The organism is Sphingomonas sp. 320_CC (assembly GCF_059691795.1).
Map to the genome: position 1 here is coordinate 1 of NZ_JCAWAE010000002.1, position 57,671 is coordinate 57,671.

Here is a 57,671-nt window from a genome sequence, read left to right on the forward strand (position 1 = left end):
TCCCGTAGAAGAAGCTTGGAGCATCTGGTTTTTTGCGACCGTAGCAGAAGCCGGTAAGGCACTCCGCTGCGGTGACATCCCTCTACGGCCACCTCACAAACCCGTCAAACACTATTTTACAGTTTGAGGTCAGTTTTTGGAAAAATGAGGGCAAAGCACCCAGCAGTGCCCTCTCACACCTCCCGCATGGGCGATGGCTCGCCACGAGCGCGTTCCGGACAAAAGCTGACCTCGCCAATGCAGACCAACTGGGCGTAGAGGCAGCCCCCTTCCCCGACGGGGCAAACCGATCGAGCGTCCAGCTGCAATCCGCATGGAAATTTCGTGAGGAGACGTGAGGAGAAATGCGGCGGACGCCGGCACGTCCACTCGGCAACGCGTCAGCGCGCGGACGCCGTAGCGACCAGCGCCTCGAATACGGACGCCGGCAGGGGAGTGTGGAACTTGCAACCCGCCGTGTAGTCATCGGCCCACATTACCTCGGCAACGACCTGCCCGATTTGCGGAAGGTTGAGCCAGATGCTGGTACCGCGCTTGAGCGCCGAATAGGTTTGAAGTCGTGCACCGTGGACCGAGATGTCGATCACTCTGCAAAGTGTGCGGCCGGTCTTGCCGATCCGGACATCGAGCGAAACGGGAGCGCGAAGTGCGCTGCGCCGGGACTTGCGCTCTGCGGGTTCGAAGTCGGCGGCGAACATGGGGTCCTCGTCCTTGCGAGCCCAAATTTAGCCGTCGATCCCTAACGCCGTCTTAATAAAAGGCCCCGGAATGAATTAGTATCAATCCATTCCGGGGCTTTAGCTTACTTACGGAGCGTGAGACCGCCACCGAAACGCTTGTTGAAGCGCGCGACCTGGCCGCCCGTATCGAGCATCGTGCCACGGCCGCCGGTCCATGCCGGATGCGCGAGCGGATCGATCTCGAGCGTCATCACGTCGCCTTCCTTACCCCAGGTGGTGCGAGTCTGATACTTGCTACCATCGGTCATCTGGACGGTGATCATGTGGTAATCGGGGTGCGTGTCGGCCTTCATGGGTATTCTCCGGTAGGTGGCTGGTTCCGACCAGCCTGGAAAAGGAAGGCGCGCCCGTACACGGACGCGCCCGAATTTACAACAATGCGGGGCTAGAGCCTCGCATCAGGCTTTCGGCGGGTCGGCAATCATCGCCGTGAAGTTCGCCTCAGCCACCAGCTGCCCGTCGACCAGCGCGCGGCCGGCGAACTTGCACACCGAACTGCGCTTCTGGACGAACGTCACTTCGAGCTTGAGCAGCACGCCCGGCTCGACCGGCTTGCGGAACTTGGCCCCGTCGATCGCCATGAAATAGACGAGCTTGCCCGAGCCCGCGAGACCCAGCGATTCGACGGCGAGAATCCCCGCCGCCTGCGCCATCGCCTCGACGATCAGCACGCCCGGCATGATCGGCCGCCCAGGGAAATGCCCCTGAAAGAACTGCTCGTTCATCGATACCGCCTTGATCGCGGTGATCGATGTGTCGAGGATCAGATCCTCGACACGATCGACCAGCAGCAACGGATAGCGATGCGGCAACGCGGCCATGACGCGCCCGATATCGAGCGGACCCAAGCTCGTCTTGGCCGTGTCGTTCACAGTCTCGCTCATCGGTATGACTTAACGACCCTGCGGCGTGCGCGTGGCGGCAGGTGCACGCCCGGCTGGAGCCGGCGCAGCGCCCTGCTGCTGCTGGCCACCCTGCTGGTTCGGCTGCCAGTTCGCCGGAACGGCGGTGCTGACCGACGGTACGAGACGATCGAGTTCGGTCGTGATCGCAGGCGTGATGTCGGCAGTCGGCTGCGCGAACAGAGCGGCCTCGGGACGCAGCAACAGGCTGACGTTCTTGGCACGAACTGCGGCCGTCACGGCGTCGCTGAGCTTCGCCTGGATCTGCTCGATCGCGTATTGCTGCGCGCGCTGAGCGGGCTGCGTCAGGCGAGCAAGCTCCTGGTTCGCCGCGGTCTCACGCGTCTGGATCGCCTGTGCCTGCGGACGAAGCGACGCGTCAGTCGCGCCCGGCGCACGCTGTGCGGTCTGGAACGCGGTGACCAGCGGCTGGAGCTCGCGAGCCACGGCCTGGCGGCGCGTCTCGGCCTGGTCGAGCTGTGCCTTGTAGGTCGTCTCGATCTGGGCGCGCGCGGCGTTCCAGGCCTTCGAGTTGGCGATCGCACCCTGCGCGTCGGCGACGGCGATGCCCGAAACCTGTGCATCGGCAGCGGTCGCGGTCATGGCGGCAGGCGCAACGAGCGCTGCGGCGAGGAGAAGCGTCTTGAACGTCGTCATCAGAACTGTGTCCCTACGTTGAAAGTAATAAGCTTGGGGTCGTCACCCTTCTGGGTGAGCAAGGCTTTGGCGAGATCGATCCGGAGCGGACCGAATGGCGAGTTCCAGTTGACACCGATACCTACCGAGAGACGCGGCTTGGCCGAGTTTCCAAGGAACGTTTCCTGATAGATGTTCGGGTTGAGATACCGTGCATTGGCGGTCGTACCAGAACACGTCGTCGCCCCAGCGGCTATCACGCCTACGGGGCAGATCGTCTGAACAGATGCTATGCCCGGCGTCGTCGCAGTCGCCGCAACCTCCGGCGTCAAGTAGAGCGGATTATTCCCGCCGTCCTTATACTGGTTTTGCAGCAACGTCGGTGAACCATCCGCGTTGAACAGCAACGCACCGGCCGCGCTTTTAGCCTGATCATAATTGAATGTCGGAAGCGGCTTCTTGATACCGAACAGGCTACCGACCTGTGCGTAGATCGACGGCCTGAGACCCAGTTCGCGTGCACCGGATCCCAACGGAATCTCGATTTCCGCACGCGCAAGGTAATAGGCACGACCGCCGAGCGCATCGTCCTGAATCTGATCGCGATCGGTCTGGACCGACTGCGAGCCATCGGCGGCGATCACGTAGCCGGCGCGCAACACACGGGGGCCTACGCCTCGAATGTCGAAGCCGCGGAACTGTGGCTCACCGAGATAGAAGCGATCGGTGATACGGATCGGGTCCCGACCGGGGCCTGGGCTGCTCTCGAGAGGATGGATGTACCCGCCTTCTGCGACGATCGATCCGATAAAACCGCTCCCGAGGTTCGCATATTTCGAGCCCTCGAGTCGCGTGCGCAGATATTTCACGTCCCCACCCAGCCCAGCAAAATCCTGGCTGAACGAAAAACGTGATCCAGCGGTAGGACGAAGGCGGCTGTTCAACGTATCTCGGCTGATCGAGTAGCCGACCGAGGACGTCCAACGATTACCGATCGCTTCGCACAGATATCGACCCGCCACTTCGAGGTTACACGAACCGTTTGCGTTCAGATATTGGCTATCGAGGCTAACCTCGTCGTACGACAGACCATAGCGTGCCGAAAGCGACCAAAATTCAGTCAATGGCACGCCGGCACGAAGCTGGAAGCCGGTCGAGACCTGCGAATAGTTGGTCTGACGATCGTTACCGACATAGTTGAACGAGTTGTAGTCGCGGCGGAAGATGTCGCCACCGACTGCGATGTTCTTGTCGAACAGATACGGCTCGGTGAAGCCCAGCTCGATCGACTTCGAATAGCTCGAATAGTTGACGCCAGCGCGCAATTCCTGGCCCTTGCCGCGGAAGTTGCGCTGCGTGATGTTCGCCTGGATAATGAACCGCTCGAGGCTTGAATAGCCCGCCGACAGCTGCAGCTCGCCGGTGGACTTCTCTTCGAGGTTGGTTTCGAGGATCACGCGGTCGGGCGCGGAGCCCGGCAGCTGCTTGATCTCCATCTTGTCGGCGAAATACCCCAGCGAGTTGATGCGATCCTGCGAACGCTTCACCTGGAAGCTGTTGAACGCGTCGCCCTCGGCCAGACGGATCTCGCGACGCACGACCTTGTCCTGCGTCTGGGTGTTGCCGTTGATGTCGATCCGCTCGACATAGGTACGCTTGGCTTCGGCGATGTTGAAATTAATCCCCATCGTCAGCGTTTCGGCGTCCTTCTGGAACTCCGGGTTCACCTCGGTGAACGCGTAACCGAACAGGCCCGCGGTCTGGCTAAGGTTGTCGACCGAGTCCTCGACCAGCTTGGCGTTGTACCAGTCGCCCTTCTTCAGTGGCAGCGTGGCCGCTAGCTTGGTGTTGTCGAAGTCGCGGATCTGGCTATCGACGGTGACGTCGCCGAACTTGTAGCGCTTGCCCTCCTCCACCACGTACGTGATGATGAAGTCCTTCTTGTCCGGCGTCAGCTCGGCAACCGCCGACGTCACGCGGAAATCGGCATAGCCCTGCGTCAGGTAGAACTGGCGAAGCTTCTGCTGATCGTAGGACAGGCGATCCTGATCATAGCTGGTCGCCGACGACAGCAGGCGGAACAGGCGCGACTGCTTGGTCGCCATCTGGCCGCGAATCTGGTCGTCGGAGAACACCTCATTGCCGAGGATGTTGATCTGGCGGACCTTCGACTTCGGCCCTTCGCTGATCTCGAACACCACGTCGACGCGGTTCTGGTCGAGGTTGACCATCTTCGGATCGATCACCGCGGCGAAGCGGCCCTGGCGACGATACAGCTCGATGATCCGCGCGATATCCTGACGGACCGCGGTGCGCGTGAAGATCTGGCGCGGCGCGAGCTTGATCTCCTTGGTGATCTTGTCGCTCTTGAGAGCCTTGTTGCCCTCGATGATCACGCGGTTGATGATCGGGTTCTCGCGCACGCGGAGGACGATATTGCCGTCCTCGACACCTGCGATCGAGTAATCCGCGAACAGATCGCTGGCCTGGAGATCCTTCAGCGCCTGATCGAGCGTCTCGGCGGTATAGGGGATGCCGACGCGCAGCTTGGTATAGCTGAGCACCGTCTCGCCCTCGATGCGCTGCGATCCCTCGACGCGCAAAGTCTTTATCGTCCGCACGGATACCGGCGCGCCGACGGGCGTTACTACCGGCGGAGCGACTCGCGTCGCACTGTTCCGCGTCGCCGTTCCGACAGGCGCAGTTGAAGGCGAGGCGGCGGGTGCCGTCTGCGCGAAGGCGGGAACGCCCGACAGGATCGTTCCTGCAAGCAGCAGGGCGCCCTTACGCGCGAAATCGTAACCGTTGATCGCTGTCACCAAACCCACCTTAAAAACGTGCACATACAAGGCGCGCCCGCCCTGCCCTATCGTCGTCAGCCGATCAAGCCGGCCAAGTTCTTCCAGAGCCCAAAATTGCCGAGATCGTTGAAGGTCACGAGCAACATCAGCGCGAGGATTGCCGCAAGACCGCCACGAAACGCCCATTCCTGAACCTGCGGCTCGACCGGGCGCCTGCGCACCGCTTCGATCGCATAGAAGAACAAATGGCCTCCATCGAGCATCGGCACTGGCAGCAGATTGATGAACCCCAGATTGATCGACACCAGCGCGATCAGGAAGACATAGGCATCGAGGCCCAGCGACATCTGCTCGCCCGAGACCTTGGCGATGCTGAGCGGTCCGCCGAGTTCCTTCACCGAGCGACGCCCGGTTATGACCTGACCGAGGGTCTCGACCATCATCGACACGATCTCGCCGGTGCGCTTCACCGCGATGACCGGCGCCTCGACCAAGCTGACGGGGACGATGATCGGCTTGCTGCCGGCGATGCCTAGGCGACCGATTCGATATTCATTGCCGAAGCGATCGCGCTGGAGTTCGGTACCGATGACGATGTCACGCGACAGCGTCCGGTCGCCGCGCACCGCGTCGATCCGGGTCCGCTCGCCGGCGCGGATGCGGGCATAGCGCGCCATGTCGTCGAATGTCTCGACCGAGCGGCTGCCGATGCCGATGATCCGGTCGCCAGCCTGAAGGCCGGCCGCTGCAGCTGCGCTGCCGGGAACGGTACCACCCACGATCGGCGGCATGCGGATGTCGCCATAGGCGAACGCGAAGCCGGCGAGGATCAGGATCGCGACGACGAAGTTCACAACCGGGCCGGCTGCGACAACGATCGCGCGCTGCCATACCGGCTTGGACTGGAACGTACGCTGGCGTTCTTCGGCGGGTAGCGACAGCCACTCGGCAGAGGGCTGGCTGGCCGGGTTCATATCACCGGCAAACTTGACGTAACCACCAAGAGGCAGCCAACCGAACTTCCACCGCGTGCCACGCTTGTCGGTAAAGCCTGCAATCTCGTGGCCGAAGCCGATCGCGAAGGCATCCGCCTTTATCCCGAAAAAGCGTCCGGCGAGGTAATGTCCCATCTCGTGCACGAACACGAGGGGGCCGATCACCGCGGCGAACGACAATATGGTCAGCAGGACACCGGGTGTTTCGATCAAACCGCGTAATCCTTCACACGCTCGCCGGCCAAGATCCGCGCCTCGGCATCGATCGCCAGCACGGCATCGACGCTGTCCGGCGCGGCCGGGTCATAACACGACAACGTATGTTCGACGATTGCGGCAATTTCGAGGAAGCCGATGCGCCGTTGCAGGAATGCCTCGACCGCTACCTCGTTGGCTGCGTTGAGAATTGCCGGCCGAGCGCCACCCGCGTCGAGCGCCTCGCGAGCGAGCCGCAACGCGGGGAAGCGCACCGGATCGGGTGCCTCGAAGTCGAGTCGGCCGATCGCGACCAGGTCGAGCTGCGCCATCGGCGTTGCCATCCGGTCCGGCCAGGCGAGCGTATGCGCGATCGGCGTCCGCATGTCAGGCGGCCCGAGCTGCGCGAGAACCGACCCGTCGACATGATCGACCAGGCTGTGGATCACCGATTGCGGATGGATGACGATCTCGATCCGGTCGTGCGCAATCGGGAACAGCCGCGCGGCCTCGATCAGCTCGAGGCCCTTGTTCATGCAGGTCGCCGAATCGACTGAGATCTTCGCGCCCATCGACCAGTTGGGATGCTTCACCGCCTGTTCGAGCGTCACGCCGCGCATCTGCTCGGTCGTCCAGTCGCGGAACGGCCCGCCACTGCACGTCAGGATGATCCGCCGCACACGCTCGGGCCGAGTCGCATCGAAACACTGGAAGATCGCGTTGTGCTCTGAATCAGCCGGCAACAGCGTTGCGCCGGTCCGCTCGGCAGCGGCAAGGATCACATCACCGGCGGAGACCAGCGGCTCCTTGTTGGCGATGACAACGGTGCCGCCTTGCTCGATCGCCGCCATCACCGGCTTCAGTCCCGCACAACCGACGATCGCTCCCATCGTCCAGTCCGCGCCCGAAGACGCCGCCTCGGCGATCGCCTCGGCACCCCCGCCCGTGCGGATTCCCGTGCCGGCCAGCGCCTCACGCAACTCCGGCAGGCATTTTTCGTCCGCGACGACCGCGAACTCGGCCTGGGTACGGATCGCAGCCGCAGCAAGCTTCGCCACATCGCAATTCGCCGTCAGTGCGACGACGCGAAACCGATCCGGCTCCCGCTCGATAAGGTCGAGCGTCGAGGTGCCGACCGAACCGGTAGCCCCCAAAATCGTGACGCTCTTCATGCGTAGAAGTGCGGCAGCAGGACGAGGAATGCCGCGACCGGCGCGACCGGGACCAGGCCGTCGAGGCGATCCATCACGCCGCCATGCCCTGGCAGGATGTTGCCGCTGTCCTTCACGCCTGCCACTCTCTTCAACCAGCTCTCGTAGAGATCGCCCATCTGCGCGAGCACGGCGAGCACGGGTGTCGCCAGCGTCATCCGCATCGGCAAGCCGTATTGCGTGTGCAGCACCGCCGCGACCGCGCTCGCAAGCACGACACCGCCGATCAGCCCCGACCATGTCTTGTTCGGACTAATCACCGGCGCAAGCTTGGGACCGCCCAGCGTGCGCCCGGTAAAGAACGCGCCGATATCGCACGCCCACACCAGCGACAGCGCCCACAGCGTGAAGAGGATTCCCTCCTCCTGCCGCCGGATGATCATCAGCGCGAAGACGGGGAGACCGCAATAGATGATGCCCAGCGCCAGCTTGGGTTTGCGCGTCGTGATGACGACGAAGAACGCCGCCCCCACGAGCAAGCCCAGCGTGAAGAAATCGTGGATCACGAGGATCAGCGACGCCGGCGCCATCAGTGCGAGCGGCACCGAGAGCGCGAACTGCGTCATCCGCTTGGTCTTCGCGTCGGCGCCCTGGAGCATCGACCATTCCGCCATCATGAACAGCGCGGCGACCACGCCTAGCACCCAGAACGCGATCCCGCCGAGCGTCAGCGCAAGGCTGGCCACCGCGATCATGCCGACGCTGGCGATCATCCGGAGCTGGAGATTGGACGGCGTACGTAACGCCTGATCGGGCGCCTTTTCAGGGTCGGTAAGACTCACAGACCACCGTAGCGGCGCTGGCGTTGGCCGAACGCCGCGACCGCATCGGCGAGCGCGGCGGCGTCGAAGTCAGGCCAGAGCGTGTCGACGAACAGCAGTTCCGCATACGCCGCCTGCCACAACAGGAAGTTCGACAGACGCTGCTCGCCCGACGTCCGGATCATCAGGTCCAGTGGTGGCAGGTCATGCGTGTCGAGCTCGGCTTCGATCGTCGCCTCATCGATGCTCGCCGGATCCAGCGTACCATCGCGCGCGCGCTCCGCCAGACGCCGTGCCGCGCCCACCAGTTCGGCATGCGCGCCATAATTCAGCGCGATCGCCAGAATCGGCCCGGTATTGCCCGCCGTCCGCGCGATCGCATCGTCGACCATCGCCACCAGATCGGGCGAAAAGCTGTGATAGTCGCCGATCACGCGCAGCCGAACGTTCTCGCGTGCGAGTTCGTCGAGGTCGCTGCGGATGAAATGCCGCAGCAACCCCATCAGGTCGCTGACCTCCTCGGCCGGACGCCGCCAGTTCTCGGACGAGAACGCGTACAGCGTCAGCGCCTCGATTCCCATCGCGCGCGCCGCCCGCGTCACTTTCCGCACCGCCTCGACGCCAGCCTTGTGCCCGGCGAAGCGCGGCAGGAACCGCTTCTTCGCCCAGCGGCCATTGCCGTCCATGATGATCGCGACATGACGCGGCACCGCCCCGCCTGCAGGAACGGCGCCCACAGGAACAGCAGCGAGCGGCGCGGCCGAGGAGGCCTGCAATCTCACTTGCCCAGGATTTCCTTTTCCTTGGCGGTCGCGGTCGCATCGAGCTCGGCGATGATGCTGTCGGTCAGCTTCTGCACTTCGGTCTCGTGACGCTTGCGCTCGTCCTCGCCGAACACGCCCTTCTTCTCGTCGACCTTGAGCGAATCCATGCCGTCGCGGCGCACGTTGCGGACCGCAATGCGGGCCTTCTCGGCATACTGGCCGGCAAGCTTGGCGAGTTCCTTGCGGCGCTCCTCGGTCAGATCCGGGATCGGCAAGCGCAGCGTCTGGCCGTCGACGATCGGGTTGAGCCCCAGACCCGCCGAGCGGATCGCCTTGTCGGTCGGGCCGACGTTCGACTTGTCCCAGACCTGCACCGACAGCATGCGCGGCTCAGGCGCCGACACGGTCGCGACCTGGTTCAGCGGCATCGACGACCCGTACACCGTCACCATCACCGGATCGAGCAACGCGGTCGACGCGCGGCCGGTGCGCAGGCCGGCGAGATCGCTCTTCAGCGCTTCGACGGCACCCGCCATGCGGCGTTCGAGGTCGGTCTTGTCGTATGCGGCCATCTTAAAGCTCCTGCTCGTTCTGGACGATCGTCGACACGCCATCACCCGCCAACACCGCGGCAAGATTGCCGGGTTCGCGGATGTTGAAGACGACGATCGGGATATTGTTGTCGCGGCACAGCGCGATCGCGCTCGCGTCCATGACCTTGAGGTCGTCGGACAGCACGCGGCTATACGTGACCGTTTCGTAGCGCACTGCGTCCGGGTGCGTCTTCGGGTCGGCGTTATAGACGCCGTCGACCGAAGTGCCCTTGAACAGCGCATCGCACTTCATCTCGGCAGCACGCAGCGCGGCGCCCGAATCGGTGGTGAAATAGGGGCTGCCGACGCCCGCCGCGAAGATCACGACGCGGCCCTTCTCCAAGTGACGCTCGGCCCGGCGGCGGATGAACGGCTCGCACACCGACGCCATCGGGATCGCCGACTGGACGCGCGTGTCCACGCCGATCTGCTCCAGCGCGTTCTGCACCGCGAGCGCGTTCATCACGGTCGCGAGCATGCCCATGTAATCGCCGGTCGCCCGGTCCATGCCGCGGGCGGCGCCGGCCATGCCGCGGAAGATGTTGCCACCGCCGACGACGATGCAGATCTCGTAGCCCTTGGCCTTGATGTCCGCGATCTCCTGCGCGACGCGCGCGGTGACGGTCGGATCGATCGAAAGACCCGACGGCCCCATCAGGACTTCGCCCGACAGTTTCAGCAGGATACGGTTGTAGCGCGGAGGCGTCATAAATCTCGAATTGTGATTGGCGGGGCGGCGCGGACCTTAGGCGGCGAGGCCTGGGATGTGAAGCGCTGTGCGGCGCGTGCATCGAAACTGGATGGAGATGAGACGGAAAATCGTCGTTCGCAAAAGCGCGCAACGGAGAACTATCGTCATTCCCGCGGAGGCGGGAACCCATATGGGCTGGCGTCTCGATGGATCACCGGCGGCGGAGTATATGGATCCGCGCCTACGCGGGGATGACGAGGCAGCCCGAAGGCTACCCCGTAATCCTTCTCCCCGCGGGGAGAAGGTGGCCCGGCAGGGCCGGATGAGGGGGAGTGAGGTTCGAGACCTTACCACTCCCCTCACCCTTCCCACCGCAAGCGCGGCGGGCCCCTTCCCTCTCCCCGTAGGGGCGAGGGAGGAAGTCGGCTTATGCCTGGGGCACGCCCGAAGCAGCAGCAACCTCGGCTGCGAAGTCGGACTGCTCCTTCTCGATGCCTTCGCCGAGCTGGAAGCGGACATAGTCCACCAGCTTGATCTCGGCGCCGGCATCCTTGCCGGCCTTGGCAACGACGTCGGAGATCTTGGTCTTGCCGTCCATCACGAACAGCTGGCTGACCAGGGCGTGCTCCTTGCGGTACTTGGCGATGCCGCCCTCGACCATCTTGGCGATGATGTCGGCAGGCTTGCCCGACTCGGCGGCCTTCTCGGTCGCGATCGCGCGCTCGCGCTCGATCTCGCCCTCGTCGAGGTCGGCTTCGTTCAGCGCCTTCGGGAAGGCCGCTGCGATGTGCATCGCGAGCTGCTTGCCGAGCGCCTGGAGAACCTCGTCCGAAGCCTCCGACTCGAGCGCGACGAGCACGCCGATCTTGCCAAGGCCAGGGGCCGCTGCATTGTGGATGTACGGAACGACCGCACCCTTGCTGACTTCCAGCGTGCGCGAGCGGCGCAGCGACTGGTTCTCGCCGATCGTCGCGACGTTGTTCGTCAGGACTTCCTCGACGGTCTTGCCCGATGGCATCGCCTGCGACTTCAGCGCCTCGATGTCGCCACCCGTTGCGAGCGCGATCTGCGTGACGTCACGGACGAACGACTGAAACTGGTCGTTCTTCGCAACAAAATCGGTCTCCGAATTGACTTCGACCGCTGCGCCCTTGGTGCCCGACACGGCGACGCCGACCAGGCCCTCGGCCGCGGTACGGCTGGACTTCTTGGCGGCGGCTGCGAGCCCCTTGGTGCGCAGCCAATCCATCGCCTGCTCCATGTCGCCGCCGTTCTCGCTCAGCGCCTTCTTGCAATCCATCATGCCCGCGCCGCTCTTCTCGCGCAGATCCTTGACCATTGCTGCCGTGATATCGGCCATGTCTCTAATCCTTTTTAGGTCTGAATATGGTTGCGGGCGAGGCAGAGCTTTCGCCCTACCCCGCCCGCATGACGGTTCGGCGACGACGCTTATGCGTCGATCTGGCGCTCACCCTCGGCTGCGAATTCTGCAGCGGTATCGGCATTCGCGGTTGCCTGTGCCGTGTCAGCCGTAGCTTCGACGGTCGGCTCTGCGCTCAATGCCTCTTCCTTCGGCGGCTCGACCATTGCGCCGATGTCGGCACCGGTGCGGCGCTGCTGCTCCTGGCCGCCGCGCGTCGCTGCGATCGCGATCGCCTCGCAGTACAGGCGGATGGCGCGAGCTGCGTCGTCGTTCGCGGGAACCGGGAAGGCGATGCCGTCCGGCGACACGTTCGAATCGAGGATCGCGACGACGGGAATACCCAGCGTGTTGGCCTCCTTGATCGCCAGCTCTTCCTTGTTCGCGTCGATCACGAACATCACGTCGGGAATGCCGCCCATGTCGCGGATGCCGCCGAGCGAAAGCTCGAGCTTGTCCTTCTCGCGGGTGAGCTGAAGGACTTCCTTCTTGGTCAGGCCGACGGTGTCGCCCGACAGCATTTCCTCGAGCGTCTTGAGACGCTTGATCGAACCCGAGATGGTCTTCCAGTTGGTGAGCATGCCGCCCAACCAGCGATGGTTGACGAAGTGCTGGCCCGAACGACGCGCGGCGTCCGCGACGGGCTCCTGCGCCTGGCGCTTGGTGCCGACGAACAGGACCTTGCCGCCACCGGCAACCGCCGACGAGACGAACTCGAGCGCGCGCGCGAACAGCGGCACGGTCTGCGAAAGGTCGAGGATGTGGACGCCGTTACGATCACCGAAGATGTAAGGCTTCATCTTGGGGTTCCACCGATGAGTCTGGTGGCCGAAATGCGCGCCCGTTTCGATGAGCTGCTGCATGGAGACGACTGGAGCCGCCATAGGGATATATCCTTCCGGTTGTGCCTCTGGGAAGCGGATGACGTCGTGGCCGAATGACCGTGACGCACCGGGCTATGATGCCTCCCATGCGGGGTTAGAGGCGCGGCCCTTAGCGTGGCTCTATTCGAAAAGCAATCGAACAAGGCCCGCTTGACTCATGGAACGCAATGAGAACATAAAGGGCTCAGAGGGGAACAGATGTTCGACTCGGCGCGGAATCACCCCGGCAGGACGGGATTCGAAATGCGACGAGTGGAACGATGTTTCTGACCAAGTGTTTGCGGATATTAGGAATTTGTTCGCAACTCATAGGAAGGCGGACGTGATGTTGGTTCTGAGCTTCATGGTTTTTGCTGGTGCATTCGCGGTCGCGGGCATGATGATCGTCTCGTCGATCGCGCCGCAGTGGGACCGTATCGTCCGTCTCGCGATGGGCAACGTCGAACCCGCGTTCCAGCCGCTCTGCACGCTGGCCGTTGCGGAGCGTCGGATCGCGGTCAGGCGCTGGGCTTCGACGTCGGCTCCGGTGCCCGCCCGCCGCTGGAACGCTGCCGCCTGATCTTGGCGTAGCTCGCGATGCTGAACGGCATCGAGAGCAGGTACAGCACGCAGATGATGCTAAGCGTATGCCACGGCGCGCTCACGATGGCAGCGCCGAGCAGTACGACGAGCGCAATGGCCTCGAACCTGATGTTGCTGCGGAGCTTGACCGAACTCCACGAATAGGTCGCGATACTCGACACCATCAGCAGCGCGACGAACGCGACCCACGGCGCCACGAAATACGGCGACGCGAACTTGGGTTCATCGGTCCAGAACCAGAAGAACATCGGCATTAGCGCGAGTCCCGCGCCGGCTGGAGCCGGAACGCCGGTTAGGAAACCCGCGGACTTATGCGGCTGGTGGCTCTCGTCGATCTTGGCGTTGAAGCGCGCGAGACGCAGCGCGCAGAACACGGCGAGGATCAACGAGCAGATCCAGCCGACGCGCGGCAAAGCCGTCAGCGACCAGAGATAGACGATCAGCGCCGGCGCAACGCCGAACGAGATCGCGTCGGAGAGCGAATCGAGTTCCGCGCCGAACCGACTTTCGCCGTGCAGCATCCGGGCGATCCGACCATCCAGGCCGTCGAGCACGCCCGCGACCATGATCATCGCGACGGCACTTTCCCATTGTCCACCGATCGCGAACCGCACGCCACTCAGGCCTGAACACAGGGCTAGCGCGGTAACCGCGTTGGGAGCGACGGCGCGCAGGGGAAGTCCGCGCGGTGCACGACGTGTGCGACCGAACCGCCCCCGGCCCCGCTCCTCGATCGAATCGGTCGAACCGTCGCGGTCCATCACTGCGCGATACCACCGACCGGAACGCCACCGACGCGACCAAGCACGGTCTCGCCCGCGATGCTACGCTGGCCCAGACACACCTGCGCCACAACGTGATCGGGCAGGTACACGTCGACTCGGCTACCGAACCGGATCAGGCCGATGCGCTGGCCGACCGCGACCATGTCGCCGGCCTTCACGAAGCCGAGGATGCGGCGCGCGACCAGGCCGGCGATCTGCGTGAAGCCGATCCGCATGCCGTTGCGGTCCTCGACCACGAAATGCTGGCGCTCGTTCTCATCGCTCGCCTTGTCGAGGTCGGCGTTGAGAAACTTGCCCGAAATGTAGACGACCTGGCGGATCGTGCCCGCGATCGGCGTACGATTGATGTGCACGTCGAACACCGACATGAAGATCGACACGCGGACCAGCGGCGCATCGCCGAGGCCGTTCTCGCCGGCGAGCTCGCGCGGGATCGGCACGCGCTGGATCATCGTGATCAGCCCGTCGGCGGGGGCGACGATCAGACCTTCGCCCTGGGGGGTGGTGCGGATCGGATCGCGGAAGAACGTCGCGACCCAGATCACGACGCCGACCATCGGCCAGAACAGCACGTGACTGACGATCGTCAGCAGCAGCGTGATGCCGGTCGCGATCGCGACGTATTTGTGGCCCTCCGGATGGACTGCGGGAAATCGCCATTTGACCGTGGAGGTCGTGACGGGCGGCTTGTCGAGCGATGCCATAACCTGCGGGTCTATCCGTGCAGGACGCGCGATACAACGATGAACCGGCTTTTCCTTGTAGGACCAGTGGTTGTCCAATGGTTGATCGTGGCGGCATGCTCCCCTAGACGCTCCCCAAACCCCTCCCCCGAAGGACCCGGATATGGCGAAGATCAAGGTAAAGAATCCGATCGTGGAGATCGATGGCGACGAGATGACCCGGATCATCTGGGAATGGATCCGCGAACGCCTGATTAAGCCCTATCTGGACATCGAACTCGATTACTACGATCTCGGCGTCGAGCATCGCGACGCGACCGACGACCAGGTCACGATCGACAGCGCGCTCGCCACGCAGAAGCACGGCGTCGCGGTCAAGTGCGCGACGATCACGCCCGACGAGCAGCGTGTCACCGAGTTTGGCCTCAAGAAGATGTGGAAGTCGCCGAACGGCACGATCCGCAACATCCTCGGCGGGACCATCTTCCGCGAGCCGATCGTGATCAAGAACGTGCCCCGCCTGATCCCGGGCTGGACGCACCCGATCGTCGTCGGCCGTCATGCGTTCGGCGATCAGTATCGCGCGACCGATTATCTGATCCCTGGCCCCGGCAAGCTGCGCCTCGTCTTCGAAGGCGACGATGGCACGGTCATCGACCGCGAGGTGTTCCAGTTCCCGTCGGCAGGCGTCGCGATGGCGATGTACAACCTCGACGATTCGATCCGCGATTTCGCGCGCGCCTCGATGCATTACGGCCTCAACCTGAAGTGGCCGGTATACCTGTCGACCAAGAACACCATCCTCAAGGCCTATGACGGCCGCTTTAAGGATCTGTTCGCCGAGGTGTTCGAGGCCGAGTTCAAGGACAAGTTCAAGGAAGCCGGCATCGTCTACGAGCACCGCCTGATCGACGACATGGTCGCATCGGCGCTCAAGTGGAACGGCGAGTTCGTCTGGGCCTGCAAGAACTATGACGGCGACGTCCAGTCGGACCAGGTCGCACAGGGCTTCGGGTCGCTCGGCCTGATGACCTCGATCCTGCTGACTCCGGACGGCAAGACCGTCGAGGCCGAGGCGGCGCACGGCACCGTCACGCGCCACTTCCGCATGCACGAGCAGGGCAAGGCAACCTCGACCAACCCGATCGCGTCGATCTTCGCATGGACCGGTGGCCTGAAGTATCGTGGCAAGTTCGACGATACGCCCGACGTCACCAAGTTCGCCGAGACGCTCGAGCGCGTCTGCGTCCAGACGGTCGAGAACGGCCACATGACCAAGGATCTCGCGATTCTGATCGGCCCCGACCAGCCCTGGATGACGACCGAGCAGTTCTTCGAGCAGGTCCGCTCGAACCTCGAGACTGAAATGGCCAACTGGGCCTGATCCAGCACCCCGCTCCCGGAAACGGGGGCGGGGTTCTCTCTCTCCCGTCATCCCGACGAAACTCAGGATGACGGAGGGCGGTCAACCGGACGCAAAGCCGTATCCCGCTGCACACGTCACCACGGGTGACAATTCCGTCATGCGTCCCCTAAGGTCGCACGCATGGCATTACGGCTCGACAATCAGGGTTTCAGCGACGCGCTCGTCATCCTCGGCGCGGCGGGCCTCGTAATCCCCGCATTCGCACGGTTCCGGGTCAGCCCGGTCATCGGTTTCATCCTTGTCGGCCTGCTGGTCGGTCCCGCAGGCCTGGGCTCGCTCACCGGCTCCGCGCCGTGGTTGTATTATCTGACCATCTCCAACCCGGAATCGATCGAACCGTTCGCCGAATTTGGGATCATCCTGCTGTTGTTCTCGATCGGCCTCGAACTCTCGTTCAAGCGGTTATGGTCGATGAAGCGACTGGTGTTCGGCACCGGCGCCGCCGAACTCATCGGCTCGGCGCTGATCATCGGCACGGCGCTGCACTTCATCGGCCAGGAATGGGCGGGCGCGATGGGGCTCGGGTTCGCGCTCGCGCTCTCCTCGACAGCATTAGTCCTGCCACTTGTGGGCACGACGGGTGCGGTCGGGCGTGGTGCCTTCGCTATGCTGTTGTTCGAGGATCTGGCGCTCGTCCCGATCATCTTCGTGCTCGGTGCACTCGCCCCGACCGCGAGCGCGGACGGCTGGTCGAATATCGCCGGCGTCGCGCTACGCGGTGGGCTGACCGTGGTCGCGATGTATATCGGCGGTCGGATCGTCCTGCCCCGGCTGTTCGGCCAAGCCGCGCGAACCAAGAGTCCCGAACTCTTCCTCGCCGCGTCGCTGCTAGTGGTGATCGTTGCTAGCGTAGCGACCACAGCCGCGGGGCTGTCGCCTATCGTTGGTGCGCTGCTGGCCGGGCTGTTGATCGCGGAGACCGAGTATCACAGCGAGGTCGAGGTCATCACCGCGCCGTTCAAGGGCCTCGCGCTCGGCGTGTTCCTGATTACCGTCGGCATGAGCCTCGACCTGCGCCTGATCGGGCAGAACTGGCCTTCGCTGCTGCTCGCGGTGAGCGGCGTGGTTGCGACCAAGGCGATCGTCACGTTCCTGTTCCTGCGCGTCGCCAATTCGCGGCGCGGGGTCGCGGCCGAAACGGGCCTGCTGATGGGAAGCCCGTCGGAGACCACGCTGATCGTACTCGCCACGGCGGCGCAGGCGCAGCTGATCCTCCCTTCGACGGCGTCCTTCTGGCAGACCGTTACGGCGATCGGCCTGACGATCACGCCGTTGCTGGCCAAGCTCGGCCGCACCGTCTCGCGCCAGCTCGAAAGCCGCTCGACGGCCGATGCTGGGGATATCGAGATCGATGACGACGGCCCCGGCACGGTCGTCATCGGCTTCGGCCGGGTTGGCCGCATGGTCGCGGACATGCTGGCCGTCCACGGGCAGAAATACGTCGCGGTCGAGGCGGATATCGATTCAGTGGAAGAGGCCCGCATGCTCGGCCACCCGGTATTATTTGGCGACGTCGCCCGCCCCGAACTGGTCGAACGATTGAAGCTGCATACCGCCAAGGCGTTGATCCTGACGATGGACGACCCGGTGCTGACGGTGCGCCTGGCGCGGCGAGTGCGAGCTTTGGCGCCGGACCTGCCGATCGTCGCGCGCGCGCGCGATACGGCGCATGCGGCCGAACTATACCGTGCGGGTGTGACCGACGCAGTGCCGGAGACGCTGGAGAGTTCATTGCAGTTGGCAGAGGCAGTGCTGGTCGATCTCGGCGTGGCGATGGGGCCGGTGATCGCCTCGATCCACGAGAAGCGCGACGAGCTTCGCCAAGAGATCAAGGCGGCGGCTGACATGATCGTCGAACCGCGGATCAGGAAGGCCAAGCGGACGCCCCGCGCGGCATAGATCGCACGAGGCGTCGGCCTTGAACGGGCCTGAGCGGATTGATCAGGCGGCGGCTAGCGCGAAATCCTTGAAGCGTTCGCGGAGCGCGGTCTTGAGCAGTTTGCCCGTCGCGGTGTGCGGCAGGTCTTCGACGAAGACGATCGCGTCGGGGAGCCACCATTTGGCGACGTGCTTGGCCAGGTGATCGAGGATCGCCTGTTCGGTAACCTCGCTGCCCGGCTTGCGGACTACCAGCAATAATGGGCGCTCGTCCCATTTCGGATGGTGGACGCCGATTGCGGCCGCCTCCGCGACGCCCGGACAGCCGACGGCCGCGTTCTCCAGGTCGACCGAACTGATCCATTCGCCGCCGGACTTGATGACGTCCTTGGAGCGGTCGGTGATCTGCATCGTGCCGTCCGCGTGGAGCATCGCGACGTCGCCGGTGTCGAACCAGCCGTCCGCATCGACCGCGTCCTCGTCGGCGCCGAAATAGCGCTGGACGACCCAGGGGCCCCTAACCTGCAACCGGCCGGCGATCGAGCCGTCGCGGGGGAGGACGACGCCCTCGTCGTCGATGATGCGGAGCTCGATGCCGAACGGCACGCTGCCCTGCTTGCCGACGAGGTCGAGTTTCTCGTCGTGCGTCATGTCGTCCCAGTGCGGCGGGTTGAAGCCGGCGGTGCCGATTGGCGAGGTCTCGGTCATGCCCCAGAGGTGCTTGACCGTGGCGCCCATGCCCATGATCCGCTCGATCATCGCGCGCGGCGCTGCCGAGCCGCCGATCGTTACCTGCTTGAGGTGGCGCGGCGCATCGCCCGACGCGTCCATATGGCCGAACATCGCGAGCCATACGGTCGGCACGCCAGCGGAGTGCGTCACCTTCTCGTCGTTCATTAGGCGGCACAGCACGGCGGGATCGTTGACGGCGGAATAGACGACTTTTGCCCCCGAAAGCGCGCAGGCGAACGGCAGGCCCCAGGCGGCGGCATGGAACATCGGCACGACCGGCAGCACGACCGCGTTGGGCGACAGATCGAACACCCACGGCGCGACCTCGGCCATCGCGTGGATCAGCGTCGAGCGGTGAGTGTAGAGGACGCCCTTCGGATTGCCGGTGGTGCCGCTGGTGTAGCAGAGCATGCACGGCTCGCGCTCGGGGCCTTCGACCCATTCATAGTCACCGTCCTCGGCGTCGAGCAGCGCCTGGAAGCCGTCGGGTCCCAGGTCATCGAAGCAGATGAAATGGCGGATGCTGGTCCACTGCGCGCGGAGGCGATCGACGAGTGGCTGGAACGCCTTGTCGTAGAGCATCACGCGGTCTTCGGCGTGGTTGGCGATGTATACGAGTTGTTCGTCGAACAGGCGTGGATTGATCGTGTGGATCACGCCGCCCATGCCAATCGTGCCGTACCAGGCGACGAGGTGGTGCGCGTGGTTCATAGCCAGCGTCGCGACCCGGTCGCCGGGCGCTACGCCCAGTTTTTCGAGCGCTTGGGCCAGTTTGCGGGCGTCGCGGGAGATTCCGGCCCAGTTGCTGCGCGTCTCGCGGCCGTCCGCCCAGTAGCTGACGAGTTCCCGCGCGCCGTGTTCGCGGGCCGCGTGGTCGATCAGGCGGGGAACACGAAGCTCGAAATCCTGCATTCCACCCAGCATTCATGCTCTCCCAAGCTGTTAACCGACCAGAGCGAGCCTCGTTTCCGAGGTCTTCATCTCCACCTTGGCGACACCGTGCAACGACTCGATGTGCTCGACAAGCTCTCCGTCGAGCAGGAAGTCGCGACCCAGCAGGATGCAGACCTCGCCGTCGGGCAATTGCGCGCGGACGCGAACCTCGCCGCGCGCGCCGCGGTGTTCGGCAAGCAGCGACGCGAGGCCGGCGAACGCGGTCATGTCGGAGATTGTCACGACCACCTGGAAGCGCGCGAGGTTGGCGAGGCCCTCGAATGGCTGGATGCGCTTGATGCTGACGCGCGGCGTGTCCTCGCCGGGTTTCCGGTCGAGCTCGACGGTGATCAGCCCGCAGCCGCCGGCCTTGGCCGCCTCCTCCAGGTCCTTCGAGACTTGGTCGTCGAAGCAGGTCGCCATGAACTGGCCGCTCGCGTCGGAGCATTGCGCCATCATGAAACGCTTGCCGCGCGCGGACGTGCGATAGCGCGCGTCCTCGACCAGCACCGCCATCGTCGCGCCGGCGCGGCTGCCGTCGTCGGGGATGTTGAGCTCGGACAGTGCGGTGTAGGCGCGGGCACCGTGGCTGACCGCGATGTGACGATGGCGGTCGACCGGGTGGGCGGAGAAATAGAAGCCGAACGCCTCCTTTTCCTGGTCCATGCGCTGGCTGAGCGTCCAGCGGACCGAGGGGGGGAGCTTGATCGCATCGCCCGCGGGCTCGGCGTCACCGAACAGGCCGCCCTGCCCGCTGGTCTTCTGTTCGTGCGTACGCGCGGCGATCGCGAGGATCGTCTCTGCGGTGGCGTGGATGCCGGCGCGGTTCGGATCGAGGCCGTCGAAGGCGCCCGCGGCGGCGAGCGTTTCGAGCTGGCGCTTGTTGAGCAGGCGCGGGTCGACGCGCTTGGCGAGATCGTCGAGACCGGCGAACGGGCCGTTCTGGACGCGCTCGACGATGAGCTTCTCCATCGCGCCTTCGCCGACCGATTTCAGCGCGCCGAGGGCGTAGCGGACGGCGAGATTGTTTCCCCGCGAAGGCGGGGACCCAGTCTGGGCACCCGCCTTCGCGGGTGAACAATCTTCTGGTCCGAGTTCTACGTCCGGCAAAACCTCGACATCGAACTCGGCCTGGCTCGCGTTGATGCACGGCGGCAGCGCGGTGATCCCGAGACGGCGCATGTCGTCGGTGAAGATCGCCAGCTTGTCGGTCTGGTGAAGATCGTAGCACATCGAGGCCGCGAAGAATTCGTGCGGGTGGTGCGCCTTGAGCCACGCGGTCTGGTACGCGAGCAGCGCATAGGCGGCGGCGTGGCTCTTGTTAAAGCCGTAGCCGGCGAACTTGTCGATCAAGTCGAACAGCGCGTTCGCCTCGGCCTTCTTGATGCCGTTGACGGTGAGACAGCCCTCGACGAACCCCGCGCGCTGCGCGTCCATCTCGGCCTTCACCTTCTTGCCCATCGCGCGGCGCAGCAGATCGGCGCCGCCGAGCGAGAAGCCGGCCAGCACCTGCGCGGCCTGCATGACCTGTTCCTGGTAGACGAAGATCCCGTAGGTTTCGGACAGGATCGGTTCGAGCAGCGGATGCGGATAGTCGATCGCCTCGGTGCCGTTCTTGCGGCGGCCGAACGACGGGATGTTGTCCATCGGGCCCGGTCGATACAGCGACACGAGCGCGATGATGTCGCCGAAATTGGACGGGCGCACCGCCGACAGCGTACGGCGCATGCCCTCCGATTCGAGCTGGAATACGCCGACGGTGTCGCCCTTTTGCAGGAGCGCGTAGACGCCCGCATCGTCCCATTCGAGCGCCTCGAGATCGACCGTCACGCCGCGCTTGGCGAGTAGTTGCACCGCCTTCTGGAGCACCGACAGCGTCTTCAGCCCGAGGAAATCGAACTTCACGAGGCCGGCGCCCTCGACATATTTCATGTCGAACTGGGTGACGGGCATGTCGGACCGTGGATCGCGATACAGCGGCACGAGCTGCGCCAGCGGTCGGTCGCCGATCACCACGCCGGCAGCGTGCGTCGACGAGTGGCGTGGCAGGCCCTCTAGCTTCATCGCCAGATCGAGCAGCTTCCGGACGCCGTTGTCGTTGGCGTATTCCTTCGCCAACTCGCCGACGCCGTTGAGCGCGCGCTCCAGCGTCCACGGATCGGTCGGGTGGTTAGGCACGAGCTTGGCGAGGCGATCAATCTGGCCGTAGCTCATCTGCAGCACGCGGCCGGTGTCCTTCAGCACCGCGCGCGCCTTCAGCTTTCCGAAGGTGATGATCTGCGCGACCTGGTCGCGACCGTATTTCTCCTGGACGTAGCGGATCACCTCGACGCGGCGGGTTTCGCAAAAATCGATGTCGAAATCGGGCATCGACACGCGTTCCGGGTTCAAGAAGCGCTCGAACAGCAGGCCGAGCTTGATCGGATCCAAGTCCGTGATCGTCAGCGACCAGGCGACGACCGAGCCTGCGCCCGAACCACGGCCCGGGCCGACCGGAATGTCGTGGTCCTTCGCCCATTTGATGAAATCGGCGACGATCAGGAAATAGCCGGGGAAGCCCATCTGGACGATCACGTCGACCTCGAACGCGAGCCGCTTGCGGTACACGTCGCGCCAGCCGTCCTCGCCTTCGCCGTGGAGTTCGGTAATGCGGGCAAGACGCGCTTCTAGACCGGCTTCGGCGTCGTCGCGGAGCAACTTTGCCTCGCCCTCGATATCGCCGGCGAGGCTGGGGAGGATCGGTTTGCGGTACGGCGCCATCACCGCGCAGCGTTGGGCGACGATCAAGGTGTTGGCGATCGCCTCGGGCAGATCGGCGAACATCTCGTGCATCACCGGCGCGGGCTTCATCCAGGCCTCGGGGCAGCTGCGGATGCGGTCCTCGGTTTCGACATAGGTCGAATGCGCGATACAGAGCATGGCGTCGTGCGCGTCGCCGAATGCGCTCTCGGTGAAGCAGCACGGGTTGGTCGCGACCAGCGGGAGATTGCGGTCGTAGGCGATGTCGATGAGGTCGGCTTCGGCCGCGGTCTCGATCGCGTCGTTGCGGCGCGAGAGCTCGATGTAGAGGCGGTCGCCGAACAGGCCTTGGAGGCGGTCGAGATAGGCGCGGGCACGGTCGGGCTGGCCTTCCGCGAACAGCCGCGCAAGACCGCCCTCGCCGCCTGCGGTCAGCGCGATCAGGCCGTCGGTGTGGCGTTCGAGCGCGGCGAAGTCGACATGCGCGGGCATCTCGATCGGGCGGTCGAGATGTGCCATCGAGACGAGCGCACAGAGATTGTCGTAGCCGGTCATGTTCTGAGCGTAGAGCGCGAGCCAGTCGAACTGCGTGGCGACGCCGTCGGGCATGTCGGGGCGACCGACGCCGAGCATGACGCCGATGATCGGCTGGACGCCGTCCTTCTTGGCGGCGTCCGAATAGGCCATCGCTGCGTAGAGCCCGTTGCGATCGGTCAGCGCGGCGGCGGGAAAGCCCAGCGCGCGCGCCTGCTTGGCGATCGCCTTGGGATCGATGGCGCCGTCGAGCATGGTGTAGCAGGAGAAAACGCGGAGGGGGACGTAACCGGAATGAGGCATCATATTCAGGTAGGCGTTGACGCACGATTCGACCAGCGGCGTTGAGTCCGATCGGAACCCCGGACACGACGAGCCGTTGCGGCGGAGACATCTGGGAGCATTCTTCATGACCGATCCACGCGGGCACTTTGCCGATACTGAAACCACGGCTGCGGGTACGCCTCGTGCAGGCGCTGGCTGGGGCTGGATCCTGGCGTATGGCGTGCTGTCGGTGGTGCTGGGGATCATGGCGTTCGCGTCGCCGTTTTCCGCGACCTATGCCGCGACTTTGGTGATCGGGACGTTTCTGATTGCCGCCGGGATCGTGTCGATCGTGTCGGGGTTTGCCGGCAAGGGGCATGAGGGGCGCGGCTATGCGATCGGGTTTGGGCTGGTGTCGCTGGTGATCGGGCTGATCATGGCGTTCGAGCCCGCGACGGGCGCGATCTCGCTGACGTTGCTGATTGCGGTTTGGCTTGGTTTGCGTGGCGTTCTGGAGATCGGGCTTGGGGCGCGGTTTCGGCGTGGCAAGGGGCTGGTGATTGCGCTGGGGGTGGTGAACATATTGCTGGCGGTGATCGTGTTAGCGACACTGCCTTGGTCGGCGTTGACGTTGCCGGGGTATGTTTTGGGGATCAGTTTCCTGTTTGGTGGGGTGACTTCGGTTGCTTCGGCGCTGGCGCATAAGAAGGGCGCGCCGGCGTTTTCGGTGTGACCGCCTGATTGTTCTCCCGCGAAGGCGGGAGTCCAGTCTGGGCCCCCGCCTTCGCGGGGGAACATGCTTACTTTTGGTACCCGCAACGGCCCTACATACTGCCCCCCCCGGCGCAGGCCGGGGTCCAGTCGCGGGACCTTGCTAACTTAGGTCGGCGTTTCGTTACTCTGACCTTTCCAACTGGGCCCCGGCCTTCGCCGGGGTGGCGCTGGGTGTGAGGTGACTGCTTCTAGAGCAGCTTCTCGATATCCTTGCGGATGTCCTCGGGCTTGGTCGTTGGGGCGTAGCGATCCATCACGGCCCCAGCGCGCCCGATGAGGAACTTGGTGAAGTTCCACTTGATCGCCTTCGACCCGAGCACCCCCGGAGCGTCCGACTTCAGCCGCTCGAACAGCGGGTCCGCCCCTGCCCCGTTCACATCCACCTTCGCGAAGATCGGGAACGTCACGTCGTAGGTCAGCGTGCAAAAGTTGGCGATCTCGGCTGCGTCACCCGGCTCCTGCCCGCCGAACTGGTTGCACGGGAACGCGAGCACTTCGAACCCGCGCTCCGCATAATCGCGATGCAGCGCTTCGAGTCCGTCATATTGGGGAGTGAAGCCGCATTTGGACGCAGTGTTTACGATCAACAGCACCTTGCCGCGGTGGGGTTCGAGCGAAGTCGCTGTGCCGTCGGCGGTCTTTACGGTGAAGTCGGTGATCGCGGTCATGGGCGGTCCTCGTGTCGGGCCAGCAGATACGCCAAGTTCTGACGTACGCCGGGCCATTCGTGGCGGAGGATGCTGTAGACGACGGTGTCGCGCAAGCGACCGTCGGCCATCACCTGATGCCCGCGCAGCACGCCGTCGCGCTTGGCGCCGAGGCGTTCGATCGCGCGCTGCGAGTTCTTGTTGAGCGAGTCGGTGCGGATCTGGACGCATTCGCAGCCGAGTGTGTCGAACGCGTAGGTTAGCAGCATCAGCTTGGCCTCGGTGTTGACGCCGGTGCGCTGCACAGCCTTCGCGTAGAAGGTGCCGCCGATCTCCAGGCGCTTGTTTCCTTCGTTCATCCGCATGAAGCGCGTGGTGCCGACGACGGTCCCGCCAGCCACCACCGCGAACAGTCGCGCACGGCCAAAGTCCTGCTCACGCAACGCCGCCGCCAGCCAGCGTTCGGGCGCCTTCATCATCGTGACGTTGGCGTAGAACGTGTCCCAGAGGTTGTCCGCCGCCGCCGCCGCGACCAGCGCATCCATGTCGTCGGCGACCAGCGGGCGGAGCGTGACGTGACGCCCGGTGAGCGTCGGCGTCTCGCCCCAGCTCACGCCAGCCGCCCCTCGTGCAGCCGCAGCACGCGGTCCATCCGGGCTGCCAGCCGCTCGTTGTGCGTCGCGACCACCGCCGCAGTGCCCTGTTCGCGGACCAGCCGGATAAACTCGGCGAAGACGATGTCGGCGGTATGTTCGTCGAGGTTGCCGGTCGGCTCGTCCGCCAGCACCAGCGCAGGCTTGTTGGCGAGCGCACGGGCGACCGCGACGCGCTGTTGCTCGCCGCCGGAAAGCTGGCTCGGGCGGTGAGTCAGGCGGTGGCCGAGGCCTAGCTGGGTCAGCAATTCCGCTGCCCGCCTGTCCGCCTCGACCCGCGTCGCGCCGTGGACGAGCTGCGGGAGGACGACGTTCTCGGTCGCGTTGAAGTCCGGCAGCAGGTGGTGGAACTGGTAGACGAAGCCGAGGCTGTCGCGGCGCACCACGGTGCGCTCATGCGCGTTGAGCTTCGCGGCCTCGGTGCCGGCAATCCTGATCGATCCCTGGAAACCGCCCTCCAGCAGACCGACGGCCTGCAACAGCGTCGACTTGCCCGAGCCCGATGGCCCGAGCAGCGCGACGATCTCGCCGGGTGCGATCGCGAGGTCGACGCCGCGCAGGACGTCGATGGTCGCGCCGCCCTGCGTGAAGCTCTTGGTCAGCCCGCTGGTCTGCAGGACATAATCGTCGAACTTCTCGATCTTACGGTCGATACGAAGGCCTTCATTCATAACGCAGCACCTGCACGGGGTCGGTACTCGCCGCTTTCCAGGCCGGATAGAGCGTTGCGAGGAAGCTGAAAACGAGCGCCATCAGCGCGATCACGACGATCTCGACGGGGTCGGTCTTCGACGGGAGTTCGGTCAGATAGCGGATCGACGGATCCCACAGGTTCTGGCCGGTGAGGAGCTGGACGAAGTTCACAACGCCCTGCCGGTAGAACAGGAAGATAAAGCCGAGCACGAGGCCCGCGACCGTGCCGAGCGCGCCGATGGTGGTGCCGACGACGATGAAGATCCGCATCATCGAGCCACGCGTCGCGCCCATCGTCCGCAGGATCGCGATGTCGCGCGTCTTGGCGCGGACCAGCATGATCAGCGACGAGAGGATGTTGAACACCGCGACCAGGATGATGATCGACAGCACGGTGAACATCGCGACGCGCTCGACCGCGAGTGCCTCGAACAGCTGCGCATTCATCGTCCGCCAGTCGGCGATCACCGCGTTGCCGCCGATCTTGTCGGCGAGCGGCTTGAGAATCTCGCCGACGCGGTCCGCGTCGACCGTCTTCAGCTCGACCATGCCGGCCGCGTCGCCCATCAGGAGGAGCGTCTGCGCATCCTCGATCGGCATGATGATGTACGCCTTGTCGTAATCATAGACGCCGATCTCGAAGATCGCGCCGACCGTATAGCTGACAATCCGCGGGACGGTGCCGAACGGTGTCGTCTGGCCTTGCGGGCTGAACAGCGAAATCTCCGAGCCGACCTGCGCGCCGAGCGATTCGGCGAGGCGTGAGCCGATCGCGATCCGGCCGGAGCCTTGCGTGATCGACTGGAGCGAGCCCATCACGACCTTGTTGCTGATCGTCGAATTGCGGCGGATATCGTCGACGCGCATGCCGCGGACCAGCACCGCCTCGGCGCGACCATTATAGGTGGCGGCGAGCGGCTGTTCGATCAGCGGCAGCGCGCTGGTGACGCCGGGCGTCTTCTGCGCCTGCGCGACGATCTCGCGCCAGTCGGGGAGCCGATTACCGACGCCCTGCACCACCGCATGGCCGTTGAGCCCGACGATCTTGTCGAAAAGCTCGGCGCGGAAGCCGTTCATCACGCTCATCACGATCACCAGCGCGGCGACGCCGAGCATGACCGCGACCAGGCTTATCGAGGCGACGAGGAAGATGAACGCCTCGCCCTTGCCCGGCAGCAGATAGCGGCGGGCTATCATCCGTTCGTAGCGGGACAGGATCATGGGCGGCCAGGTTCGATCGTTAGGGATAGGGTGCAGCGGCTCTAGGACGCGGCCCGTTGCGAGGCAACTGTCGGGGCAGGTGCGTCAGCCCTGTGAGTGGGGGTGCGGCGGCCCCTCGTATCGGGGCGAATTGGTCCCGATCCGGAAGTGTCTAGATTGGTCTGTTGCGTAATCGCCACAGGCGCAGTTCAATCGTGAGCCGCCCCGCGCAAAGACCGTGACAAAATCCACGGACATAACTAGCAACAAACTCGCTGAGACACAGGCAACGGCCGTGGTTCGGGGACTGCTTTTCCGCTCCGTCGCAAGACGAGATGCGAGAGCAAAAAAATGGGGGCTGACGAGCGATCGTCACGCAGGCGCCCGGATCGGCAACGGTCCGGGCGTTTGCTTGTCCGGCATAGTTCACCGCAGCGATCTATACTTTGAAACATCTTCGTTTGCTGCCTGCCCTATGCCGCCGAGCCAATAGCGACGGTCTTTAGGGCTGATCGATATTCAGCTTGAGGCGCGCCGGTCCTAAAACCACTCAGTCACCCCGGACTCGCTCCGGGGCCCACCGTTCCGCATGCTAAATGCTATCGATTTTGCGGCACCGTGGATGCCGGAACCAGTCCGGCATGACAGGAAAAGCGCTGACCTAGCACCTCAAGCCGAATGTCGATCCGTCCAAGTTCCTATCCAGTGGACGTCGCCGGGATGCCCAACGGCATCCCGGCCGTCAGCGGGTCCGGCGCTTCGTCAGCCGTGACGCGGCGCCGTTTTCCTCCGCGTTGAGCTTGCGCCAGCGTTCGAAACGGTCCGGCGCCAGCGTCCCGGCCGCGATCGCCGCCTGGATCGCGCACCCCGGCTCCACCCCGTGCGAACAGTCGGCGAACCGACACTCCTGCGCGAGCAGCGCGATATCGTCGAACACCTCGGCCAGCCCGGTCGCGGCCTCCGACAATTGCAGTTCGCGCATACCGGGCAGGTCGAGCAGCCAGCCGCCCTGGTCGAGCCGGTGCATCTCGCGCACCGTCGTCGTGTGGCGGCCGGTACCGTCCTTGACCCGCACCGCCTGCGTTCCGATGCTGTCCGATCCCCGCAACGCGTTGACGAGCGTGGATTTGCCGACGCCGGACGAGCCGAGGAACGCGACGGTCTTGCCGGGGCCGCACCATGCCGCCAGCCGCTTGACGTCCGCCCGGTCGCGTCCGTCGACGGTTTCGACGAGCAGTCCCGGCTCGATCGCGCGCGCAGCAGCCGCGAACTCCTCGGGCGTGTCGGTCAGGTCGGCCTTGGTGAGGACGACGACCGGGGGCACCCCCACCTCGCGCGCCAGCACGAGATAGCGCTCGAGGCGGGCGATGCTGAAATCCTGGTTGCACGATGCGACGATGAAGACGGTGTCGACATTGGCGGCGATCATCTGATCTTTCCGCGGATCGGCCGGCGAGCGTCGCTTGAACAGGTTCATGCGGCGAAGGACTCGCGTCGCCTCCTGCGTTCGATTGTCGATCAGCAGCCAATCGCCGACCGTCGGGTGATCGTCCTCGGGCTGCGCACCGGCGATATAGGGCGAGACGAAACCGTCCGATTTGGCGCCGGACACCGCGATCTTGCCACGGTGCACCGCCATCACGCGGACAGGGTGGCCGTGGAGACGCTCGTCCTCGGTCAGCTGGTCCGCAAAATGCGCAGTCCAGCCAAGGTCTGCCAAAGTCTGGTCGGTCATAAGCTTGGCGCGGTATCTTTCCTGGCGACGCGGCGGCGGTCGCACCGCCTATCGTCTAGGCCGCGACGGAGGGCATTGCCATCGCCGTATGCACACGCGACCGCGCAATGGCGGTGCGCTTGAAGGCGGACCGACTGACCGGCCAGGTATACCAGTAATCGCCGGCGATATTGCCGACCGGCGAACCGCAAAAGCTGAGGTTCATGAAATCGCACGAGAACGCGTTAAAGTCCCGCCTTGAGTTAGTCGCCCCAGCTTGAGATCGGCATGACCGTTGGCAAAGCTCTGCTGATACCAGAACTGAGTCAGCCGCCAGGTCTGGCCGCGGCCATACACCTCCTGAACCTGTTGCAAGACGCCGAGATTCGCAGCCGCGCCCAGATCCTTGCCACGCCGATAGGTCACCGTCGCCTGAAACGTGCCGCTCTTAATGCCAATCAGCTTTTCCGCGTCGAAGGTTGCACCGAAGACGAACTGGCCGGTCTCGCGCACGAGATGGCGGTCCCCGCCCGAAACGTTCGCCGCGGTCTCCGATCCATAGCTCGCCGTCAGGTCTACGCCGTCGTTACGCAGGCTGGTGCGAAATCTGCCCCACTCCCCCGTCAACGTGGAAGGGCGGGCTGCAGGCGGTTCTTCCGTCAATGGGACCGGCGCCGTGGCCTGCTGCGTGTCGGCGGGTGCGGTCGCGGCGCTGGCCTCGGGAACGGGCGCCTTTTCCTGGGCATACGCCTGGCTGCCGATGGTCGAGGCCAGCGTACCGGCGGCAAGGAGACTGGTGAGGAGGCGGGTCACTGAGCCACCTTCCGCGATGCCGACAGCCCGAAGGCGACGATCAATCCGTAGCAGATGACGGGTACGATCAACGCGGTCGCGATCGTCGACGCGTCGGCGATGCTGCCGGTGATCAGCGGCACGATCGCGCCACCGACGATCGCCATGCAGAGCAATCCCGATCCCTCCGCAGTCTTGCGCCCAAGCCCTTCCAAACTCAGCGAGAACACCGTTGGGAACATGATCGAATTGAACAACCCTACCGCGATCAGCGTCCAGCCCGCGACGCCGCCGGTGCTGACGATCGACGTCAGGACCAGCGCCGCCGCGATACCTGCGAAGACCGCGAGCAGCCTACCCGGCGCGATCCGGTAGAGCAGCCAGGAGCCAATGAACCGCCCGACCATTGCGCCGCCCCAATAGAAGGACAGCCGTTCGCCAGCAGACTGCGCGCTCAGTGCCAGCGTGCTCGGCTGCTCGAGGTAATTGACTAGGACGCTGCCGATCGAAACCTCGGCGCCGACATAGGCGAACAAAGCGATGACGCCGAAGCGTACGCGCGGCACGCGCAGGAGCCTGAGGCTGTCGCGAAAACCGACTTCATCCGGCCGTTCCGAACGCAGCGTCTTGCGCTGCGTCCAGAATATCACGGCAATGACCGCCAACACGACGGCGATCCCGAGATAGATGTGAGCGACGATCTCGCTTTCGGCCGCACGGAAGGCGGGGAGCGCACTGGCGGATATTGTGGCCGGATCGACCTTGGCGGCAGACCCGAGGATCAACTGCGCGCCGATATAGGGTGCGATCGTCGTCCCGAGCGAATTGAACGCCTGCGCAAAGGTCAGACGGCTGCTGGCACCGGCGGGATCGCCGAGCCCTGCGATCAACGGATTGGCAGCGACTTGCAGGATCGTGATGCCACCCGCGAGCACGAACAGTGCGATCAGGAAGCTCCAATAGGTGCCGGATCCGGCGGCGGGCCAGAACAGGACCGCTCCGAGCGCCATGACCGCCAGTCCGACGACCAGGCCCCGAACATAGCCGATCCGCGCGACCAGCGTTCCAGCGGGCACCGATACGATGAAGTATGCCATGAAGAACGCGAACTGCGTCAGCATGACCTCGGTATAGGTCAGCGAGAACAGGCCCTTCAGTTTCGGTATCAGGATATCGTTCAGGCTGGTCGCGCCGCCCCAGATGAAGAATAGCCCGATGACAAGCCAGACCAGCGATCGCGGAACGGTCGAGTTCGGATCGGTCGAGCGGCTGGCCGTGGCGATCTCTGAAGGCATGATGAAACATCCTTGGATGGGTTTGGACAGCCGCCGACCATTGGCGCGCGTTCAGCCGCGTCACGGCAGGCAAGTGATTGCGAAGGATTGCTTTCAAGCAGGACCGAGCGTCAGGCGGCTATCGAAGAAGAGCCCGCCCTGCTGAACAGTGCCTTTTGCGCCCGTGAGGTGGGCGTCAGCTAATAGGCATCGCGTAATGGCACGACCGGCAGTACGAATGGCCACTCCAGCGAATTAGCACCAAAAACGGCAAGTGACTGGTTGCGCACGGCCGAAGCGCCGGCCTCGGTATTCTCGTCCACGCCAGGTCCGACACCGTCTTGTCCCGGCAACGCCCGTACTCGATCATTCGATGACGGAACGCCGGCTCCATGCTCGGTCGCAAGGGTGGCCGATCCGTCAAGTTCGACGAAGAGCGTTGCGTCCGGATCCGTTGCAACGACCGTTGAGGGCACCTGATACTTCAGTGGCACTGAGATGATCTGATCTCCGAATGGACGCGGCGAAACCGATGGTAACGGTGCGGGGCTTCACGGCCCCGCACCGCTGACCATGCCATCACCATCCGTGATGCCGGAAACCGAACCCAGGTCCCCAACTGCCCCAGCTGTCCCAGTTCCACGCCGGATCGTCATAATCCTCCGCGGCGATGCGTTCCTGATCGACGATGTTCTTTGCCTGGTCCGCCTGCTGGTATCGGCCGTACGCGGACTGCGATCCAACGTAGAGGCAATTGCAGTCCTTCGGGTCGGCGTAGACGTAGGTGACGATGTCGCCCTTCGTCCGACGCGCGAACTTGTCCTTCGGGAGCCGCGCAAGCATGGCCAGCCGAGCGGGCGAGTTCGCCGGCTTCACGATGAACCCGGCCGCGGAGAGCGAGTTCTCCATTTTGGCGATCGACTTCTTCGACTCCGCTGTCGCGGGCGCGGTAAGCAATGGAACCACGGCTGCCGATGCGAGCATGGCGTAAAGCGCTTTCATAGCGAATCTTTGAATAAACATTTCAAGACCTCCTGGTGGCTTCGCACAACAATGGCGCGGTTTTTGCGGATTGCTGTCTACGTATAAGTAAACAAATCCCACGGAAGACATGACCACAGACAATACGTGGATGGATACCATACTTTGGTCTTGCCGCTATATCTGAATTTCGCGGAACCATTCCTGAAATTGGTCATGAAGCACCGCGTTTAACCTACTCATACGAACGTATGATTTGCCCGAGGCCTTGGACAGGCGATCCAGTCTTCGTCGGGATGCAGCGTCCCGATCCTTCGATCGACAGGAACTCGACATGACCGAAACATCAAACAAGGTCGCCGTCTGCTGGAACGTCAACCCAGAGGGTGACACAACGCCGTTGGATCGGCAGCGGACGTGGTGACACGGTTCGGTACGGGCCCTGCCCAGCTCCTTTTTGGCCTGTTGCTCGCGAGTTGCTCGAACGCGCCCAAGACCGCTGCCCCCCACGACCCGGCCCAGGTCGGCATTGTCACACTGACGTCGGGACCCGTCACCACTACGCAGGAGCTGACGGGGCGAACAAATCCGACCACCGAGTCCGACGTACGCCCGCAGGTCGACGGCATAATTCTCGCGCGTTTGTTTCGGGAAGGCGCTTACGTCCGCGCCGGACAGCCGCTGTACCGGATCGATCCCAGCCAGTTCCGCGCCAGTCGAGACCAGGCTGCGGCAACGCTGGAGAACGCGCAGGCAACCTATGCCGCGGCACAGGCACAAGCCAGTCGCTACGGATCGCTCACCGATCCCGACGCGGTTAGCAAGCAACAGTTCGACAACACCGTCGCTGCTGCGCGGGAAGCGCGCGCAACGATCCACCAGAGCGCGGCCGCGCTGGAAGCCGCACGTATCAATCTTGGTTACACGCTGATCCGCGCACCGATCAGCGGCCGGATAAGCCGATCGGCGGTTACGCCCGGCGCGCTCGTAACGGCGAGCCAGGCGACCGCCTTGGCCACGATCCAGCAACTCGACCCGATCTATGTCGACCTCGTCCAGTCGAGTGACGCCTTGCTGACCTTGCGGCGTGCGCTGGCGAAGGGAAGCGTGCTGCCGTCGAGCACCACGGTGACGCTGAAACTGCCCGATGGCAGCAGCTATCCGCATCCCGGCACCGTGGAATTCACCGAGGTCACAGTCGACGAGAATGCCGGCACGGTCACGCTGCGCGCACGCTTTCCCAACCCGGAGGGCCTGCTGTTACCCGGCATGTTCGTCCGCGTCGCGGCGCCGCAAGGCGTGACGCCCAACGGTATCCTCGCGCCTCAACAAGGCATTACGCGCGATCCCAAGGGCAATGCCACCGCGCTCGTACTCGGCGCCGGCAATACCGTCGTCGCCACGCCCGTGATCGCGGCCCAGGCGGTCGGCGAGGCATGGCTGGTGACGCGCGGACTGAAACGTGGCGACAGACTTATCGTCGATGGCACCGATAACGCAGTGCCGGGGTCGGTCGTTAGGCCGGTCCCGGTGCGACTGCCGACGCTGGTGCAAAACCCATGAGCCAGTTCTTCATCGATCGGCCCATTTTCGCTTGGGTAGTCGCGATCGGCATCATGATGGCCGGCATCCTCGGCATCACGACGCTGCCGATCGCGCAATATCCCGATATCGCCCCACCCTCGATCAGCATCAGCGCAAACTATCCCGGCGCCAGTGCACAGACCCTACAATCGAGCGTCACCCAAGTCATCGAGCAGCAACTGACCGGCATCGACGGTTTGCTGTACTTCTCCTCGTCGTCGAGCTCGGCCGGGTCTGCGGCGATCACGGTCACCTTCGCCAAGGGTACCGATCCAGACATTGCGCAGGTCCAGGTCCAGAACAAGGTGACCCAAGCGAGCTCGCGCCTGCCCAGTGTCGTGCAACAGGAAGGCGTAACCGTTGCCAAGTCGAACAGCGACTTTCTGCTGATCGTCGGGGTGTACGACACGACGAACAAATCCACGCAAACCGACGTCGCCGACTGGATGGTCAGCAACCTCCAAGATGACCTCTCCCGTGTCACCGGTGTCGGTCAAACCCAGTTGTTCGGATCGGGGTATGCGATGCGGATCTGGCTGCAACCCCAGAAGCTGGCCGCGGTCGAGCTTATGCCGTCCGACATCGGCGCTGCCGTCCTGGCGCAGAATGTCGACATTTCCGCGGGCCAGCTCGGCCAATTGCCTGCGGTCGCCGGCCAGCAGCTGACCGCGATCGTCAATGCCAAGTCGCGGCTGCAGACCCCCGAGCAGTTTCGCAATATCGTCGTCAAGACGGCGATCGACGGTACCGTGGTGCGACTGTCCGACGTCGCACGCGTCGAGATGGGCAGCGACAGCTACATCACCGACGCGCAGTATAGCGGCCATCCGGCGGCAGGACTGTCGATCCAGCTCACGCCTGGAGCCGACGCGCTCAAGACGGCGGCGGCGGTCAAGCTGCGGGTCGCAGAGCTCACCACGCATCTGCCGGCGGGCTACAGGATCGTCTACCCGCGCGACACGACGGATTTCATCAAGCTGTCGGTCGCAGACGTCGTCAAGACCCTGTTCGAGGCGATCGTGCTGGTCGTGATCGTCATGTTCGTCTTCCTGCAGGATTGGCGCGCGACGCTGATCCCGGCGATCGCGGTTCCCGTCGTGCTGCTGGGGACGTTCGGTATCCTCGCGATGTTCGGCTATTCGATCAACACGCTGACTTTGTTCGGCATGGTCCTCGCGATCGGACTGCTCGTCGACGATGCGATCGTCGTCGTCGAGAACGTCGAACGCATCATGGAAGCGGACGGGCTGTCACCGAAGGACGCAACGTCGAAATCGATGCGCGAGATCAGTTCGGCGCTGATCGGCATTGCCATGGTCTTGTCCGCAGTGCTGTTGCCGATGGCGTTCTTCGGTGGCTCGACCGGCGTCATCTATCGCCAGTTCTCAGTCACCATCGTGTCCGCGATGGTCCTGTCCGTCCTGGTCGCGCTGGTCCTGACCCCGGCATTGTGTGCGACGCTGCTCAGACCCGCGGGGCAGTCCAAGGCCGACGGCAACGGCGTCGGTGCCCGCTTCAACCGGTGGTTCGATCGTGCGACCAACCGCTATGTCGGAGGCGTCGGTACCGCGATCACGCGGCCGATGCTGTACCTGCTGGCTTATGCCGGCATCCTCGTCGTGCTCGCTTTGCTGTTCGTCCGCCTGCCTACCGGCTTCTTGCCCAACGAAGACCAGGGCATCGCGCTGTTTCAATACACGCTGCCGACCGGCGCTGCGCAGTCGCGAACCGACGGCGTGCGCGCGGATATCGAGAAATATTACCTCCAGAACGAAAAGCGTGACGTGACGGGTGTGCTGACCGTCGATGGCTATAATTTCTCCGGTTCATCGCAGAATTCCGGTCTCGGGTTCGTGACGCTGGCACCGTTCGACCAGCGCACGGGTGCCGCCAACACAGTCGACGCGGTCAACGCACGGGCGACTGCCGGACTGGCGAAGATCCGCGATGCGCAGATCTATGTGCTTACGCCGCCGCCGATCAGCGGCTTGGGGCAGGCTAACGGGTTCACCTTCGAGCTGCAGAACTCCGCTGGTGTCCCGATCGACACGTTCGAAGCATTGCGCGACCGGCTGATCGGCGCCGCACGGAAGGATCCGCTGCTCGCTGGCGTTCGTCCGAACTCCTTGGCCGATACGTCGCAACTCAAGGTCACGATCGACGAGGCGAAGCTCGCCGTGCTGGGGCTGGCGGAAAGCGATGCCACCGCCACGCTGAGCGCGGCTTGGGGTGGCAGCTACATCAACGACTTCATCGACCGAGGCCGCGTGAAGAAGGTCTATATGCAGGCCGACGCACCCTACCGCATGCTTCCGGGAGATCTCGCCAACTGGTTCGTCCGCTCGACCTCTGCGGTCAGCAACGGTGGTATCGCGACCGCGGCGACGACGCCGACGATGGTTCCGTTCTCCAGCATCGCGACGACCAGCTGGGAAAAGGGGCCGACCGCGCTCACCCGCTTCAACGGGCTGTCCTCGTATGAAATCCTCGGCAGCCCGGCGGCGGGTGTCAGTTCGGGGACCGCGATGCTGCGGATGGCGGCGCTTTCGCGGCAATATGCGCCGGGCACGAGCTTTGCCTGGAGCGCGCTGTCGTATCAGCAAAACATCTCGAGCGGCCAAGCGCCGATGCTGTACGGCCTCTCGCTGCTCGTCGTGTTTCTCTCACTCGCAGCGCTGTACGAAAGCTGGACGATCCCGTTCGCCGTCCTGCTCGTGGTTCCGCTCGGATTGATCGGCGCGGTTCTGGCGGTGACGGTCCGCGGGCTCGACAACAACATCTATTTCCAGATCGGCCTCCTGACGACGATGGGCCTGGCCGCCAAGAACGCGATCCTGATCGTCGAGTTCGCGGCCACTGTTCATGCCGAGGGCCGGAATGCCCGCGATGCGGCGGTGGAAGCCGCGAAGATGCGACTCCGGCCAATCCTCATGACCTCGATCGCGTTCATCGCCGGCACGTTCCCGCTTGCGATCGCCACCGGCGCCGGCGCGAACAGCCGCATCGCGATCGGGACGGCGGTGGTCGGCGGGATCCTGACGGCGACGCTCCTCGCGATCTTCTACGTGCCGCTGTTCTTTGTCCTGGTCGCACGCATTTTCCACGGCGACCCAGCGACCCCGCCCGAACCCGGTCCCGGTCCCGCTCCCAGGCCCGGCAGCATCGAGAGGACCGTCTGATGCGCCGTATCCTGTTCGCGCTCCCGTTGCTTGTCACGGGTTGCGATCTCACCCCGCACTATCTGCGTCCCGCGATCGATGCGCCGCCGACCTGGCCGACAGGCGCTGCCTACGCGCCGACGACGAACCAGCCCGCCGGTCTTCCCTGGCGCACCGTGATGGGCGGCGCACGACTGCGGACGCTGATCGAGCAAGCGCTCGCCAACAACCAGAATCTGGCGGCGACCGTCGCGAACGTCGCAGAGGCGCGCGCGCAATACCGCGTGCAGCGATCGTCGCAGCTTCCGACCGTGTCGGCGAACGCAGGGGCGACGGTGGATCGGTCGATCACCAATACCACCGGCAACACGCAGACCTTCGCCGCCAATGTCGGCATCAGCAGTTTCGAGATCGACCTGTTCGGACGGCTTAAGAATCTCAGCAAGGCAGCGTTCCAGCAATATCTCGCGACCGATGCGGGAATGCGATCGGCCCGCATCCTGCTCATCGCCGAAACCGCGAGCGCCTATCTGACCTTTGCGTCGGACCGCGACCTGCTCGGGGTAGCGCAGGAGACGTTGAAAAGCGGCAACCGCAGCCTTGCGCTGACCCAGTCGCTGCATGCCGCGGGGCTGGTCGCCGGCACCGATGTCGCCGATGCGGAGACCGTCGTCGCTCAGGCACAATCGGACGTGGAGCAATTTACGACGCAGCTTGCCCAAGATCGCAACGCACTCACGCTGCTCGTCGGGACGCCGGTTACCGACACACAGCTGCCGACGTCGCTCGGCGACCTTGACGGGACGGTGGCGCTGGTCCCTGCGGGCCTGTCCTCGACGGTGTTGCTGCAACGCCCCGACGTCGTGCAGGCCGAACACGCTCTCGAAGGCGCCAACGCGAACATCGGCGCCGCCCGCGCCGCGTTCTTCCCGACGATCTCGCTCACGGGAATCCTCGGTTTTGCCAGCACCGCGCTCGGCGCGTTGTTCACCGGCGGCGCGCTCGGCGCGTCCGGTGCCTCCGCGGCGACGCTTCCGATTCTGGGTGGGGCAAACCGCGGCAACCTCGACTACGCCAAAGCGCAACGCGACTACGCCTTGGCGATGTACCGCTACACCATCCAGACCGCCTTCCGTGAAGTCGCCGACGAACTAGCCCGCCGCGGCACCATCGACACGCAACGCGCGGCCCAGGCGCGGCTCGTGGCAGCGGCATCGACCAGCTATCGGCTTGCAGACGAACAATACAGGATCGGCACGTCGACGTTCCTAGCTGCCCTGATCGCGCAGAGGACGCTGTACGCCGCACAGCAGACGCAGATCGCGATCACCCTCGCCGACCTGCAAAACCGCGTCGCGCTGTACCAGTTCATCGGTGCCGACGGTGGCGCTTAGACAGCAAGGAATTGAGCATGCAAACTCCGACGTCTTTCGCCCTGACGGTGCTATTGGTCGCAGCGCCTGCATTTGCCAGCACCGGGTTACACCGCGGGCCGCTACCGATCACGCCGGGAACCTATGTTCGCGCCGGTACGCCGTGCAACGACCCATCGCTCGCCGCGATCTTTGCCTATGATGGCCATGCGCTGTCGGGACCGCATACCAGTCAGTGTCACAGCACGCTGATCTCGCGCCACGGAGCGACCTATCGCGTCCGAACCACATGCGCGGCGATGGGCGACGGGACCGAAGCACGCGCGCAATCCGAAACGCAGGTCTTTACGCTTCATTCGACGACAAGCCTCTCACGCCACAACGATCGCGACGGGGCCGAATATCGGCTGTGTCCCGGCAGTACGCCGCCGGTTCCTCACGGATGACCAAACGCAATCGTTAAATCCCCCTCCCGGAGCACCGTCATGGACAATCCGAAACGTCGTGAATTCCTGATCGCCGCTACTGCGCTCGGCGTCGCGGTCGGCGCTACTGCACACGCTCAGGCCCAAGCATACGGCAATCCCGACTTGCCACCCGAAGGCGCCCTGAACGCCGCCAAGAACCCTGCGACCCACGATACGGTGATCGGACCCCAGAACCCGACGCTAGCGGATCAGTTTCCTTCGTCGTCGAGCCCCCCAGCGACCGACGTGGACACCTTGCCGATGTTCTGGGCATCGTTCAACAACGCCCACAAACGTATCCAGAACGGCGGCTGGGCGCGTCAGGTCACGCAAGCCGACTTCGCGATCTCGACGACGATCTCCGGCGTCAACATGCACCTCTCCGCCGGTGGCATTCGTGAGCTGCACTGGCACCTGACCGCGGAATGGTCGATCATGACCCGTGGTCGATGCCGGATCACCACCATCGATACGCAAGGTCGGGCCAGCGTCGACGACGTCGAAGCAGGCGATCTCTGGTATTTTCCCGCAGGACTGCCGCATTCTCTCCAAGGACTTGGCCCCGAAGGTTGCGAGTTCGTGTTGGCATTCGACGATGGCGCGCAGTCGGAGAACAACACGCTGTTGCTCAGCGAGTTCATGGCGCACATCCCGCCAGACATTCTGGCCAAGAACTTCAACGTCCCCGCAGATGCGTTCAAGACGATCCCGCTGAACAGTAAATGGATCTTCCAGGGGCAGGAACCCGGCACGCTCGCCGCCGACCGTGCCGCAGCGCACGTCGTACCGGGCGCCGCACCGGTCATCTTCCACCTTTCCCGATCGAGCCCACGCCACTCCACGACGGGTGGCACGATCCAGATCGCCGACAGCCAGAACTTCCCGATCGCCAAGACCGTCGCAGCGGCACTCGTAACCGTGAAGCCCGGCGGCCTGCGAGAGATCCACTGGCATCCCAATGCCGACGAATGGCAATATTGGATGCAAGGCCAAGGACGTATGACGATCTTCGACAATGGTCCGAAAGCGACGACGATGGACTTCAATGCCGGCGACGTTGGCTATGTGAAGAAAAGCCAAGGGCATTACATCGAGAATACCGGGACTGGCGACCTCGTCTTTCTCGAGATATTTCGTGCGGATCGCTACGAGGAGGTATCACTCTCGAACTGGCTGACGCACGTGCCACCCGGCCTCGTCGCACAACATTTGAACATTCCCGCGTCGACGATCGCTCATTTTCCCGTCGGCGGACCGGGCGTCATGCCGGTCTAACGCTGATAGCAACAGACCTTCCTAGCTTTGTGGCAGGAAACACGGCAGGCCTTTGGCTCGCCAATAGCTAGAAAGACTGCTCATGTGCTTTTCGGCTACTGCCAGCTTCGTCGCTTCCGGCGTGCTGGCGACGATCGGTGTGGCGACGCTGCGCCACGTTCGCGAGCCACGCGCGCTACTCTTCGCAGCCGTACCGCTGTTGTTTGCGGGGCATCAATTCTGCGAGGGGCTCGTCTGGCTGGCATTCCATGGCATTCTGGGCCGCGTTGCGCTCGACCATGCCGTGCTCCTGTTCATGCTGTACGCCCTGGGCGTCCTGCCAACGCTCATGCCAGCAGCGGTTGCGTTGATGGAACCGCCTGGCTGGCGTCGTATCGCGATCGTTGGACTGACCCTAGCCGGCGCGTTCGTATGCGCCTGGAATATCGCGGGGCTGATCCTGTTCCCGATCCATGCCTTCGTCGAACATTTCTCGATCGCATATCGCAACGCGATCACCAGCAACATGATAGTATCGGTGGTCTACATACTGGCGACGTGCGGCGCGCTGTTGCTGTCGAGCCACCGGGTCGTCAGGACGTACGGTGTCGTCAACGTCGTCGGTCTGACGATCGTCCATCTGGTCAAAGGCTATGCCTTCGCCTCGGTTTGGTGCTTCTACGCCGCCATCCTGAGCGTGATGCTGTATTGGCAGTTCAACCGTCGGCAGATCAACATCGGCACACCCAACGACACGTCCACGCCGCATGCCCCCTTCCTACTGACATGGTTGCGAGGATCCCGCTTGGCGGCGGCACCCCGCCCCTGAAATTCCTTCGCGGATGCACAAAATAAATCAGGCTTTGTAAGACATCCGTCAGCATCGCTTCTCATCTCTAGATTGCTGCAACGATGCAGCGTCGACGGTCGTGAGCCGGGGCATCGCCCTTCGATCAAGACCCGCATGAAGAGAGAGAAACGTCATGGTTACCCTGTCCACACTTGCAGCCCGTAGCGCTGCGCTGATTGTCGCCGCCGCGGTTTCGGGCGGCATTCTGGTCGCCTCGCTCGGCGGTTCGGGCTCGCCTGCTTCAGCGGCAGGACTGAGAGCCTACCCTCCGTGCTCGAAGACGGTCGTCGACGAATGCCAGCAAAGGGTTCTCCCAACCCATGCGGCGAACCAGCACGCGGCCGCTCCCTACATTGCATCATCGACGACTGCGTCGTGAGGTCTCACGCTATCATCGTCGCAGCCTTGGCTGCGACGATGCTCGCAGGATGCACGACCATGGGGTCGGGTGTCGGCGATTCGCAGGTTCCTGGTGAATCCGCGGTCTTCAACTGGACCGCCAAAGGCCCACGCGATGGGACAATGACCGCGGTACTCGCCAACGGCACGAGCTACACCGGCCCGTTCTTCCAGGTAACGAGCGAAACGCAGGTCGACGACCTCGCGCCATTATGGCTCGGCTGGGGCGGCATCGGCTGGGGCGGCCGTGGCGGCCGCGGCAATTGGGGTGGTTGGGGCGGGGGTGGTTGGGGCGGCTTCAACGACTGGGGACCGAGCCAGCAGTTCGTCACGCACTACTCGGGCAAGGTGCTCGCGAACCTGCAGGGCGGCGACGGTCGGATGCGCTGTCGGTTCGTTCTCATACGTCCATCAGATGGTATGACTGGCGGCGGTCAGGGCCAATGCGAAGCCCCAACCGGCGGCAAGATCGACGCAACGTTCGCCGCGCAGTAACCGGGTACGGGCGATCCGCCCAACAGGGTCGCCCACATCCCCCGCCCCGCCACTTCAGCCGGGAAACCGGCTAGGCGTCGCTGGGTTAACCGGACTGCCGACGAGGCTCAGCAGATCCCGCATGGCCTGGAGCAAGGCGATTCCATGCGGCCCGGCAATGTAACGCGGTTCCCAGGCGGGCGCGAATTTGTCCTTGTACGCACGCAACCCGCGGAAGCCGTAAAAGCGTTCGCCGTGGCGGAAAATGAAGGCGGCGATCCGCGCCCATGCCGGTGCCAGCCGACGGTCCTCGATACCCGATAACGGCGCCACCCCCAGCGAGAAGCTCGTATAATGCTGGTCCCTCGCCCACAGCATCAGGTTGGCGAACAGAAAGTCCATCGTCCCCGAGGGCGCATCATCGCGGTGGCGCATGAGGTCGATCGAGATTTCTGCTTTGTTGGGTATCGCCCAGATATTGGCAAAGGCGATGAGCCGCCCCGAGAGTTCGACTACGCCGACGTCGAAATTGCCCAGATACGCGGCATCGAAACGCCCCAGGCTGAACCCCTTCTCCTGCTGCCCCTTGGCGCGCAGCCAATCATCGGAGATGATCGAAAGTTCGGGTAAGATCTCCGCCAGCTCGGCCGCAGGCACGATCCGGAACTGCGCGCCCTTCTTGACCAGCGTGCGTTCCGATCGACGTATTCCGCGAAGGCACGGCCGATCGAGTGAGAAACCGGGGAGATGGACCAGTGCCTCCTCACCATATTTGACAACGCTTAATCCCATCGACAGTGCCAGATCGAGCGTCGGCGGCGAAATCTCGTAGAGCACGAGGCGGCCCTGCTCGCGATCGACGAGGTCCCTGATCTGCCATAGCAGATCGTCCCAAGCTCCCCGCGGTCCCACGGGATCGCCCATCACGATCCAGGTAGCGCCTTGCACCTGATACATCAGGAATGCGTCGCGATCCGCGGACAAGATGAAACGCTTGTCGCCGGTCAGCGCGAGCATCGCGTCGCTCCGCACGGCCTGATCGAGCACCGTCCTTGCAGCAGCCAGATCATCGAGCGGGACAGCATCCAGGCGGCCGACTGCCGTGGGAGCCAGCAGCTTCCAGCCAACGCCGATCCCGAGCACGATCGATACTCCCAGCAGGCCGCGCAGAAACCGTGGTGCATCGGCGTCGAGCGTGAATTGCCACCACAGGTCGTTGGAATAGGGAATTTTGCGGTAAGCAAAGAACCCCGCCCACGTCGCGAGGCCGATGACAGTCGCAACCGATCCGAACCAGGTGAACCCAAATGGTTGGCTGGTCATCGTCGTTCGGCGGTAGAAGCCGTGGCGGGTCCACTGCAACAGACCGGCGAGCGTGAGGCATATGATCGCCTCTTCGTAATCTATGCCCTTCGCGAGCGAAAACACCGCGCCCGCTATCAGCAGCGCGCGGGTCGCGACGAAAGCCCCGTCGAGCCGGCGATACAGCCCCGGCGACAGCAGCAACAACGCCGTCCCCACCAGGCTTGCCGCGACATGGCTTGCCTCGATGAACGGCAGCGGCAGCAGCGACGACAGCACGCCCATGCGATCACGCAACGCCGGCAGAGATCCCGACAACAGCAGCATCCCGCCACCGACGAACGTCGCTGCGCTCAGCACGATCGGCGCCAACCCGCTCGCCACGTCGCGCGCTTCGCCAAGCAGGCGCAACGAAGACCGCACCCGCCTCCCCTCGCTCCACGCCAGCATCGCGATACCGATCGCCAGCGGCAGGAGATAATAGATGACCCGGTAAGCGATCAGCGCCGCGAACAACGGTGCCCGGTCGATCGGCAACAGCGCCAGCATCGCCGCCTCGAACACGCCAATCCCGCCCGGCACATGCGCGACTACAGCCGCCGCGATCGCGCATGCGTATGCCAGAAGAAACAGCGGGAGCAGCGACGGGGATAGATGCGGGATCAGGACGAGCAATGCCGCGCTGGAGAACAGCACGTCGAGCACTGCCACCCCGATCAGCGCGACCGACTGTCCTGGCCGCGGCACGGGCAGTTCAAAGTCCAACACGAGGACTGGCTGCCGGACCCTGCCTGATATCCAGACGGTCGCCACCCCTAGCAGCAATACCGCAATACCAAGCCCACGAAGGCCAGTGACGCCTAATGCATGTCCTATGACGACGAATGGCGTCGCATCGAAGGCGGCTGCAACCGCCGCAACGGTCACGATGCCCGCCCAGAACGCCCCGCTCGCGATGCCGATCACCTTGGCGATGCTGGGGCCATCCAGACCCGCGCCTGCGTAGGCGCGGTATCGCACCGCACCACCCGTCAAAAGCGGCATTCCGAGATTGTGACTGAGCGCGTAGCTGGTGAACGACGCGAATGCTGCCGTCCGCCATCTTTGCGGATGCCCTACCACGCGGAGCGCCAGCACGTCGTAAAACGTCAGCGCCAGATAACTGCCGGCAGACAGGGCCAGCGCGGCAACGATCTGCGTGATCGAAAGCGTGTGCACCGCATGCCGGACGTCGGCAAAACTGATGTCGCGCGTCAGTTTTTCGAGCGAGACAAAGCTCAGCGTGATCAGCACGCATCCGACTGCGATGCCCAGAGCGAGCCGGTGACGAACGAACCACGCGCGGAGGTCAGGCACCCGGCATCCGATCTACCCGCGTCCAGATCTGCGATTTGCAGAGCAGCCCGCCAAGGATGCACCCCTTGATCTGCAACGCGTTCGCCGACGTCTGGACGATTTTCGAATATAGATGCTTGCCCATGTCGACGACGAAGACCGTGCCTGACCAGGCTCCGGACTCGGTCCGCTGGTAATTCTCCAGCAACTCGGTTCCGACAAGCGTGTCGGTACCGCCATCCCTGGCATCCGACTGCGCCTGCGGGTTGGCCCAAGCGATCCATCCACACAGCTTCGCACCGCACGGCCCGGTCCGGACCACGACGGTCCGCATCGGATTGATCCACATGCCCTCTACGGACGGATTGCCAGCGGCGGGACTGCCAGCCGGAGCGCTGCTTTGCGCCATCGCGGTTGACGGTACGCCGACCACGAGAGCAGCCGTTAAGACGACGATCCACGACCTCATGAGAGACTCCTCGACTGATTGTCGAAGAATGGTACCGCGACGCGTCTTGCCCCAGCCTTTGCCGCGGCTGAACAATTGGTAATGAAACGCCGGGGGATCAGGAATTGACGGCGATATCCCTTAGCAACGTTGCCGCGACAAGAGTGGTATCTTCATCGAGAAAATGATCCCCGGGCAGGCTGACCTGATGAACGTTACCGCTGTCCCAGCCTTTGCAGAGACTCTGTGCTTCGGCGTGGCCACGAATACATAGGACTGGCACCCAATCGAGCCGCCGGGCCGCAGGCAGCGCCGAACCGTCGTTCTCGAATTCGAAGATCCCTCCCGGGGTTGCGCGCAACAGCATCGTCTGGCTCGGCACGATCAATTCGACGACGGGAACCCGTACACGCAATTGGTGCGGCAATGTCTGGAGACCGAACAACAATGCGTTCGCGCCGAACGAATGGCCGATAAGGACGACCCGCCTTGCCCCGGGCAGCGCGAGCGCTCGAACAACGGCATGGCGGACGATAGTGCTCACCTGATCCGGTGAACGTCTGTGCGAAAATGCGGTAAGCGAATTGACGCCGATCACGGTGATTCCCTGCCCTGCAACGTGCCGCATGATCGAGCGCCCCATCCCAGCGTTCAGTCCAGTGTCGCCCGAAAAGAATACGGCAACCGTGCCGGCTTCGGACGGTGGGGCGGGCGCGCTTGCCGGCACGAGAAGATAGATTGGGCCGTGCAGATAACCGAGATACCAGGCGAAGCCCGCGCTGCCGATCGATAGCAGGCTAAAAGCCATCAGCACTATTGTGACGCTACGCCGAAACCGGGATCCTGGAAGGCGTCTCATTGCGGTCATACTCGTCCGGTCAAGAGTTCAGGGTATAGGTGATGAGGAAGCAGGCTGCTGTCAGCAGCAGCATCGCGACGATGAAGGCCCCGTCGGCCAAGCGTTCCAGCCGGTACAATCGGACCCGGGACTGGACGCGCAACGCAAAATACGAAGCCAGCGTGGTGATCAGGAACAACAGCGCGTCGCCCGAGAGCAGATCGTCAACGATCGTTTGTTTGCCACCCATCGCGATCGACACGTGCAGCAGTTCGATGCCGGTCAGGCAGACGCCGACCATCATCGCAGCGATCGGGCAGATCAGCCGGCACGTCTCCTCATCCAACAGGATCTCAAGTCGGGGCGAGCGCACATGCCGCGCATGCGGCGGGGCTTTACGAAGATATTCCATTCAGAATGTCAGGCTGAAGCCGACGGCCCCGGACCATTGGTCGGCCCTGCCAACATCGGCGACGATCGGGGACCGGGCATAACTGCCGAGTAAGCGGGAATAGCCTATTGTGCCAAATACACCGAACCCATGCGTCAAAGTACCGCGCAGCGTGTGTGCCGCGAGCAAGGCAAGGTTCCAGTCCTTCCAGCCTGCCTTGCCCGCGCCGTCATACGCCCTAAGCCCGCTGGCGAGGCTTTGTGGCGCCGTCACGTCGTAATAATAGGCGCCGAAACGACGACCGACGTGATCGGCGCCGGCCGAAAGACTGACGTAGTCCTTGTGCGACAGTGGAGTCGCGTAGCTGATCGCGGGGCTGAATACCGACCCGCCATATGCCCCCGATATGTCGTGCTGCCATGTGACGTTAGCCGACAGCGTGTCGTAGGGACTGGTAACTACGCCGGTCCGCTGGATGCCCGCCCAGACGCCGGGCTCCCACGCAGTCTTCAGGTCGCCCAGCGCCGCGACCTGCCGGTTGCCGATCCGCGACGTTCGATCGAGCCGTACGTTCAGGATCGGTCCCACCTGAAGCTTCCATCCCGGCTTGCCATCGTCAGGGATGAGATCGACCGATAGCGAGGTACCCTGCGTGCTGAAGGAATAGCCCGCGACCTGCCCCTGCACCGCGACGCCCGGTATGACCGTCATGTCGCGCGATCCGATATATCGCGGCGTTATCGCCGGGCCGACCGCGATCGTGATCCGGTCCTTGCCGAGGTCGGTATCGTCCACCGCGCGCGCAGGTAGATCCTGCGCCACGGCAGCGCCAAGGACACAAGGCCCGCATAGCATCACGGACAACAGTGCGGCCAACCTCATGATCAATTCCTTCTTTCGACAGGAACTGCCTTGCGGGTCCGCGCACTACCCCGTGCTAACCGGAACATTAGCGAAAGTTCATGCCCCCGCCCGAAGTCCGCGCGGAATAAACCTCTGTATGATCCCGTCCCCATCGTGCTTCGGGCATCGCCGTATCGAGACGCCGGGATCAGGAGCGATACGATGACTTCGACTTTGCACGCCGCGGACCGCATCGCGCCAAGGACCGCGATCCTGCCCGCGCAACGCGCGCCAACAACCGCGGACGAAATCAACCACCGGATTGCAAACAGTCTGCAGCTGCTGGCGGCCATGGTTTCCGCCGAAGCCCGCACCGTTGCCGATCCCGCAGCTCAGGCGGCCCTCGACATGACAGTTCGTCGCATCGCCGCGATCGCGCGAGTCAACCGCCAACTCTATCAGCAGTCCGCAGTCGCGACGATCAACCTCGATATCTACTTGAGGGAACTAGGCGGCGATCTTGAAGGCAGCTTCGGAAATATCGGCGCGGGTCGCAGGATCCGCGTCATCGCCGATCCGGTCTCTGTGAAACCCGATCATGCCTCCTCCGTCGGCATTCTGGTATCCGAGCTCGTCACCAATGCCTGCAAACACGCCTATGCACCTGACGCACCCGGTGACGTCCATGTTCGCCTGGCGGGATCGTCCCGCGGATACCGCCTCGAAGTCGAAGACCGCGGCAATGGCAAGGGCGCATCGTTCTTCGGTAATAGCGGCCTCGGCCAGCGCCTGGTTGAAACCATGGCGGTGCGGCTTGATGGCAGGCTTGTCCATGAAGATGCGAAGCCGGGTACCAGACACGTACTCCACGTCTCTCATGCATAGCGACATTTGCGAGGTCGTGACTTCTATGGAAACGCCTCAACAACCTGGAAGAGTACGATAATACCTTGGTTTGCATTACGACTCTCAAGTCGTTCGGCCATGACATCGTCTACCCCAGAGTAAAATACCCTGGGCAACACGGAGACAGTCATGACGAACATCGTTGACGGCCTGAGCCGGCGCAATATCCTACGCGGCGCAGGTGTTGCTTCGATCGGCGCTGCGCTGTGCCCATTCGCCGCAGAGGCAGCCAGTGCTGAGGTGCCAGCCCCCTTGGCGGCGTCGCAATCGGCCGATCACGCCACGGAAACGATGTCCGTGGACGCTATCGACGCGCTAGAAGGGGCGTATGGCCACCAGCATGGTCTGCGGCGTAATCACACCAAAGGCGTTGGCGCACTTGGCTATTTTATCGGCAATCCCCATGCTCAACGATATTCGCGATCCTCGCTATTCTCAGGACGCAAGCTGGAAGTCGTCGCGCGGTTCTCGATCGCGGGCGGGGATCCCACCGTGTCAGACAAGGACCTGAGCCCGCGCGGTATCGGGCTCGAGTTCCGGCTGCCTGGCGGCGAACTACATCACATGACGATGCTGCATACGCCGATGTTCTTCGCCCTTATGCCAAAGACGTTCATCGACAAATTTATTGCGCTCAAGGTCGATCCAGCCACGCACGGTCCCAATCAGGTCGCGTTCAAAAGTTTCCTGATGAGCCACCGCGACAATGATGCTCAGTTTGCGTTTCTTCATCAGAACAACCCACCACCAAGCTATGCCAACTGTGCGTTCTTCGGCATTCATACGTTCCGGTTCATCGATGCGAACGCCAAGGAGACGATCGTACGATTCAGGTTCCAGCCGCATGATGGCGTGAAATACCTGTCCAAAGCCGCCTTCGACTCGGCGTCCGACGAGTTCCTGATCCCGGCATTGTTCGAGCGCGTGAAGAGCAGTGCGATAAAATGGGATATGATCGTCAGCCTCGGCGAGCCCGGTGACACGCTCGACGATCCGACGATCCTGTGGCCAGCCAGCCGATCCGAGTTCAATGCCGGCACGCTCGTTCTGGAGACCGCGACGCCTGATCCGCAAGCAGGAAGCTATAAGATCAACTATGACCCGTTGATGATGTCCGACGGGATCGCCGCGACGAACGACCCGGTCCTCCTGTTCCGCTCGCCATCCTACGCCATCTCACACGAAAGACGGCTGCGCGAGCTGTAGGCAAACGCTATAAGCGGGGCGCATCATACAGGGGCGCCCCGGTAGGCCGGCCATCGCAATCATGCGCGACCGAGCATGTATCCTACGCCGCGCACGGTCTGTACGGCTAACGCAACGCCTTCTGTTTCCAGTCGCTTACGCACCCGGTGCACGTACACCTCGACCGCATTCGACCCCAGCACGTCGCCTGAGCCGAACAGCTGGTCCTCCAGCATCCGCTTCGGCACGACATGATCGAACCGGCGCATCAAAAGCTCGAGCAGCTCTCCTTCCCGAACCGACAGGTCGAGCATGCGGTCGCCCGTGCGAAACTCGCGCGTGGCTGGATCGAGCGACAAGTTGCCGGCAACGATCCGCTGCCCATCCGAGCGCGTGTCCCGACGGAGCACCGCCTGCACGCGCGCGTGAAGCTCGTCGAAGTGGAACGGCTTCACGATATAATCATCCGCGCCCGCGGCCAGACCCTCGACCCGGGCTTCGAGTGCACTGCGACCGCTGACGATCAGGACGGGCTCGCTCCGATGCTCCGCCCGCAGTCGCCGCAGCAAGTGCAAACCGTCCTCATCGGGTAGCCCCAGATCCAGGATCGCCATCACATACCCGGTCGTCCGCAGCATGATTTCGGCATCCAGTACGCTATGCGCCAGATCGGCGTGAATATGACGTCGCGCAAAGGCATCGCGCATGCCCTCGGCCAGCACGACGCAATCCTCGACGATCAGGACGCGCATGATCGAGGCCTCGCACATTGGACCGTTGCAATAGGATAAAGATATTCGCGGAAAGGATAGATGGCTTCAACTCCGGCAATTTTACCCTGTGATCATGCAGCAATGATCCGGTGCCTTTCGTGATGGGAACATTACGATTTACCAATGTCGCCCCTCAACGATCCTTTATCCCATCGATGATGCTTTCAATCATACCTTGATGCAGGCTGCCGCCCCGAGATCTCATGAGATAACATTCAAAATATGAGTTCTGCTGTTTTTTTGAGGTATCTGCTGTGCGCTATACGAAACTATTCGCGGCACTAGTTGCATTGACGAGCTATACCGGCCTGACTCAAGCGCAAGATAACAATCTTGCAGAGCCTGCGGCGAACGACGAACCCATCGATCTGACATCGCGTCAGGCGCCTTGGGGGCGATCCGATATCGATGTCAGTCGGAAGGATCGCCTATACTCGGTCGATGCTTCGTCGAGCTTCGTTGCAGTGACGGACCCTGTGCGCGGCAGACTGCTCGGTTTCATTCCGCTCGATAAGGGCGCTGGTCTATCGGCCGTGGTCGAACCGACGCTGAACTTCGCGCCAGACGGCAGGACGCTTGCAATAAACCTGGTGCGATCCAGCACGGTCGCATTCCTCGATACGCGGACGAACACCGTGCGGCGTAGCGTGATCGTGGCGGGCATCCCGGCAGGCGCATTCTACACGCCAAACGGCAAAGAGGCGTGGATTCCGGTTCGTGGCAGAGACTATATTTCTGTCCGCGATGCAAAAACTCTTGATGAGCTTGCCAGGGTTGCCATTCCGGAGGGCCCCGGTTTGATGACTTTTTCGAACAACGGTCGCTACGCCTATGTTTGTGCAATGACGGGATCACGCCTGATCGTCGTCGATACCGACAAGCGGGCGATTATCGCGCGCGTAGCCAACAATTCGAACTCATGCTCGAGCATAGCATCCTCTCCCAATGGGCGGCAGCTCTGGTTTACGGCCAAAGAGGCGGGCCAAGCGGTGGCCTTGTCGACGAAACCGCCATTCGCGGTCCTGCGCACGGTCGATACCGGTCCCCGCAGCAACGCCGTGAACTTCGTGAGCAACGACGACGGGCAGTTTGCCTACGTGTCCGTCGGCGGGCTTGGCGTCGTGAAGGTGGTCGATGCGGACACGTTCGATACTGTCGCGACACTGCCGGTCACAGGAACACCCCAGGGTCTCTGGCCGTCGGGCGATGGCAGCCTGATGTACGTGGGTCTTGGCAACCGCAATGCGATTGCCGTGATCGATACCGTCAAGCAGAAGCTGATAGATTCGCTGCCTGTCGGTCAGCCAGCACAAGCCGTCGCCTATGTTCCATATGCGATCCGATCGGGGCACGGGTTGGTCAATTTGCACGCCACCGCCAAAGGCGCATCGTCGAGTGTCCCGGCGGCGGGGTCAGATCGGTAGTTGGCCGCCCGAAGTCGTCCGCATCGACAAACGCATCGAGGCAATCAGGCCGGGCTTTCCGTCACTCAGGCTTGCATCACCGTCATGAAGTCGGGCGACCGCAGCCACCAAGGCCAGGCCGAGGCCGGCGCCGCTGTTCGGATTCGCATGATCGAGACGACCGAAACGGCGCATCGCACGCGTTCGTTCTGCCGGAGGAATGCCCTGCCCCTGATCGGCAACACTGAGGATGACGTCGGTCCCGTCCGCCTCGATCGCTAGCGTGATAACCCCAGCACCGTATTTCAACGAGTTCTCGATCAGATTGCCAACAGACTGGGCAAGCAGTTCCCGGTGGACGGGGGTCACGATCGCTGGCGCTGGCGTCACACGCAGGACCCGCCCTTGCTCCTCGACGATCGGACCATAGATTTCGGCGATGGCCTGAAGTTCGTCATAAAGGTCGGTTTCCACGAAAGTTTCCATGCCGATGCCGGCCTCGGCTCGCGCAATCCGAAGTGCCGCATCGACGATCGTCAGGACGCGTTCCCCCTCGACAAGAGCTATGCGCACATCGCCCTGCACCTTTTCCTCCACGAGCATGGCAACTCGTTCGAGCGCCGCGCGCTGTCGAGTCAAAGGCGATTTGAGATCATGCGCCAAGCTGTCCGTGACGATCTTCAACTCCCTGACCAGCAGTGCGACCCGGTCGAGCGTCTGGTTGGTCGCTTCCGTCAGCGCGGCAAATGCATCCTTTGCAGGACCAGCCGGAACACGGCGATCGAGATCCCCCTGCCGAACCGCCACCAAGGTTGCGACCGTCCCCCTCAACCGGCGTCTGACCATCCAGGCAGCAAGCCAGGCCGCGACACCGGCAAACAGGACTGCGAGTAGCAGCCCGATCGCAGCAGCACGTTTCAGGAAACCCAATACGCGCGTCTCGTTCTCGATAACGCCGCCCGTCAGCAGCCTTTCGCCCGTAGGCAGCGACGTCGCGCGAACCCACATTCGCTCAACCGAAACGTGGTTCGATCGCACCAGCGCAACCATGACGTGCCGGTCGCCGACCGTGACGGCGTCAGGCCAGTGCGTCAGGTTGCCTGCCAATGGGCGCCCCTGTGCATCGGCGAGCAACAGGACCGCGTCCGTCGGGATCATGCGCCGCCCGCGCATCTGGACCGCGTCCCGAAGCGCCGGCACCCCGCCCCGTGCATAGGTGAACAGCAAATCGTCACGCAGCACGTCGGCGCGTGCGGACTCGGCCTGCTCGATTTGTCGATGCACGACTGTTCGCGTCACGAGCAGCAGTCCCACCCCCGCGGCAACCTGAAGCAGGAAGACCAGCGACGCAAACCGCATCGTGGTGGATCGCCAGTTCAAGGCGAAGCGCTCAACCGGTAGCCGACGCCGCGCACGGTATGCAGGAGAGGCTTGGCCGACCCCGCATCGACTTTCTTGCGAAGCCGGCTCAGGTGGACGTCGATGACGTTCGTGCCTGGGTCAAAATGATAGTCCCAGACGCCTTCGAGCAGCATCGTCCGCGTAACGACCTGATCGCAGTGGCGGAGCAAAAACTCCAGCAGGCGAAACTCGCGAGGCTGGAGGTCGACGACTTGTCCGGCGCGTTTCACGCGGCGAGTGAGCAAATCGATTTCGAGATCGTCGCACCGTCGCGACGTATCGACACTTGCCGCCGAGGCACTACCTCGGCGGACCAGGAGCCTAATGCGTGCGAGCAGCTCGGCGAACGAGAATGGCTTGGCCAGATAATCATCGCAACCTCGGGTCAGTCCATCGGTGCGATCCTCTGGCAGGCCGCGTCCGGACAAGATGATCACCGGCGTTACGACCCCTGCCGCACGCAGGGCGGCCAGTACTGCCATGCCGTCCATGCCTGGCATCAGCCGATCAAGGACAATGCAGTCATAACTACCATCGGTGGCGTGAAATAGTCCGTCCCGGCCGTTGGCAGCGCGATCAACGACGAAATTCTGTTCATCGAGTCCGTTGCTCACATACCGCGCAGTCTCGTCATCATCCTCGATAATCAAGATTTTGTTCGTCATGACACGGCCTATTCCCATTGCTTCCGAGCGATGACGCGCGGCTGTCGATAATCAGATGGCGTTGGGCTGGTGCATTCGATGATGCGATCAGCGTCATGATCATAGCCTCGTCGGCAATCCCATTGATCCATACCTGTGTATGATCGAGGAAGAAGATGAGTGATGCCACTACGCGACCCAGGCGCTGCAGATCGCAACGCAACAAGACACGGCCAAGTAATCAATCGATGCTGAATCCAACCATATGTTAAGAGCGCTAATCTTATGATTGGTCATGGTCCGTCGAGAGGCGTAGCATTCTGCCGATTGCGATCAAACGATACTGATCGCGGCGGGAGGCTGACTTGCGCGGAGATATCCAATCGAGGCGGCTGGCACGCCAGTTTCACATGATTGCCGCGGTGATGCTTGCCTTGGCGATATTTGCGCTCGACGTGCTGAGCCCGCTGCAAGGCGCCGCTGCCGTGCTCTACACCACGGTCATCCTCGTCGCCGCGCGCAGTCACGATCGACGGCTGATAGTCCTCGCCGGCGGCTTCTGCTTCGTGCTTTCGCTTGTCGGCTATTATATCAGCCATTGGGGCTCGACCGACGATTCCCCCGCCATGCGCCTCGGCGTGAGCCTGATCGCGATCGGCATCGCAACCGTCCTATCCGCCCGTCATCAAACCATGACCGAAGCAGGTGCTCGGTCCGATGCCCGCTATCGCTCAATCTTCAACGCCGCCGGCTTTCCAATTTGGGAAGCGGACTGGTCGGTCGCGCACTCGCTGCTGAAGGGTACCGATCAACCGACGGTTGCATTCATCCGTGATATTTCGCCAACCTCGAGGATCACCGACGCCAACGACGCTGCGGCCCGCCTGTTCGGTCTCGACCGCAAAGAGGATCTCGTCGGCGGCAGCATGGAGCATTTTCACACGCCGGAGGCGGAAGCCGCGTTGGCACGGATTTTCAGCAGCCTGATGACCGGGCAAAACCAGATGGAGGAGGAGGTCCGGTTCAGGACGCATAGCAAGGAGCATATCGACGTCGTTCTGCGTGTTTCGGTTCCCGTTGCAGAGCAAAGATGGACGCGGATCCTGGTAATGGCGATCGACGTGACGGATCGAAACCTTGCGCAAGCAAAGTTTGAAAAATCGCAGGCCCAACTGATGCACGTGTCGCGTGTGACCACGTTGGGCCAGCTTGCCGCGTCGATCGCGCATGAAGTCAACCAGCCGCTGGCAGGCATCATAAACTATGCGAAATCAGGGCGACGCTGGCTTGTCCGCGATACACCGGACCCGGCAGAAGCACTCGATTGCCTCGACCACATTGCCAAGGACGGCAAGCGCGCCGCCGACGTCATCAGTCGGGTGAGGACGCTTGCACAGAAGACCGCGCCGAACTCCGAGCATATGAGCCTTCAACCACTCGTGGATGAAACAATCGCACTGCTTGGCCGGTCCCTGTTAGCAAGCGGGGTCACCGTCAGCATATCGGCCCCGCCGTACGTACCCGCGGTAATGGGTGACCGAGTTCAGATCCAACAGGTCTTGATGAACCTCCTGCTGAATGCGGAACAGGCGATGCGGTCGACTCCGGTCGGGCACCGCGACTTGTGCATCGAACTCACGGTGGAGCGCGACAAGGTGCTGATAGAAGTATCGGATTGCGGCGCCGGTATCAGCGGTGATGCAGCGCAAAATCTATTCTCGCCATTCTTTACGACCAAGCCGGACGGGCTCGGCATGGGTCTCTCGATCTGTCGTTCGATCGTCGAAGATCATGGCGGTTCTCTTTCGGCGACCAATAATCTGGTCCGCGGGGCCACCTTCAGGTTCCGGCTGCCGATCGCGGAAGCCGAGGGACGGGAGGCTGCGTGATGTCTGACACTCCTCCTGGATGCGTTTGCGTGATCGACGATGACGACGGCCTGCGCGGATCGATCGGCAGCCTTCTTCGCTCGAGCGGGTTCGTCGTGGCGCTGTATGGCAGTACCGACGCGTTTCTGGCAGCAGGTGTTCCTGAGGTTGCCGCATGCTTGGTGCTCGATATACGTCTACGCGGCGAGAGCGGGCTGGACTTTCAGGATCGCCTGCTCGCCGACGGGATCACGATTCCGGTCATCCTCATCACCGGGCACGGCGACATTCCGATGACGGTCCGCGGCATGCGCGCAGGCGCGATCGATTTCCTGCAAAAGCCCTTTGAGGACGAAGACCTGACTGTCGCCGTAACCAAGGCGATCGAAACGGATCGTTCACGTCGTTTGGTTGCGGCAAGCGCTGCCGTGCTGCTTGACCTTTATCGCGGGCTGACGCCACGGGAGCAGGAGGTCATGGGTTTCGTCGTCACGGGCTTGATGAACAAACAAATCGCGGCGCGTATGACACTGTCCGACATCACGGTAAAGATTCACCGCGGCAGTTTGATGCGCAAGATGAACGCGCAGTCCCTAGCCGATCTGGTGCGAATGGCGGAGCTGCTCGGCATCCGCGACGACAGTATTCACAGGTATAACGCTTGAGTATGATTCAACGGACGCCGATGGTCAGCTAACCGTGATGTTCTAACACGATAAAATCTTGACTGTGGAGCATGGTGTGTCTGGTTTACCGACTATCGCGATCGTTGATGACGATCCCGGCATTTTACGCAGTATCGACAGTTTGATCAGGTCCGCGGGTATGACCGGCACGGTGTTCGATTGCGCCGAAGCCTTTCTGGAAGCGTCTGGACATAGCCATTTCGATTGCCTGGTAACCGATGTGCACATGTCCGGCATATCCGGGCTGGACCTGCGGGAAGAATTGATACGACGCGGATCGCCGCCGCCGACGATCATCATGACCGCTTTCCCTACCCCCGCCTTACGCGAACGTGCGCAGAGAGATGGGATTGGCGCGTTCCTGACGAAGCCTGTCGATCCGGACGAACTGCTGGCGACAATTACGGCAGCGTTGAGCGCCACGAGGACAACCGAGACAATGCTGTAAGTCCCTAAACGAGCATTCCTCGCGTGCGGAGCCACCCGGAATACCAGGAAGGCCACGCCCCCGTCGACGTGTTTGGCGAGCCCATACCGAACCCGTGACCGCCGCTCGCGAGCCGGTGCAGCTCGACGGGGATATTCGCCGCCCGACACGCGTCTGCCATGATGATCGTGTTCTGCGGATTCGAGATCGGATCATCCACCGCCTGGACCAGGAAGATCGGCGGACATTTCGCCCGGACATGCGTCTCGACCGACCATTCGGCACTCTCGGCGGCGCTCGGTCTAGAACCGATCAGCACGCGGCGCGACGATGTGTGATCATAGGGCGGTTGCAACGTGATGATCGGATAGATCAGCGCGGCATCCTGCGGTCGTCCCGAAAACGCATCGATCGCGTCGGCCGGCGGGTAGGAGGCAAAGCCGGAGCGGGTTGCCGCGAGCCCCATGAGGTGTCCGCCCGAAGAGAACCCCAGCACGCCGAGCCTGGACGGGTCGATCCTCCACGTGTCAGCGTTCGCCTGTATCATTCGTAGTGCCCGTTGTGCATCCTGGAGCGGCGCCAACGGTCCTGCATTCCAGCCCTCCCCGGGCAGGCGATACCGCAGAATGAACGCGGTAATGCCGTGGGCTGCCAGCCAACTTGCTGCCGGCCTTGCCTCGCTTGCCATTTCGATCCGCTTATAGCCTCCACCGGCGGCGACCAGCACCGCTGCGCCGTTGGGGCGGCTCGGCGCAACCATTTCGATCGTCGGCATCACGATATTCGTCACGGCGCCCGTCGCACCGATTAACTCAGCGCCGCTCGGTCCCCCACCTCCGGGCGGACTACGCCATAGCGGTATGCCAGCCGCCGAGGATGCAGTAGCGCTCGTTCCGCCGAGTATCGGCGCCAACATTGCAGCTCCCCCTGTTACGAGAAGCGTTCTGCGATCAAGCATTGCGAACTCCTTACAATAGTGCGGCAAATCGTACGACGATCAAACAAATGCCGATCGCTCCATCGTGACGTCAACGATGCACATAGACGCATATCGCTGCGACTTCGGTTATCAACGGGGCATAAAGCATCAATAAGCTGCCGCTTTCGCGCCATCTGTACTGAAGCTATTTCTTACGACTGAGTATTATACGGGGTAACGCTACACCTAAGTATACTTTTCCAACTCGGCCCAACTGGATAATTACCGGTTGTCGGGCAGTCTTCCCCCTCCCCCCACGGACTGCTCGACACCCCTCGCAAAACTAACCGTAACGCCGCCTCGGTAGATGCGGGAGGGCGTTACGGTGATTTTTGCTCCAAGCGGACTCCCGCCTCCTGGCGGCGACTGCGCCATTGATATCCAGCAAGATCAAGAGGTGGACGATGCGAATTGCCCTTTTTGCGGCCAGTGCGACCCTCCTCCTGATGTCCTGCGCCGACGGTGGCAAACTGCCGCGCTGCGGTGACGGCTACAGCGTTGCGTCGCCCGCGATCGGGAAGGCATTCGTACGCGATTTGACCTCACGCCTTGCCGGACCAGATCGTGAGAACACAATCGCCGAGGCGATCCGGCAGATGCGATCGAAGGATCCGACCATTGCCACAGACGATGTCGTCGACGTCGTCATCGCCGCCGATTGCCCGAACGTCACGGCGCGCGCCGATGCCGACCGGTCATCGGATCTTGCTCACGTCGCGGCGCTGAGGGAACAGGTTTACGCGCTCCTTGGTGAAGCCGCAGCTCCCTGATCGGGATCGTCGCAGCCCCCCCCCTTTTTCAGAACG

At 63.3% G+C, this 57,671-nt stretch carries 51 protein-coding genes and 1 pseudogene; 18 read left to right on the forward strand and 34 right to left on the reverse strand.

The features are described 5' to 3' along the window. Window positions 1-380: 380 nt before the first annotated feature. The 13 genes from AC59GX_RS06845 to rpsB form a co-directional block, all read right to left on the reverse strand. Window positions 381-698, reverse strand: coding sequence for a PilZ domain-containing protein (locus AC59GX_RS06845; protein ID WP_426279633.1), 318 nt, complete (start codon window positions 696-698; stop codon window positions 381-383). A gap of 104 nt (window positions 699-802) precedes the next feature. Continuing rightward, window positions 803-1,033, reverse strand: a complete 231-nt coding sequence (gene rpmE / locus AC59GX_RS06850) for a 50S ribosomal protein L31 (protein ID WP_055880673.1) — start codon at window positions 1,031-1,033, stop codon at window positions 803-805. 105 nt (window positions 1,034-1,138) lie between these two features. Then, a complete protein-coding gene (gene fabZ / locus AC59GX_RS06855) occupies window positions 1,139-1,624 on the reverse strand; it encodes a 3-hydroxyacyl-ACP dehydratase FabZ (protein WP_426279634.1) in 486 nt (161 codons plus the stop codon). 9 nt (window positions 1,625-1,633) lie between these two features. After that, entirely contained in the window at window positions 1,634-2,299 is a 666-nt protein-coding gene (locus tag AC59GX_RS06860) for an OmpH family outer membrane protein (protein WP_056066013.1), read from the reverse strand. Next, window positions 2,299-5,100 (reverse strand): outer membrane protein assembly factor BamA, encoded by a 2,802-nt coding sequence (gene bamA, locus AC59GX_RS06865; protein WP_426280381.1) that lies wholly within the window; start codon window positions 5,098-5,100, stop codon window positions 2,299-2,301. Before bamA ends, AC59GX_RS06860 begins: the two co-directional genes overlap by 1 nt. A gap of 53 nt (window positions 5,101-5,153) precedes the next feature. Then, a complete protein-coding gene (locus AC59GX_RS06870; RefSeq protein ID WP_426279635.1) occupies window positions 5,154-6,287 on the reverse strand; it encodes a M50 family metallopeptidase in 1,134 nt (377 codons plus the stop codon). Next, a complete protein-coding gene (locus AC59GX_RS06875; protein WP_426279636.1) occupies window positions 6,284-7,441 on the reverse strand; it encodes a 1-deoxy-D-xylulose-5-phosphate reductoisomerase in 1,158 nt (385 codons plus the stop codon). Before AC59GX_RS06875 ends, AC59GX_RS06870 begins: the two co-directional genes overlap by 4 nt. Beyond that, the gene (locus AC59GX_RS06880) at window positions 7,438-8,193 is read right to left on the reverse strand and encodes a phosphatidate cytidylyltransferase (protein ID WP_426280382.1); all 756 of its coding nucleotides are present in this window, start codon (window positions 8,191-8,193) and stop codon (window positions 7,438-7,440) included. The genes AC59GX_RS06875 and AC59GX_RS06880 overlap by 4 nt, the downstream gene beginning before the upstream one ends. 65 nt (window positions 8,194-8,258) lie before the next feature. After that, complete coding sequence (locus AC59GX_RS06885; RefSeq protein WP_426279637.1) at window positions 8,259-8,951, reverse strand: isoprenyl transferase; 693 nt, start codon at window positions 8,949-8,951, stop codon at window positions 8,259-8,261. Window positions 8,952-9,019: 68 nt separating this feature from the next. Beyond that, window positions 9,020-9,577, reverse strand: coding sequence for a ribosome recycling factor (gene frr / locus AC59GX_RS06890; RefSeq protein ID WP_056055952.1), 558 nt, complete (start codon window positions 9,575-9,577; stop codon window positions 9,020-9,022). 1 nt (window position 9,578) lies between these two features. Then, window positions 9,579-10,307 carry a UMP kinase gene (gene pyrH, locus AC59GX_RS06895; protein WP_056066004.1) on the reverse strand — a complete coding sequence of 243 codons (729 nt, stop codon included), beginning with the start codon at window positions 10,305-10,307 and terminating at the stop codon, window positions 9,579-9,581. A gap of 409 nt (window positions 10,308-10,716) precedes the next feature. Further along, window positions 10,717-11,649 carry a translation elongation factor Ts gene (gene tsf, locus AC59GX_RS06900; RefSeq protein ID WP_426279638.1) on the reverse strand — a complete coding sequence of 311 codons (933 nt, stop codon included), beginning with the start codon at window positions 11,647-11,649 and terminating at the stop codon, window positions 10,717-10,719. Window positions 11,650-11,738: 89 nt separating this feature from the next. Next, window positions 11,739-12,593 (reverse strand): 30S ribosomal protein S2, encoded by an 855-nt coding sequence (gene rpsB / locus AC59GX_RS06905; RefSeq protein WP_056055944.1) that lies wholly within the window; start codon window positions 12,591-12,593, stop codon window positions 11,739-11,741. A 325-nt stretch (window positions 12,594-12,918) separates the two neighbouring features. On the opposite strand from rpsB, the gene AC59GX_RS06910 reads away from it, so the two are divergent. Next, window positions 12,919-13,152, forward strand: coding sequence for a hypothetical protein (locus tag AC59GX_RS06910; protein WP_497301364.1), 234 nt, complete (start codon window positions 12,919-12,921; stop codon window positions 13,150-13,152). Here the strand turns inward: AC59GX_RS06910 and AC59GX_RS06915 are convergent. Further along, window positions 13,091-13,936 (reverse strand): CDP-alcohol phosphatidyltransferase family protein, encoded by an 846-nt coding sequence (locus AC59GX_RS06915; RefSeq protein WP_426279639.1) that lies wholly within the window; start codon window positions 13,934-13,936, stop codon window positions 13,091-13,093. The genes AC59GX_RS06910 and AC59GX_RS06915 overlap by 62 nt on opposite strands. Next, window positions 13,936-14,664: a phosphatidylserine decarboxylase gene (locus AC59GX_RS06920; RefSeq protein WP_426279640.1), complete on the reverse strand. Its 729-nt coding sequence runs from the start codon at window positions 14,662-14,664 to the stop codon at window positions 13,936-13,938. The genes AC59GX_RS06915 and AC59GX_RS06920 overlap by 1 nt, the downstream gene beginning before the upstream one ends. A gap of 142 nt (window positions 14,665-14,806) precedes the next feature. On the opposite strand from AC59GX_RS06920, the gene AC59GX_RS06925 reads away from it, so the two are divergent. Together AC59GX_RS06925 and AC59GX_RS06930 are read left to right on the forward strand one after the other, a co-directional pair. Beyond that, window positions 14,807-16,027 (forward strand): NADP-dependent isocitrate dehydrogenase, encoded by a 1,221-nt coding sequence (locus AC59GX_RS06925; RefSeq protein ID WP_426279641.1) that lies wholly within the window; start codon window positions 14,807-14,809, stop codon window positions 16,025-16,027. Window positions 16,028-16,189: 162 nt separating this feature from the next. Further along, window positions 16,190-17,968 (forward strand): cation:proton antiporter domain-containing protein, encoded by a 1,779-nt coding sequence (locus AC59GX_RS06930; RefSeq protein ID WP_056489538.1) that lies wholly within the window; start codon window positions 16,190-16,192, stop codon window positions 17,966-17,968. Between the two features lie 42 nt (window positions 17,969-18,010). On the opposite strand, the gene AC59GX_RS06935 is transcribed toward AC59GX_RS06930, so the two are convergent. Beyond that, window positions 18,011-19,603, reverse strand: a complete 1,593-nt coding sequence (locus AC59GX_RS06935; RefSeq protein WP_426279642.1) for a long-chain fatty acid--CoA ligase — start codon at window positions 19,601-19,603, stop codon at window positions 18,011-18,013. 18 nt (window positions 19,604-19,621) lie between these two features. Continuing rightward, a complete protein-coding gene (gene dnaE / locus AC59GX_RS06940; protein ID WP_426280383.1) occupies window positions 19,622-23,188 on the reverse strand; it encodes a DNA polymerase III subunit alpha in 3,567 nt (1,188 codons plus the stop codon). A gap of 106 nt (window positions 23,189-23,294) precedes the next feature. Between dnaE and AC59GX_RS06945 the strand changes: the two genes are divergently transcribed. Next, window positions 23,295-23,882, forward strand: a complete 588-nt coding sequence (locus AC59GX_RS06945) for an HdeD family acid-resistance protein (RefSeq protein WP_426279643.1) — start codon at window positions 23,295-23,297, stop codon at window positions 23,880-23,882. Window positions 23,883-24,111: 229 nt separating this feature from the next. Here the strand turns inward: AC59GX_RS06945 and AC59GX_RS06950 are convergent, their stop codons facing one another. The 8 genes and pseudogenes from AC59GX_RS06950 to AC59GX_RS06985 form a co-directional block, all read right to left on the reverse strand. Further along, window positions 24,112-24,591: a glutathione peroxidase gene (locus AC59GX_RS06950; protein WP_426279644.1), complete on the reverse strand. Its 480-nt coding sequence runs from the start codon at window positions 24,589-24,591 to the stop codon at window positions 24,112-24,114. Then, window positions 24,588-25,184 (reverse strand): GNAT family N-acetyltransferase, encoded by a 597-nt coding sequence (locus tag AC59GX_RS06955; protein ID WP_426279645.1) that lies wholly within the window; start codon window positions 25,182-25,184, stop codon window positions 24,588-24,590. The genes AC59GX_RS06950 and AC59GX_RS06955 overlap by 4 nt, the downstream gene beginning before the upstream one ends. After that, the gene (locus tag AC59GX_RS06960) at window positions 25,181-25,894 is read right to left on the reverse strand and encodes an ABC transporter ATP-binding protein (protein ID WP_060527384.1); all 714 of its coding nucleotides are present in this window, start codon (window positions 25,892-25,894) and stop codon (window positions 25,181-25,183) included. The genes AC59GX_RS06955 and AC59GX_RS06960 overlap by 4 nt, the downstream gene beginning before the upstream one ends. After that, on the reverse strand, window positions 25,887-27,137 hold the full coding sequence (locus AC59GX_RS06965; RefSeq protein WP_056489550.1) for a lipoprotein-releasing ABC transporter permease subunit: 1,251 nt from the start codon (window positions 27,135-27,137) through the stop codon (window positions 25,887-25,889). Before AC59GX_RS06965 ends, AC59GX_RS06960 begins: the two co-directional genes overlap by 8 nt. Before the next feature lie 721 nt (window positions 27,138-27,858). Continuing rightward, window positions 27,859-28,851 (reverse strand): ribosome small subunit-dependent GTPase A, encoded by a 993-nt coding sequence (gene rsgA / locus AC59GX_RS06970; protein WP_426279647.1) that lies wholly within the window; start codon window positions 28,849-28,851, stop codon window positions 27,859-27,861. Window positions 28,852-28,906: 55 nt separating this feature from the next. Continuing rightward, window positions 28,907-29,643: pseudogene (locus AC59GX_RS06975) on the reverse strand (carbohydrate porin). Then, window positions 29,640-30,917 carry a sugar MFS transporter gene (locus AC59GX_RS06980; protein WP_426279648.1) on the reverse strand — a complete coding sequence of 426 codons (1,278 nt, stop codon included), beginning with the start codon at window positions 30,915-30,917 and terminating at the stop codon, window positions 29,640-29,642. Before AC59GX_RS06980 ends, AC59GX_RS06975 begins: the two are co-directional and overlap by 4 nt. A 558-nt stretch (window positions 30,918-31,475) precedes the next feature. Next, a complete protein-coding gene (locus AC59GX_RS06985) occupies window positions 31,476-31,898 on the reverse strand; it encodes a hypothetical protein (protein WP_426279650.1) in 423 nt (140 codons plus the stop codon). A gap of 396 nt (window positions 31,899-32,294) precedes the next feature. On the opposite strand from AC59GX_RS06985, the gene AC59GX_RS06990 reads away from it, so the two are divergent. From AC59GX_RS06990 to AC59GX_RS07020, 7 genes are all read left to right on the forward strand, one after another. Continuing rightward, window positions 32,295-33,440, forward strand: coding sequence for an efflux RND transporter periplasmic adaptor subunit (locus tag AC59GX_RS06990; RefSeq protein WP_426279651.1), 1,146 nt, complete (start codon window positions 32,295-32,297; stop codon window positions 33,438-33,440). Continuing rightward, window positions 33,437-36,640 (forward strand): efflux RND transporter permease subunit, encoded by a 3,204-nt coding sequence (locus AC59GX_RS06995; RefSeq protein WP_426279652.1) that lies wholly within the window; start codon window positions 33,437-33,439, stop codon window positions 36,638-36,640. The genes AC59GX_RS06990 and AC59GX_RS06995 overlap by 4 nt, the downstream gene beginning before the upstream one ends. Beyond that, window positions 36,640-38,013, forward strand: a complete 1,374-nt coding sequence (locus AC59GX_RS07000) for an efflux transporter outer membrane subunit (RefSeq protein ID WP_426279653.1) — start codon at window positions 36,640-36,642, stop codon at window positions 38,011-38,013. Before AC59GX_RS06995 ends, AC59GX_RS07000 begins: the two co-directional genes overlap by 1 nt. 17 nt (window positions 38,014-38,030) lie before the next feature. After that, a complete protein-coding gene (locus AC59GX_RS07005) occupies window positions 38,031-38,438 on the forward strand; it encodes a hypothetical protein (protein WP_426279654.1) in 408 nt (135 codons plus the stop codon). A gap of 39 nt (window positions 38,439-38,477) precedes the next feature. Further along, the gene (locus AC59GX_RS07010; RefSeq protein WP_426279655.1) at window positions 38,478-39,734 is read left to right on the forward strand and encodes a cupin domain-containing protein; all 1,257 of its coding nucleotides are present in this window, start codon (window positions 38,478-38,480) and stop codon (window positions 39,732-39,734) included. An 82-nt stretch (window positions 39,735-39,816) separates the two neighbouring features. Further along, complete coding sequence (locus tag AC59GX_RS07015; protein WP_426279656.1) at window positions 39,817-40,542, forward strand: DUF6629 family protein; 726 nt, start codon at window positions 39,817-39,819, stop codon at window positions 40,540-40,542. Between the two features lie 396 nt (window positions 40,543-40,938). Then, complete coding sequence (locus AC59GX_RS07020) at window positions 40,939-41,457, forward strand: hypothetical protein (protein ID WP_426279657.1); 519 nt, start codon at window positions 40,939-40,941, stop codon at window positions 41,455-41,457. 54 nt (window positions 41,458-41,511) lie between these two features. Here the strand turns inward: AC59GX_RS07020 and mprF are convergent, their stop codons facing one another. The 5 genes from mprF to AC59GX_RS07045 all read right to left on the reverse strand — a co-directional run bounded on the left by mprF (window position 41,512) and on the right by AC59GX_RS07045 (window position 46,632). After that, window positions 41,512-44,094, reverse strand: a complete 2,583-nt coding sequence (mprF, locus tag AC59GX_RS07025; RefSeq protein ID WP_497301367.1) for a bifunctional lysylphosphatidylglycerol flippase/synthetase MprF — start codon at window positions 44,092-44,094, stop codon at window positions 41,512-41,514. Then, on the reverse strand, window positions 44,087-44,542 hold the full coding sequence (locus AC59GX_RS07030; RefSeq protein WP_426279659.1) for a DUF2147 domain-containing protein: 456 nt from the start codon (window positions 44,540-44,542) through the stop codon (window positions 44,087-44,089). Before AC59GX_RS07030 ends, mprF begins: the two co-directional genes overlap by 8 nt. A 97-nt stretch (window positions 44,543-44,639) precedes the next feature. Beyond that, on the reverse strand, window positions 44,640-45,329 hold the full coding sequence (locus tag AC59GX_RS07035; RefSeq protein WP_426279660.1) for an AcvB/VirJ family lysyl-phosphatidylglycerol hydrolase: 690 nt from the start codon (window positions 45,327-45,329) through the stop codon (window positions 44,640-44,642). Window positions 45,330-45,399: 70 nt separating this feature from the next. Continuing rightward, window positions 45,400-45,771, reverse strand: coding sequence for a hypothetical protein (locus AC59GX_RS07040; protein WP_426279661.1), 372 nt, complete (start codon window positions 45,769-45,771; stop codon window positions 45,400-45,402). After that, entirely contained in the window at window positions 45,772-46,632 is an 861-nt protein-coding gene (locus tag AC59GX_RS07045) for a MipA/OmpV family protein (RefSeq protein WP_426279662.1), read from the reverse strand. A gap of 183 nt (window positions 46,633-46,815) precedes the next feature. On the opposite strand from AC59GX_RS07045, the gene AC59GX_RS07050 reads away from it, so the two are divergent. Both AC59GX_RS07050 and AC59GX_RS07055 read left to right on the forward strand, forming a co-directional pair. Then, window positions 46,816-47,478, forward strand: coding sequence for a sensor histidine kinase (locus tag AC59GX_RS07050; RefSeq protein WP_253071159.1), 663 nt, complete (start codon window positions 46,816-46,818; stop codon window positions 47,476-47,478). Window positions 47,479-47,628: 150 nt separating this feature from the next. Continuing rightward, window positions 47,629-48,705, forward strand: coding sequence for a catalase family peroxidase (locus AC59GX_RS07055; RefSeq protein ID WP_426279664.1), 1,077 nt, complete (start codon window positions 47,629-47,631; stop codon window positions 48,703-48,705). Between the two features lie 59 nt (window positions 48,706-48,764). On the opposite strand, the gene AC59GX_RS07060 is transcribed toward AC59GX_RS07055, so the two are convergent. Next, on the reverse strand, window positions 48,765-49,436 hold the full coding sequence (locus AC59GX_RS07060; protein WP_497301370.1) for a response regulator: 672 nt from the start codon (window positions 49,434-49,436) through the stop codon (window positions 48,765-48,767). A gap of 311 nt (window positions 49,437-49,747) precedes the next feature. Here AC59GX_RS07060 and AC59GX_RS07065 point away from each other — a divergent pair, with 311 nt between their 5' ends. Further along, window positions 49,748-50,881 carry a YncE family protein gene (locus AC59GX_RS07065; protein ID WP_426279666.1) on the forward strand — a complete coding sequence of 378 codons (1,134 nt, stop codon included), beginning with the start codon at window positions 49,748-49,750 and terminating at the stop codon, window positions 50,879-50,881. Here AC59GX_RS07065 and AC59GX_RS07070 read toward each other — a convergent pair. Both AC59GX_RS07070 and AC59GX_RS07075 read right to left on the reverse strand, forming a co-directional pair. Further along, complete coding sequence (locus AC59GX_RS07070) at window positions 50,870-52,219, reverse strand: sensor histidine kinase (RefSeq protein WP_497301372.1); 1,350 nt, start codon at window positions 52,217-52,219, stop codon at window positions 50,870-50,872. The two genes, AC59GX_RS07065 and AC59GX_RS07070, sit on opposite strands and share 12 nt — an antisense overlap. 17 nt (window positions 52,220-52,236) lie before the next feature. Further along, entirely contained in the window at window positions 52,237-52,926 is a 690-nt protein-coding gene (locus AC59GX_RS07075; RefSeq protein WP_497301373.1) for a response regulator transcription factor, read from the reverse strand. Between the two features lie 344 nt (window positions 52,927-53,270). Here AC59GX_RS07075 and AC59GX_RS07080 point away from each other — a divergent pair, with 344 nt between their 5' ends. The 3 genes from AC59GX_RS07080 to AC59GX_RS07090 all read left to right on the forward strand — a co-directional run bounded on the left by AC59GX_RS07080 (window position 53,271) and on the right by AC59GX_RS07090 (window position 55,907). Beyond that, window positions 53,271-54,794 (forward strand): sensor histidine kinase, encoded by a 1,524-nt coding sequence (locus AC59GX_RS07080; protein ID WP_497301374.1) that lies wholly within the window; start codon window positions 53,271-53,273, stop codon window positions 54,792-54,794. Between the two features lie 29 nt (window positions 54,795-54,823). After that, complete coding sequence (locus tag AC59GX_RS07085) at window positions 54,824-55,438, forward strand: response regulator transcription factor (protein ID WP_426279670.1); 615 nt, start codon at window positions 54,824-54,826, stop codon at window positions 55,436-55,438. A gap of 76 nt (window positions 55,439-55,514) precedes the next feature. Continuing rightward, window positions 55,515-55,907 (forward strand): response regulator transcription factor, encoded by a 393-nt coding sequence (locus tag AC59GX_RS07090; RefSeq protein ID WP_426279671.1) that lies wholly within the window; start codon window positions 55,515-55,517, stop codon window positions 55,905-55,907. A 4-nt stretch (window positions 55,908-55,911) separates the two neighbouring features. Here the strand turns inward: AC59GX_RS07090 and AC59GX_RS07095 are convergent, their stop codons facing one another. Further along, window positions 55,912-56,676 carry an alpha/beta hydrolase gene (locus tag AC59GX_RS07095; RefSeq protein WP_497301375.1) on the reverse strand — a complete coding sequence of 255 codons (765 nt, stop codon included), beginning with the start codon at window positions 56,674-56,676 and terminating at the stop codon, window positions 55,912-55,914. Window positions 56,677-57,239: 563 nt separating this feature from the next. Here AC59GX_RS07095 and AC59GX_RS07100 point away from each other — a divergent pair. Beyond that, complete coding sequence (locus AC59GX_RS07100; protein ID WP_426279673.1) at window positions 57,240-57,635, forward strand: hypothetical protein; 396 nt, start codon at window positions 57,240-57,242, stop codon at window positions 57,633-57,635. Window positions 57,636-57,671 lie beyond the last annotated feature (36 nt).

What these genes read in the sequence shown, in the direction of transcription:
- AC59GX_RS07055 (WP_426279664.1), top strand. Translation starts at nt 47,629, where the DNA reads ATGACGAACATCGTTGACGGCCTGAGCCGGCGCAATATCCTACGCGGC.
- AC59GX_RS06920 (WP_426279640.1), bottom strand. Translation starts at nt 14,664, where the DNA reads ATGGCATCGCTCGACAAGCCGCCCGTCACGACCTCCACGGTCAAATGG.
- AC59GX_RS06930 (WP_056489538.1), top strand. Translation starts at nt 16,190, where the DNA reads ATGGCATTACGGCTCGACAATCAGGGTTTCAGCGACGCGCTCGTCATC.
- AC59GX_RS06985 (WP_426279650.1), bottom strand. Translation starts at nt 31,898, where the DNA reads ATGAAAGCGCTTTACGCCATGCTCGCATCGGCAGCCGTGGTTCCATTG.
- AC59GX_RS07015 (WP_426279656.1), top strand. Translation starts at nt 39,817, where the DNA reads ATGTGCTTTTCGGCTACTGCCAGCTTCGTCGCTTCCGGCGTGCTGGCG.
- AC59GX_RS07050 (WP_253071159.1), top strand. Translation starts at nt 46,816, where the DNA reads ATGACTTCGACTTTGCACGCCGCGGACCGCATCGCGCCAAGGACCGCG.
- AC59GX_RS06915 (WP_426279639.1), bottom strand. Translation starts at nt 13,936, where the DNA reads ATGGACCGCGACGGTTCGACCGATTCGATCGAGGAGCGGGGCCGGGGG.
- tsf (WP_426279638.1), bottom strand. Translation starts at nt 11,649, where the DNA reads ATGGCCGATATCACGGCAGCAATGGTCAAGGATCTGCGCGAGAAGAGC.
- AC59GX_RS06935 (WP_426279642.1), bottom strand. Translation starts at nt 19,603, where the DNA reads ATGCTGGGTGGAATGCAGGATTTCGAGCTTCGTGTTCCCCGCCTGATC.
- AC59GX_RS07075 (WP_497301373.1), bottom strand. Translation starts at nt 52,926, where the DNA reads ATGACGAACAAAATCTTGATTATCGAGGATGATGACGAGACTGCGCGG.
- AC59GX_RS06860 (WP_056066013.1), bottom strand. Translation starts at nt 2,299, where the DNA reads ATGACGACGTTCAAGACGCTTCTCCTCGCCGCAGCGCTCGTTGCGCCT.
- AC59GX_RS07060 (WP_497301370.1), bottom strand. Translation starts at nt 49,436, where the DNA reads ATGCGCGTCCTGATCGTCGAGGATTGCGTCGTGCTGGCCGAGGGCATG.
- AC59GX_RS07005 (WP_426279654.1), top strand. Translation starts at nt 38,031, where the DNA reads ATGCAAACTCCGACGTCTTTCGCCCTGACGGTGCTATTGGTCGCAGCG.
- AC59GX_RS07030 (WP_426279659.1), bottom strand. Translation starts at nt 44,542, where the DNA reads ATGAGGTCGTGGATCGTCGTCTTAACGGCTGCTCTCGTGGTCGGCGTA.
- AC59GX_RS07035 (WP_426279660.1), bottom strand. Translation starts at nt 45,329, where the DNA reads ATGGCTTTTAGCCTGCTATCGATCGGCAGCGCGGGCTTCGCCTGGTAT.
- AC59GX_RS06950 (WP_426279644.1), bottom strand. Translation starts at nt 24,591, where the DNA reads ATGACCGCGATCACCGACTTCACCGTAAAGACCGCCGACGGCACAGCG.
- rpsB (WP_056055944.1), bottom strand. Translation starts at nt 12,593, where the DNA reads ATGGCGGCTCCAGTCGTCTCCATGCAGCAGCTCATCGAAACGGGCGCG.
- frr (WP_056055952.1), bottom strand. Translation starts at nt 9,577, where the DNA reads ATGGCCGCATACGACAAGACCGACCTCGAACGCCGCATGGCGGGTGCC.
- AC59GX_RS06845 (WP_426279633.1), bottom strand. Translation starts at nt 698, where the DNA reads ATGTTCGCCGCCGACTTCGAACCCGCAGAGCGCAAGTCCCGGCGCAGC.
- AC59GX_RS07070 (WP_497301372.1), bottom strand. Translation starts at nt 52,219, where the DNA reads ATGCGGTTTGCGTCGCTGGTCTTCCTGCTTCAGGTTGCCGCGGGGGTG.
- pyrH (WP_056066004.1), bottom strand. Translation starts at nt 10,307, where the DNA reads ATGACGCCTCCGCGCTACAACCGTATCCTGCTGAAACTGTCGGGCGAA.
- AC59GX_RS06880 (WP_426280382.1), bottom strand. Translation starts at nt 8,193, where the DNA reads ATGATCGCCAGCGTCGGCATGATCGCGGTGGCCAGCCTTGCGCTGACG.
- AC59GX_RS07045 (WP_426279662.1), bottom strand. Translation starts at nt 46,632, where the DNA reads ATGAGGTTGGCCGCACTGTTGTCCGTGATGCTATGCGGGCCTTGTGTC.
- AC59GX_RS06875 (WP_426279636.1), bottom strand. Translation starts at nt 7,441, where the DNA reads ATGAAGAGCGTCACGATTTTGGGGGCTACCGGTTCGGTCGGCACCTCG.
- dnaE (WP_426280383.1), bottom strand. Translation starts at nt 23,188, where the DNA reads ATGCCTCATTCCGGTTACGTCCCCCTCCGCGTTTTCTCCTGCTACACC.
- AC59GX_RS07040 (WP_426279661.1), bottom strand. Translation starts at nt 45,771, where the DNA reads ATGGAATATCTTCGTAAAGCCCCGCCGCATGCGCGGCATGTGCGCTCG.
- rpmE (WP_055880673.1), bottom strand. Translation starts at nt 1,033, where the DNA reads ATGAAGGCCGACACGCACCCCGATTACCACATGATCACCGTCCAGATG.
- AC59GX_RS06945 (WP_426279643.1), top strand. Translation starts at nt 23,295, where the DNA reads ATGACCGATCCACGCGGGCACTTTGCCGATACTGAAACCACGGCTGCG.
- AC59GX_RS06995 (WP_426279652.1), top strand. Translation starts at nt 33,437, where the DNA reads ATGAGCCAGTTCTTCATCGATCGGCCCATTTTCGCTTGGGTAGTCGCG.
- AC59GX_RS07000 (WP_426279653.1), top strand. Translation starts at nt 36,640, where the DNA reads ATGCGCCGTATCCTGTTCGCGCTCCCGTTGCTTGTCACGGGTTGCGAT.
- AC59GX_RS06960 (WP_060527384.1), bottom strand. Translation starts at nt 25,894, where the DNA reads ATGAATGAAGGCCTTCGTATCGACCGTAAGATCGAGAAGTTCGACGAT.
- AC59GX_RS06965 (WP_056489550.1), bottom strand. Translation starts at nt 27,137, where the DNA reads ATGATCCTGTCCCGCTACGAACGGATGATAGCCCGCCGCTATCTGCTG.
- AC59GX_RS06980 (WP_426279648.1), bottom strand. Translation starts at nt 30,917, where the DNA reads ATGCCTTCAGAGATCGCCACGGCCAGCCGCTCGACCGATCCGAACTCG.
- fabZ (WP_426279634.1), bottom strand. Translation starts at nt 1,624, where the DNA reads ATGAGCGAGACTGTGAACGACACGGCCAAGACGAGCTTGGGTCCGCTC.
- rsgA (WP_426279647.1), bottom strand. Translation starts at nt 28,851, where the DNA reads ATGACCGACCAGACTTTGGCAGACCTTGGCTGGACTGCGCATTTTGCG.
- AC59GX_RS07010 (WP_426279655.1), top strand. Translation starts at nt 38,478, where the DNA reads ATGGACAATCCGAAACGTCGTGAATTCCTGATCGCCGCTACTGCGCTC.
- AC59GX_RS06910 (WP_497301364.1), top strand. Translation starts at nt 12,919, where the DNA reads ATGTTGGTTCTGAGCTTCATGGTTTTTGCTGGTGCATTCGCGGTCGCG.
- AC59GX_RS06925 (WP_426279641.1), top strand. Translation starts at nt 14,807, where the DNA reads ATGGCGAAGATCAAGGTAAAGAATCCGATCGTGGAGATCGATGGCGAC.